This window comes from Nocardia yamanashiensis NBRC 100130 (assembly GCF_001613325.1).
Lineage (GTDB): Bacteria > Actinomycetota > Actinomycetes > Mycobacteriales > Mycobacteriaceae > Nocardia > Nocardia yamanashiensis.
In genome coordinates, this window is sequence record NZ_BDCD01000003.1 from 56,072 (window position 1) to 106,410 (window position 50,339).

Consider the following 50,339-nt stretch of genomic DNA (forward strand, 5'->3'; position numbering starts at 1 on the left):
GGCCTGGGTGAGGTGCTGTGCCGGTACGCCGGACTGTTGCAGTCCACCTCGTACAAGACGCCGGACTGGCGGGACAAACTGCGCGCCGCCATCTCCGAGGCGCTGGCCTACGGTGACGCCGGGCTGGAAGCGGTGGCGCAGCGGCTGGCGATCAGCCCGCGCACGCTGCAGCGCCGGCTGGCGGAAATGCACACCACCTGGAGCGCGGAAATCGAGAGCGTGCGGCACGCGCAGGCCCGGGATCTGTTGCGCGACACCGCTCTTCCGGTGCAGGCCATCGCGGCGCGGGTCGGGTACTCCGATGCCCGCACCCTGCGCCGCGCGTTCCGGCGCTGGTCCGGTCAGACCCCCGACGCCTTCCGGAAAGAGGCCGCCGGGAGTTCCGTGCGCTGATACCCCGCGTGATCCGCGCACGGATCGGAAGCGACCCGGCCGGGGCTCAGCGCCCCAGCACCTTGTGGAACAACTCCGCCGCCACGTCGGCCGCGGGGTTGATCAGGTTCGGGTCGTCGTAGAAGTCGATCTGGCCGATCGACTGCAGCCACACCTCGGACTTCTCACCGGGCACGGTGGCGAAGAACTCGCGGGCGAACGGCGGCACCAGCGCGTTCTCCGAGTGCACCATGGCGAACGGCACCGCGATGCGGGCCGCCGCCTCGATGGAATCGAAGTCGCCGTAGGCGAACGACGCCACCGCATAGCCATTGGTGTAGTTCGGCACCGCGCCGCGCGGCGTCCCGTAGAACTCGTACGCCTCCCGCAGCGGCATGCCCACGTCACCGCCGTCGGGCGCGACCGCCGGAATGGTCTCGGACTCACCGGTTTCCCGCCACTTGGCCTCGGCGGCCCGGCCGCGCTCGAGCACCGCCGGATCCGGCGGCATCGCGGCGGTATTGGAGTAGAACCCGGCCACACCGGTGAACGCCTGGATCCGCGGATCGTCCGCGACTGCGCGGGCCATGTATCCCGCGCCCGCGCACACACCCACCGCGACGACCGGCAACTGCGCGGTCCGCGCGTCGGAACCCAACGCCGTCACCGCATTCCGGATGTCCTCGGCCTTGCCGAACCCGTTCTCGAACTGGCGCGGCTGCCCCGCGCTCTCCCCGAAGGTCCGGTGGTCGAACGCCAGCGCCGCGAACCCGCGCTCGGCCATGGCCCGCGCATACGCCCCGGCCGCCTGCTCCTTCACCGAGGTCAGTGGACCGCTGGTGACCACCGCGGCGATGGGCTCCCCGTCGGGCAGATGCAACAGCCCGACCAGTTGATCACCGTTGCTGGTGAAAGTGAATTGCTCGGTTCTCGTCACCGTGATCCCCTCGAATAGTTTCGGCTCGTGAAGCCTAGGGCCGCGGCCGAAGCGGCCGGGGGGACAATTCGAGCCGCACCGGGAACAATCCGCGCCACTACCACCGGATGGAAACAGTTCCGCCGACTACTCTGCCGGGCTCAGGGACGGAATGGGTTCGCGCGCATTGCGTACCGCCGCGGCACGCCAGTACCCGACCGCGCCGAGTACCAGCAGGACGGCCAGCGTCCCGAGGGTGAACAGTTCGAACTGGGCGCGATCGACACCCCAGACCGCCAGGAAGTCGTACTCGAGTCCGAACAGGCTGTCCAAGACGCCGGGGAAGATCGCCACGAACGAGCCGAGCGCGACCCAGGCGAGGCAGACCAGGCCCAGCGCCGCGAAGCCGCGATTCCCCACCGGCACCCGGAAAGGCCGGGGCTGATCCGGGAATCGGGTGCGCAGGCGGATCGCCGCCGGAATCACCAGCAGGTAGCTCAGCAGGAAGGTGGTGATCGAGATGCTCAGCACGACGGCGAAAACCGAAGCGCTGGAACCGGTCACCTGCATCGCCACCAGCATGAACACCGTGGCCACGACGCCGGACAGGAGATTCACGCGCAGCGGCGTGCCCAGCCGATGATGGAAGACGCCGAAGAACCCGCCGAAGAACGCGCCGTCCGCGGCCGCGACCGCCTGCACCCGATCGCTGATGATCATCCACGCCGCGCCCTGACTCATCAGGATCACGATGAACAGCACGGCCGCGACCGTGGCCAGCGGCTCGGCGGCCGGACCGTAGACGGTGAACACGGTGCCGATGGCCTCGAGCAGTCCGCCGATGCCGGTGATCTGGTCCTTCGGGACGACGATCAGGATCGCGAAGATCGGAATCAGGTAGCAGGCGGCGGCGGTCAGGCAGGACCGCAGCAGCGAGATGGGGACGTCGCGCGCCGGATTGTCCATTTCGGCCGCGGCCGCGCTGGAGGATTCGAAACCCAGATAGGCGAACAGCAGGATCGGGGTGACCCCGAGCAGGCCGGTCATCGTGGGGCTGAAGTCCTGGAAGGAGAGTCCGGCGATGCCGTGCTCGATCGCGTACGCAATGGTGGTGCCGACGAAGAACAGCAGCAACCCCAGTTTCAGGATCGCGCCGATGGTCGGAATCCACTTTCCCCGGCGCAGGCTGACGACGGCGGCGAGCACGGTCAGCCAGATGAAGCCGAGTTTGAACAGGTAGTCGCCCACTGATCCCGCCGGCAGGCTGCCGACGTGCTCGTTCCAGGTGGCGGCGGCGAGAAACGAGATCGAGCCGCCGACCCACACCGGCTGGGTGACCCAGGTCAGCAGTGCGGCGATCGCGCCGGCGCCGCGGCCGAAGGCCGTGCGGACCCAGGTGTAGGCGCCGCCCTCCTCGGTGAACGTCGAGCCGACCTCGGCGAAGACCAGACCGTAGGGCAGCAGGAAGGTCACCGCGAGCACCAGTGCCCAGGTGAAGGTTTGCGCGCCGAAGGTGGAGACCTGGCCGAGGGTTTCCAGGCCGACGACAGCGGCGATGATGAGGAAGACGATGTCGAAGCGGCGCAGGGCCTTGACCAGGTGCGCCGATTGTTCCGTCGCCAGGGCTGTCGGGGTGTCAATCATGTTCCGTCTCGATTCGGGGTGCCGAGCATTCTTTGAGATTCATCTCGATGAATGATGTTCAGCAAACAACGCCATCGTGTTCAGAACATGTGAACGACGCATTTCCCTGCCTATGGTTTTTTGATGCAGATCATCGAAAATGGTGAGTCCGCCCGGCTCGCGGCCCGTGTGCGCGCTGATTCATGCGCTGAAGGTCGCCCGGATCCGGGTGGCGACCGCGCGCACCCGGGCGGTGCGCTGCACGCCTTTCAGGCTCGCGAGCACCACCGACAGCGGCTCGACCTCGTCGGCGATCGCGACGGTGACCACCCGGCCGCCGTCGTAGGTGAGATCCGAGGCGGGCAGCTGGTTGAGGATGGAGAATCCGTGCCCGCGCGCCACCAGCCCGCGCACGGCTTCGTAGCTGCCGGTCCGATACCGGACGGTGGGCGTGACGCCCGCGGCGGTGAACATCGCGAGGAAGTAGTCGCGGCTCACCGGCAGGTCGAGCAGCACCATCGGGTCCTCGGCCAGATCGCGCAAGCGAATTGCGGTCTCGCCCGCCAGCCGATGATCCGGGGGCAGCACCACGTGCGGCGGGTAGGTGGCCAGCGTCTCGCATTCGAGATCGTCGGCGATGCCCAGGTCGTAGCACAGCGCCAACTCGCTGCTGCCGTCCCGCAGTGCCGTCCGCACGGTGTCGGGGCGCACCTCGACGACGTCGATCTCCAGCTCCGGATGTGCCTGTCCCACCTCGGAAATGAGCCGGGGCAGCAGGAACGGCGTCAGAGTGACGAAGGACGCCAGCCGGACCCGGCCGCGGACCGCGTCCTCGTGACCGCGCGCGGCGTCGAGGACATCGCCCAGATGCGCGAGCAGGCCGCGGGTATCGCGCAGCATCTGCTCGCCCGCGGCGGTCAGCACCAGCCCGCGTGAGCGCTGCCGGATGAACAGGGGCGTGCCGATCTGGTGCTCCAATTGCGAGATCGACGACGAGATCGCCGACTGTGCCACCATCAGCCGTTCGGCGGCCCTGGTCATGCTCAGGAACGTCGCCGCTTCCACGAAGTAGCGAAGCTGCGTGAGGGTCACGTCGGGGCGGCGCTGCGAGTTCATGACATCGCCGTGCTCTCGGCCGCGTCGAAGTCACCGAGGCGGCAGCCGAGCATGGCCTCCAGATACCCCAGCACGCTGTTGCGCGCGCCGATCGCGCTGATCCGGCGGTTGCGGGCGACGATGTGCAAGCCGAACGCGTCCTCCAATCCGACTGCCGTGCGGGCGATTTCGTCGGCGGACGCGGTGAAGGTGAACGCGCCGTGACTGCGGCCGATCTCGAGCGCCGTGGTGTACAGCGACACTTCCAGATCGAACAGCGTGGTCATCAGCACCGAATGCCGGGGATTGCGGCTGGCGTGCACATGCAGTTCGTAGAGCACGACGCACAGCGGGTCGTCAGCGGTATCGGGGATGCCGAGTCGCACTGTCCGGTACAGCCTTTCGACCGGATCGGAGCACTCGCGCACCGCGTCGAGCCGGCGCCGGTAGAACCGGTCCACCGCCGCTTCGTGCACCTCGAGCAGCAGATCCTCCATCGAGGGGTAGTAGTAGCTGACCAGCCCCGCCGACAGTCCCGCCTCCTGCGCGACGTCCTTGATGCGCAGCCCGGTCAACCCGCGCTGGGCGATGGCCGCGGTCGCGGCGGCCACCATCTCGTGCCGCCTGTTCTCCTGCTTCTTCGGACGCGCCATGTTCATCATTATTTATGAACTGGATCAGAAAACAAGTTCAGGTTTGACCTCTCCCCAGGTGGACAGATAGTCCGGGCCGGACGATTATTTGAGATCAATCGCAAAGAATGGTGCGATCCGATCCCCACTCCAGTCAGGAGCCTGCCGTGCGTGATCCCCGCTACGACATCCTCTTCGAGCCGGTCCGTATCGGACCGGTGACCGCCCGCAATCGGTTCTTCCAGGTTCCGCACTGCAACGGCATGGGCTACCGCGATCCCTCCGGCGAGGCCTACATGCGGCAGGTCAAGGCCGAGGGCGGCTGGGCGGTGGTGTGCACCGAGCAGGTCGAGATCCACCCCACCTCCGATATCGGGCCGTTCATCGAACTGCGGCTCTGGGACGACCAGGACCTGCCCGCCCTCACCCGGATCTCGGAGAAGATCCACGAGGGCGGCGCGCTGGCCGGTATCGAACTGGCCCACAACGGGCTCAACAGCCCCAACCTGATCAGCCGCGAGACTCCGCTGGGCCCGCAGCATCTGCCGGTGGTCTCCTGGAACTACGACCCGGTGCAGGCCCGCGAGATGACCCGGTCCGATATCGCCGACCTGCGGCATTGGCATCGTGAAGCGGTGCGCCGCTCGCTGCGGGCCGAGTACGACATCGTCTACGTCTACGCCGGGCACGCGATCGGCGGGCTGCATCACTTCCTGTCCCCGCGCTACAACAACCGCACCGACGAGTACGGCGGCAGCCTGCGCAACCGGGTCCGGCTACTGCGCGAGATCCTCGAGGACACCCGCGAGATCTGCGAGGGCCGCGCCGCCGTCGCCTGCCGCATCTCGGTGGACGAACTGCTCGGCGACGCGGGCATCACCCGGGCGGAGATGGAAGACGTCATCGGAATGCTCGGTGAGCTTCCGGACCTGTGGGACTTCGTGCTGGGCAGCTGGGAGGACGACTCGGTCACCTCCCGCTTCGGGCCCGAGGGCGAGCAGGAGCCCTATGTGCGCGGACTGAAGCAGCTCACCACCAAACCCGTTGTGGGCGTTGGACGTTTCACCTCACCGGACATGATGGTGCACCAGGTCAAGAGCGGCGTGCTCGATCTCATCGGCGCCGCCCGGCCCTCGATCGCCGACCCCTTCCTGCCCCGCAAGATCGAGACCGGCGATCTCGAGGACATTCGCGAATGCATCGGCTGCAATATCTGCGTCTCCGGTGACTTCACTATGTCTCCGATCCGCTGCACGCAGAACCCCACCATGGGCGAGGAGTTCCGGCGCGGATGGCATCCCGAGCGGATCAAACCCCGCGCGAGCGAGTCGACGGTGCTGGTCGTCGGCGCGGGCCCGGCGGGTCTGGAGGCCGCGCGTGCCCTCGGTCAGCGCGGCTACGCGGTCAGCCTGGCCGAGGCGACGCGCGAACTCGGCGGACGGGTGCGCGCCGAATCGAGCCTGCCGGGCCTGTCGGCGTGGATCCGGGTCGTGGACTACCGCGAGCAGCAACTGCGGCGGCTCGACAATGTCGAGGTCTTCCGGCAGAGCCCGATGACCGCGGACGACATCCTCGGCAACGACTTTCAGCAGGTGGTCATCGCCACGGGCGCGCGGTGGCGGCGCGACGGCGTCGCACGCTGGCACACCCACCCGATCCCGATCGACGCCGGGGCCGAAATCCTCACTCCCGACGACATTTTCGGCGGAGCGCGCCCGCGTGGTCGCAAGGTCGTGCTCTTCGACGACGACCACTATTACCTGGGTGGCGTGCTCGCCGAACTGCTGGCCGGCGAGAAGTTCGACGTCACCCTGGTCACCCCCGCCGCCCATGTCTCGCAGTGGACGACCAACACGATGGAGGTCCATCGCATCCGCAAGCGGGTGATGAACGCCGGCGTCGAGGTTCAGGTCAACCGGGCCGTCACCGCGGTCACCGCGGACGGTGTGACGACGACCTGCGCGTTCACCGGCCACGACGTCACCGTGCCCGCCGACAGCGTCGTATTCGTCACCGCGCGACTGCCCAACGACGGCCTGTACACCGAGTTGCACCGGCGCAAGGACGAATGGGAGGCCGCCGACCTGCGCTCCGTGCGCGGCATCGGCGATGCCTGGGCTCCCGGGACCATCGCCGCCGCCGTGTGGTCGGGCCACCGCTACGCCGAGGAACTCGACGAGCCCGTCCGCACCGATCCGGTGCCCTTCCGCCGCGAAGTCACCGGCCTGTCCACCGAACCCGTGCTGCTGCCCTTCCCGTCCCTTGCCGCACAACAACTTTGAGGAGACCACCGATGCCTGCCGTCAACCCCGTTCCCACCGGCCCCGAGCTCGCCGCCACCATGACCCCGAGCGCCTATGTCACCGCCGCCACGCTGCGATCCGGAGATCCGCAGGAACACGAAAGCGCCCACCTCGCCAGTGCCGACCAGCGATTCAGCGTCGGCTCCTGGCGCGCCCAGCCCTACACCGAATACATCGAGTCCTACCCCGGTGACGAGTTCACCCACGTGCTCGAGGGCTCGCTGACGCTGACCTCCGAGGACGGCGTGGCTCGCACCTTCGGCCCCGGCGACTCGTTCACCCTCGAACGCGGCTGGCGCGGGGAGTACCGGGTCGACGAACCGCTGCTCAAGCAGTTCGCCATCTACATCCCGGGGGAGTGACGATGACAGCGCCATCCTCGGCCGCCGACTGGTCGGCCCTGGCCGGAACACTCAGGCCGCGCACCGAACTGTTCATCGACGGCTCCTTCCGCCCCGCCGCCTCGGGCACGACGTTCGACTCGATCGCACCGGCCACCGGCGACGTGCTGGCGCGGGTCGGCGCTGGCGACGCCGCCGACGTGGATCGCGCCGTCCGCGCCGCCCGCACAGCGTTCGAGTCCGGGGTCTGGTCGCGGGCGGCATCGGCCGAACGCAAGCGGGTGCTGCTGCGGCTCGCAGACCTGATACTCGAGCACCGGCACGAACTGGCGCTGCTGGACTCGCTCGACATGGGCAAGCTCGTCACCGAGGCCGACACCGTCGATGTGCCTTCGGCCGCAGCGCTTTTCACCTACTATGCCGAAGCGCTGGACAAAATCCCCGGCGAGATCGCGCCCACCGATCCCGGTGCGCTGGCCCTGGTCACGCGCGAACCGCTGGGGGTGGTCGGCGCGGTCGTGCCGTGGAACTTCCCGCTCGATCTCGCGGTCTGGAAGCTCGCCCCCGCACTCGCCGCCGGAAACAGTGTCGTCCTCAAACCCGCTGAGCAGTCACCGTTGTCGGCACTGCGGCTCGCCGAACTCGCGGCCGAAGCCGGTCTGCCCGACGGCGTGCTCAATGTCGTGCCCGGCCTCGGCGCGACCGCGGGCGCGGCGCTGGGCCTGCACGGGGACGTCGACGTGCTCGCGTTCACCGGCTCCACCGCGACCGGCAAACGGTTTCTGCGCTACGCCGCCGACTCCAACCTCAAACAGGTCTGGCTCGAATGCGGCGGCAAGAGCCCCAATCTCGTGTTCGCCGACGCCGATCTCGACGCGGCCGCGGAGAAGGCGGTATTCGGGGCCTTCTACAACCAGGGGGCGGTGTGCTCGGCCAACTCCCGCCTGCTGGTGCAGCAGGACGCGGCCGACTACCTGATCGAGGCGCTGCTGCGGCACGCCGCCGCGATCCGCCCGGGCGATCCGCTCGACCCGGCCTCCACCCTGGGCGCACTCGTTTCCGAGGAGCACACCCACACCGTCATGGGGTTCATCGACCGTGCCCGGGCCGAGGGCGAATTGCTGCTCGGCGGCCACCGCACCACCGTGGCCGGGCGGGGCTGCTTCGTCGAGCCGACCATTTTCACCGGCCTGCCCGCGGATGCGGAACTGGTCACCCAAGAGGTCTTCGGGCCGGTGCTGTCGGTGCAGACCTTCCGCGACGAAGCCGAGGCGGTGCGCCTGGCCAATGACAGCGTGTACGGCCTGGCCGCGTCGGTGTGGACCGACAGCCTCGATCGCGCCCACCGGGTGTCGTCCGCACTGCGCGCGGGCACGGTCTCGGTGAACACCGTCGACGCGCTCAGCGCCCAGACGCCGTTCGGCGGTTTCAAACAGTCGGGCTTCGGCCGCGATCTCTCGCTGCACGCGCTGGACAAGTACACCGGCTTGAAGACCACCTGGTTCGCCATTCGCCCGGCGGTCGGCTGAGCCATGGAATCGACAACTCTCCCAGTGCATCCGGAGGTACAAGTGTCCACCGAGGAGATCGACGTGCTCGTGGTCGGCGCCGGTCAGGCCGGTATCGCGATGAGCGAGCACCTCGGCGCCCAGGGCATCACGCACCTGGTGATCGAACGAGATCGCGTCGCCGAGCGCTGGCGCTCGTGGCGCTGGGATTCGCTCGTGGCCAACGGGCCGGCCTGGCACGACCGCTTTCCCGGGCTGGAATTCGATATCGCCGCAGACGAATTCGCCACCAAGGAACAGGTCGCGGACTACCTCCTGGCCTATGCAGACAAGATCGCCGCGCCGATTCGCACCGGCGTCGAGGTCACCTCGGTACGCCGGAACACCGGGCGCCCCGGCTTCCGCGTCGAGACGACCGGCGGCACCATCGACGCGCGCTTCGTCGTCGCGGCCACCGGTGCGTTCCAGCGGCCGATCATCCCGAATGTCGTCCCCGCCGACGCCGGTATTCATCAGATCCACTCGAGCTCCTACCACAATCCGGAGCAGTTGCCCGACGGCGCGGTGCTCGTGGTCGGCGCGGGCTCCTCGGGCGTGCAGATCGCCGACGAGCTGCGGCGCTCGGGCCGCGCGGTCCATCTCGCCGTCGGCCCCCACGACCGCCCGCCGCGCAGCTATCGCGGCCGCGACTTCTGCTGGTGGCTCGGGGTGCTGGGCAAATGGGGCGCGGCGGCGCCGCCGCTGGGCGCCGAGCACGTGACGATCGCCGTCAGCGGGGCACGCGGCGGGCACACCGTCGACTTCCGCGCGCTCGCCGCGGACGGGATCACCCTGTGGGGGACGGCCACAGGCTTCGCCGACGGGGTCCTGCGCTTCGGGTCCGACCTGCGGACGAACATCGAGAACGGGGACGCGAACTACCTGTCGATGCTGGCCGAGGCGGACGAGTACGTCGCCCGCAACGGTCTGGACCTGCCGGAGGAACCCGGCGCACACGTGCTCGGCCCGCTGCCGCGCTGTGTGACCGACCCCGCCGCCGAACTGGTGCTCGCCGGAGCCGGTGTGACCACGATCGTGTGGGCGACCGGATTCGCCAACGACTACGGGTGGTTGCAGGTCGACACCTTCGACGAGCGCGGAAAACCGGTGCACCAGCGCGGGGTTTCGGCCGAGCCCGGGCTGTACTTCCTCGGCCTGCCGTGGCTGTCGAATCGCGGATCGAGCTTCCTGTGGGGCGTGTGGCACGACGCCGGATACCTCGCCGGGCAGATCGCGATCCAGCGCGGCTACCTCGCACACCGGGGCCAGGGCGAACGGTCCCTGTCCGCGGAACCATCCGTGAGCATCTGAAAGGAACTGTGCGCCTTGACTTCTCCCACCCACCGGCGGATTCGGCCGTTCAACACCAAGGACACCTACCCCGAGCAAAATCTCTCGAACGACCTGTGTCAGGCCGTGGTCGCCGGCGGCGTGGTCTATCTGCGCGGGCAGATCGGCCAGGACCTGGATACCCGGGAGTCCGTCGGCATCGGTGATGCGGCGGCGCAGGCGGAGCGGGCGATGGCCAATATCGCCATGCTGCTCGACGAAGCGGGCAGCTCACTGCGCGACATCGTCAAGGTCACCGTCTACCTGACCGACATCCGCTATCGCGAACCGGTGTACCGGGTGATGGGGCGCTGGCTCGAAGGCGTGTTCCCGGTCTCGACCGGACTCGTCGTCGAGGCCCTCGCGCGGCCGGAATGGCTGGTCGAGATCGACGCCACGGCGGTGCTCAGCGACCCGAAGGACGGCGGCGCATGACCCTGTCCCTGGTTGCCCGTGACCCCGGTACCGGGGCCTTCGGCATGGTCATCTGCTCGTCGAGCCCCGCCGTGGCGGCACGTTGCGCGCACGCCCGTGCGGGGGTGGGAGTCGTTGCCTCGCAGAACATTACGAATCCGGCACTGGGTACGCGGGTGCTCGATCTGCTGGCAGCGGGGCGCGATGCCGCTGCGGCGCTGGATGCAGCATTGGCCGAGGAACGGTACCCGGAGCACCGTCAGGTGACCGTCGTCGATATCCACGGCGGTACCGCCGTGCACTCCGGCGCCCACAGCCTGGGCGTGCATGCCGAGGCTGTCGGTGAGCATGCCGTGGCGGCGGGAAATCTGCTCGCCCACGACGGGGTCGTCGCCGCCCTGCTCGCCGGCTACACCGGCAGCGATGCGGAGACCTTCGAGGGCCGCCTGCTCGACGGGCTCAGGGCGGGGACGGCGGCCGGCGGGGAAGCGGGGCCGGTGCACTCCGCCGGTCTGCTGGTCGTCGACGATGTGTCCTGGCCGGTCACCGATCTGCGCGTCGACTACGCCGCCGATCCGCTGGTGGATCTCGTTGCCCTGTGGGAGCTTTGGCGACCGCAGCGGGCCGACTACCGGATGCGCGCCATCGATCCGACGGCCGCGCCCTCCTACGGCGTTCCGGGTGACCTGTGACCACCATCGACGATGTGGTCACCGCCGCAGTGGCCGCCGCCCACCCGGACCTGGTCCGGCTGTCCCACGATCTCTACGACCATCCCGAAATCGCCTGGGAGGAGGTCAGATCAGCACGCCGGGTCGCGGAACAGCTGGCGGACAACGGGTTCGAGGTCACCGAGCGGTACCGCGATCTGGACACGGCGTTCGCCGCCCGGATCGGCAGCGGTGACCTGCACATCGCGGTGTGCGCGGAATACGACGCGCTGCCCGGGCTCGGGCATGCGTGCGGCCACAACCTGATCTCGGCCATCTCGGTGGGCGCCGCACTCGCGCTCGCACCCGTCGTCGACGACCTCGGCCTGACGGTGTCGGTGCTCGGCACACCCGCCGAAGAGGGCGGCGGCGGCAAGATCGAACTCCTGGAACGCGGCGGTTTCGACGGCCTGCACGCGGCGGCGATGGTCCACCCCGGCCCCGTCGACGTCGCCCTGGCTCGGCCGTTCGCGGTGTCGCACAGCCACATCGAGTATCGCGGCAGATCCGCGCACGCCGCCGCCTACCCCGAGCGGGGCGTCAACGCCGCCGACGCGTTCACCATCGCGCAGGTCGCGATCGGGCTACTACGCCAGCAACTTCCGCACTCGGTAAGGGTGCACGGCATGATGACGCGCGGCGGGGAGGCGCCGAACGCGATCGCCGAACACACCGCCGGCCGGTGGTACGTGCGCGCGGAAACGCTCGCCGAACTCGCCGAGGTCGAACCTCGGATCCTGCGCTGCTTCGAAGCGGGCGCGTGGGCCTCGGGCGCCGCGCTCACCGTTACGCCCGAGTCGAAGCCCTACGCCGAATTCCGCACGGACACCGAACTTCTCGCCTGCTACGAGCGGCGCGCGATCGCGGTCGGACGCCGGTTCAGTTCCGGCGCGGACGCGATGATGGCCCGGGCTTCCACCGATATGGGCAACGTGTCTCAGCTCATCCCGGCCATCCATCCCTACATCGGCATCGACTCGATGCCCGCGGTCAACCATCAACCCGAGTTCGCCACCGCCACCACCACGCCCGCAGCCGAAGCGGCGATCGGGCAGGGCGCGGCAGCGCTGGCGGGCACGATCGTCGACGCCGCCACCGACACCCGGATCCGCCACCGCCTGATCCGCGGCCACCGCGCGGACTGACGCAGGAGCACAGTAATGGTCGCACCGACCCCGTCCACCGTCCGCACCGAGCACGATCTGCTCGGCTGCCACGATGTCCCCGCCGCCGCCTACTACGGCGTGCACACCGCCCGCGCGCTGGCGAACTTCCCGATCAGCGGGGTGCCGATCGCCCGGCTGTCCGACCTGGTCGTCGCGCTCGCCGCGGTGAAACAGGCGGCGGCGCAAGCCAATCGGGATCTCGGCGAGCTCGACGGCGATATCGCCGACGCGATCATCGCCGCCTGCACCGAGATTCGCGGCGGGGCGCTGCACGACCAATTCGTGGTCGACCAGATCCAGGGCGGCGCCGGGACATCCACCAATATGAACGCCAACGAGGTGATCGCCAACCGGGCGCTGGAGATCCTCGGCCACCAGCGCGGCGACTACCACCGCATCCACCCGCTCGAACACGTCAATCGCGGGCAGAGCACCAATGACGTCTATCCCACCGCGGTCAAGGTGGCGATCGGATTCGCCGCGCGCGCACTGGAACACGCGCTTCGGGTGCTCGGCGAACAGTGCCGGGAGAAATCCGCCGAATTCGCCGGGATGATCAAACTCGGCCGGACGCAGCTCCAGGACGCCGTGCCGATGACGCTGGGGCAGGAATTCGGCGCCTTCGCGGTGACCATCGGCGAGGACGCCGATCGCCTCGCCGAAGCGTCCCTGCTGATCGCCGAGATCAACTTGGGTGGCACCGCGATCGGGACCGGGCTCAACACCCATCCCGCGTACCCGGGCATCGTGTGCGAGCACCTGCGCCGGATCACGGGACTGCCGCTGACCACCGCGCGGGACCTGGTCGAGGCCACCTCCGATGTGGGTGCGCTCGTCCAGCTCTCGGGGGTGACCAAGCGGTCCGCGGTGAAACTGTCGAAAATCTGCAACGATCTGCGGCTGCTGTCGTCCGGGCCGCGCGCGGGCCTGGGCGAGATCGAGCTCCCACCCGTGCAAGCGGGTTCGAGCATCATGCCGGGCAAGGTGAACCCGGTCATCCCCGAAGTCGTCAATCAGGTCGCCTTCGAGGTGATCGGCAACGATCTCACCATCACCATGGCCGCCGAGGCCGGACAGCTGCAGCTCAACGCCTTCGAACCGATCATCGCCCGCGCCCTGCTGGCCTCGCTCACCCACCTCACCGCCGCGGTGCGGGTGCTGGGCGACCGCTGTATCCGCGGCATCACGGCCAACCCCGAACGCATGCGCGAGTCCGTCCTCGGCTCGGCCAGCATCGCCACCGTGCTCAATCCGGTGCTGGGGTACGAAGCGGTATCCGCGCTGGTCACCGAAGCGATTGCCACCGGTGCCTCGATTCCGGAGCTGGTCCGCCGCTACGCACTGATCGACGACGCGGTGCTGACGCGCCTGCTGAGCCCGGAGCATCTGTGCCGTCGTTGATGTCAGTGCGGAATGAAGCCGGCGGGGCGGGGTTCGGGGCGCGAGGTCAGGTGGGCTTCGATCAATTGCGCCACCTGGTAGGCGTGTTCGGTGGGTTCGAGGTGGGGGAGGTATTCGACCGTGCGGGCCAAGGCCGGTAGGTCGACGGACAGGTACATCGCCATGAGGGGATTGACGAAAAGCTCTGTGCCCGAAGTGCGGTCGGTGGCGTGGACGTCGCCGAACTCGCCGCGGAGAGCGCTGGCGATCTGGGAATGAACGATGCTGGGGCGCAGCGGGGTTTCGGCGAGGGCGTGTACGACGGCGGCGAAATAGGCTGTGCCTTCGGGACTTTCCGCGGGGATGGAGAGCGCGCCCAGGTAGGCGTGCTGTTTCTGCAAGGCGGCGAGGTTTTCCAGGACGTGGGCGTGGCAGACGCCGTGGTAGGCGTCGACGCCGAAACCGACGGAGACCACGAGGCGATTGATGTCCGGGAGACCGGCGACGGCCGCGAGGCTGGTCATATCCTCCTGCGGCGTGCCCAGCCCGGCCTCGTCGCCGCGCAGCAGAATGTCCGTGCCGCCGTCCACCAGCACGATGGCATCGATGCCGAGCCGCTCGACCAGGGCCGCGTAGGCCGCGCGCAAAGGGCGGACGCCGGATTTGGGGAAGGCGTAGACCAGGGGATCGCGGCCGGTGCTCGCCAGCCAGCGGGCCAGGCTGCGCTCCGGGAAATAGTCGTCGTTGCCCGCCGATTCCGGGCCGACGGCGGCCACTCCGGGCGCGAACCAGTCGTCGAGCGCGAGCCGGCGCAAATTGCTGAACGACAGATTCGCCAGATGCACCGTCTTGCCCTGCGCCTGCAAGGCCACGGCCAGCGGCAGTCCGCCGTACACGTCGAATCCGCCGCCCGCACCCGCGATCAGCACCCGGGTGGCATCCCGCAGGCGGGTGAACAACGGCGGCTCGGCCAGGCGATACGGAGTCACCTCGACATGATGGCCGCGGAATCGAAAAACGGCCAATGACTTTGCCATTCGAGCCGATAGTGACCACGATCACAGACCAGGTTTAGGCGCTGGTGGGACCGGTCGCCGGCGCACCCGTACCGGACCGCCACCGTTTGCGCAGCGATTGCATGGGTACCGGTCTGTTTCGTGCGAGAAACCACGGAACCGAACAAACCCGGCTTTCCGCTACGGAGGTCGGTCGCCGCGAGCGCCATGGGCAATGCCACCGAGTGGTTCGACTACGGCGTGTACGCGGCCACGGCGGGATACCTGACCTCGGCCTTCTTCCCGGGCTCGCTGGGCACCCTCGGCACCATGCTGGGCTTCGCGGTCTCCTTCGTGCTGCGCCCGCTCGGCGGCATGGTGTGGGGACCGCTGGGCGACCGTATCGGGCGCAAAGCCGTGCTGGCGACCACCATCCTGCTCATGTCGGCGGCCACCGGCGCCATCGGACTGCTGCCCACCCACGCCACGGCAGGCGTGCTCGCGCCCGTGCTGCTGATCCTGCTGCGGGTCGTGCAGGGATTCTCAACCGGTGGCGAATATGGCGGCGCGGCAACGTATCTGGCGGAATGCGCGAACGATCGCAGGCGCGGATTCCTGGGCAGCTTCCTCGAATTCGGCACGCTCGCCGGGTTCGTCGGCGGTTCGGCGGTGGTGCTGGCCTGTCAGCTGGCGCTGGGGTCGGACGCCATGTACGCCGGTGGGTGGCGGATTCCGTTCCTGCTGGCCGTGCCGCTGGGGCTGACCGGGTGGTATCTGCGCGCCAAGCTGGACGAGTCGCCGGTGTTCACCGAGCTGTCGGAGCAGGATTCTCGCGATACCCCGCCGGGTGGGTTGCGCGAGGTGCTCACCACCTACCGCCGTGAGGTGCTGACGCTGATCGGTCTGGTCGTCGCGCTGAACGTGGTGAACTACACGCTGCTCACCTATCAGCCGACCTATCTGCAACGCACGCTCGGACTGGGTGAATCGACCACCACGGCCATGATGCTCATCGGACAGCTGGTCATGATGATGTCGCTGCCGTTCTTCGGACGGCTCTCCGATCGGGTCGGGCGGCGGCCGATGTGGCTCGTTTCGCTGATCGGATTGACCGTGCTCGCGATACCCATGTACATGCTGATGGGGCTCGGAACCGCCTGGGCCGTCGTCGCATTCGTGGTGCTGGGGTTGTTCTACGTTCCGCAGCTGTCCACCATCAGCTCGACCTTCCCGGCGATCTTCCCCACGCATGTCCGATACGCGGGATTCGCGATGGGCTACAACGTGTCCACGGCCCTGTTCGGCGGTACCGCACCGCTGGTCAACGAGGCGGTCATCGAACGAACCGGTTGGTCGCTGTTCCCCGCGGGATACATGGTGGCGGCGTCGCTCGTCGGCCTCGTGGCCTGCGCGTTCCTGCGCGAGACCGCGGGAACCTCGTTGCACGGCACCGAGATTCCCGCGACCGACACCGAGGTCGAGACGGTCGCCGCCGTCGGAACCGAAGCCGCCGTCACCGAGACGGCGGCTGCTGCTCCCGAGACAGCCGCGCCGGTGCGACCGATTCCGGCGGTGTCGCACCACGAACCGCCGGCCCGTCCCGCCGGCGTCGCCGAGGGCTAGACGACGTTGGCGTCGATCAGCATGGTCCAGATCTCGCCCTGATCGACGACCGCGACGCCCAGCTTCTCGGCCTTGGTGAGCTTGCTGTCGCCCACGCCCGCGCCGGTGATGAGCATGTCGGTGCTCGCCGACACCGACGAAGCCGTTGTCGCCCCGGCCTTCTCGCACAGCCGCTGGAAGGTCGGGCGGGCGACCTTCTCACCCGAGCGCGGGTCGCTGATCGCCCCGGTGATCACCACGGTCTTGCCCTCCAGGGGCGCGCCGGCGGCCACCACGGGCGGTAGATCCTCCTCGCGGACATCGAGGGAGACGCCGTTGGCGCGCAACCGATCCAGTTCCGGGCGCAGCCGGGTGAGGTGCGCGACCAGCGAGGCGGCCACCTTCGGGCCGATGTCCTCCACCGCCACCAGACGCTCCTCACCGGCGTCGGCGACCTCTTCCAGGGAGCCGAAACCGGAGCGGGCCAGGCGGGCCGCGGTGCCGTCGGAGGCCATCGGAATGGCCAGGCCGATGAGGGCGCGGCGCAGGCCGACCTGGCGGCTGGCATCGATCGAGTCGATCATGCGCTGCGCGGAAACCTCACCGACACGGTCGAATTCGAGCAGCTGTTCCTTGGTCAGGGTGTAGAAGTCCGACGGCTGTTCCAGCATGCCCGCCTCGGCGAGCCGCTCGATCCACACCGGGCCGATGGCGTCGATATCGGCCGCCGCGCGCGAAGCCCAGTGGATGAGCCGCCGCACCGTCTGTGCGGGGCAGGAAACATTGGTGCAGAACAGTTCCCGGCTGTTGCCCTGTTCGGTCACCGGCTGCTGGCAGGACGGGCACACCGTGGGCGGCACGATCTCCTGTTCCGCCCCGGTGCGTTTGGCGGCGTCGAGCACGCCCGCCACGAACGGGATCACGTCACCGGCGCGGCGCACCAGCACCGTGTCGCCGATCTTGATGTCGCGGGCGCGGATCACCTCTTGGTTGGCGAGCGTGGCCTTGGTGACCGTGGTGCCGCCCACGAACACCGGCTCCAGCCACGCCACCGGCACGATCTTGCCGGTCTTGCCGACATCCCAGATGACCTCGCGCAGCAGGGTGGTCTTCTCCTCGGCGGCGAATTTGAACGCCAGCGCGCCGCGCGGCGAGTTGGAGCGAGTCCCGGCCGCGGCGTAGGCATCCCGGTCCGCGAGCCGCAGTACCGCGCCGTCGAGGTCGTAGTCCAGGTCATTGCGGCCGTCCTCGATCGCGCTGATCGCCGCCTGCGCCTGCGTGGCGTCCTCGCAATGCCGCATCTGCGCGCCGGCGATGCCGAGGGCCCGCAACCCGTCTTCCAGATCCAGCGCCGCGTCACCGGAGGAGTCGTCCAGATCGAATCCGAAGAACTGCAACCGCCGTTCGGCGACCGTGGCCGGATCCTTCGCCCGCAGCGTGCCCGCGGCCGCATTGCGCGGATTGATCAACGGCTTGTCCGGATGCGCGGTGTTGTACGCCGCGAACGTCGAGCGCAGCATCACCGCCTCGCCGCGCACCTCCACCCGCCCCGGGGTGTCGATCTTCTCCGGCACCCCGTCGACCAGCGCCCGCACCAGCATGGTCACGTCATCCCCGGTGGTCCCGTCACCTCGCGTGATCGCCCGAGCCAAGCGCCCGTCCTCGAACACCAGCGCGAGCGACAGCCCGTCCAGCTTCGGCATCACCACCACCGACTGCCCCGGGAATCGATCGAAGAACGCCGCCACCTGCTCGGGCTTGGTCGCCTTCTCCAGTGACAGCATCGGCCGCGAATGCCGGATCGGCGCATGCAGCACCCCCGGCGCACCCACCTGCTCCAGCGGATTCGGATCCGGCGCCAGCTCCGGATGCGCTCCCACCAACTCCCGCAGCTCATCCTCGATCAGGTCGTACTCGGCATCGGCGACCAGCGGCGACCCCTGATAGTAGGCCTCCCGCAGCACCACGATCCGGTCAGCGAGCTCTTGCATCCGTTCCCCAATTTCCACAGCTCCAGACGCTACCCACTCCCACCGACACCTGTGGTCAGCGACTCATGGTGACCTCACGCCAGCGCCGGATCGTGGCTGCCGACGAACTCGAGAAACCGCGGAATCACCGCATCGGGACCGGCCCACATCAGGTCGTGCCCGACACCCGGATAGATCTCGACCTCCGCCGCGGGAAGGTGATCGCGAGCGCGCCCTGCCGCGAATTCGACGTCGCTGACCACGGTTTCGGCCCCGAAGAGCACCAGCGCCGGAATATCGATGGCCCCCAACTCCTCATCGGTGAACGGCCGATCCCAGGGCATGGCCATCCGGAACTTTGCCGCCGCCAAAGCAATAGCGAACTCGTCATCGGAAGGTTCGAACCCGGGCATCAGCCACGCATTCAGCTTCCGCATCCGCTCCGGCGTGGGCCGCATCCCGGCCGCAATGAACTTCAACAACAACCCCAACCGCGGCCTGGCAAACGTGGAAGCGCTCGGCTCGATCAACGTCACACTGGCCAGCCGATCGGACCGATGCACCGCGACAGCCCCGGAAAGCCAGGCGCCCAAGGAATTCCCCGCCAAATGCACCCGCTCCTCGCCGAGCCCGTCGAACGTCTCGACCATCCATTCGGCAATATCCGCCGTATCCCGCAACTGCGCAGTCTGTGCACTCCGCCCCGCCCACCCGATCACATCGGGCGTATAGACGACCCGATCCCGAGCCAGCTCCGCCATGAATCGTCGAGCCACCTGCCCGTTCCCGCCGATCCCCGGCAACAACACAATCGGCGCCCCCGGCCCGCTCCCGGACTTGCGCACCCGAGTGGTCCCGAACGAGGTCTCGACATCGATATCGCTGAACGTCACCGGCCACTTCGCAGCCATGTTGTCATACGCGCGCAAGAACTCTTCCCGCGCATCTGCACTGGTAAACCGCCCGATCCGAGCCATCATCTCCCCTTCCGATCTTGCTGATATGAACGTACCACATAAGTGGTATGCGCATACCAAAAACCTGCGTCGCACCTGCCGATCCCCAGGGGGGATGTGGGTCATTCGTGGCGGAGGTAGGTGGTGGGGGAGCGGCCGACCATGGTTTTGAAGTCGCGGGTGAAGTGGGACTGGTCGGCGTAGCCGAGTTCGGCTGCGAGGGTGGCCAGGTCTATGGGGTGTTCGTCGAGGCGTTGGGCGGCTTCGTGGAGGCGGTAGCGCTGGATCACCCATTTGGGGGAGACGCCGATGTATTCGCGGAAGAGTTTTTGGAGGTGGCGTTTTGCTATGCCGGAGCGGTGGACGAGGTCGTCTACGCGGAGGATCGAACGGTTGGTGAGGGTTTCGTCGACTATCTCGTTCAGTAGTGGGGTGTGGGCCAGGTCGGGTGGAATGCGGTCGCGGATGAAGGCTTCCGCTGTGGTGCGGCGGGTTTCGGTATCGGCGAGGGCGGCGAGGGTGGCGGCGAGGTGGTCGGCGGCGGGGCCGAGGACCTCCGCGGCGGGGAGGACGCGGTCGGTGAGGTCGGCGACGGGGGTGCCGAGGAGTGCGTGAAATCCGGCGGGGCGGAAGGTGGTTCCGAAGATTTCGCCGCGCCCGGACAGGGTGTCGGTGAATCGTCCGCGTAGTACGCCGTGGATGCGGCATTGGCCGTTGTCGACCACGAGCACTACCGCCGGGCTCGGGAGCACTTCCACGACGAACGGGTTGCGGCCGTTCAGATCCCAGCGCACGGACCAGTGGTGGGCCACGATGTCGGCGAGATCCTCGGCGGCGGGGATCATCGCCTCGCGATAGACGCCCACCCCCGATTGCGGATCGAGCAGCCCACGCGCCGGCTCGGCGGTCCTGTGGTCCATGGCCCCTGCTGTTCGCGTTTGTTCAAGACGGCACTCGATCTCGACCATAGCGTCGAAGCCATGACGACATCGACTACCGCGACCGGCACCATCGAATCGAAATCCTGGGAACAGGCCCCGTTCGCCGACGCCACGGACGCACCGGCCCTGGGCATCTCCGAGGGTCACGACACCTACCGCGGCGCGATCGAAGGAGACGCCGAATGGCGGGGACTCACCTGCACCGCCGCCGACGGCAGCGGCACCTTCGACAGCCTCCAACGCATGAACTGCACCCTCGCCGACCGCAAAGGCACCTTCGTGCTCCGCATGACCGGCACCTTCGACCCCGACGGAAACTCCCGCGCCCAATGGTCGGTCCTGCCCGGATCCGCCACCGGCGAGCTCACCGGCCTCACCGGCACCGGCGGCTTCGACTCCACCGACGGCGTCCACACCTACACGCTCACATACGATTTCGAGTAGCGAGGGCGGCGTGCCCGGTTCAGAGCATCGGGCGCGCCGGTCCGGTCCGCAGCCAGGCGTGCAGGACCTCGAAGTCGGTGTCGGTCAGGCCCTGGAAGCAGTCGACCTGCCGTAGGAACGCGGGTGCGGGATGGTGTCCGGCCACCCACTCGCGATCGGCTTCGGTGATCTCGTCGTCGACCCAGGCGAACGGGCGGCCGGCTGCCCAGGTGACGAGAGTGCGTGTCTTCCACGACAATCCGAACCATCGGTCTTCGTGGATTTGTGACGCGGTGGGCTCGGGCCAGCGGACCACGGGGAGCGGCGGCAGGCCCAAGAGTGGTGCGAGGTGGGTGTTGGCTTCCTCTTCCCATGTTGTGGCCCACACCAGTTCGCAGGGAAGGGCTGCCAGCCGGTGCCCGATCGCGTGAGTCAATCGCGATCGGGCCGGCCCGGGTTCGGTGTTGGGGGAGAGGTCGATCGGGTCGGCTCCGAAGGGGAGCAATGGCCCGTCTACGTCGAGGAACAGCAATGGGCGTGACCCGTGAACAACGTTGTCCGATGGGGTATTCGGTCTCACACTCGCGGGTGTACCAGATGTTCGGCGGTGGTGCCCGGGCTCAGGCCTGGCTGAAGACGGCGGCGAGGTCGTGTTCGTCGCCGCGCAGTTCGCCCATCGCTGTCGCCTGCTCGATGGTGATGCTGCCGGCTGCCAGACCCAAGACCGTTGTCGGGCCGCTGTGGAACACCGTTGCCGGTCGTTGGGCGGGGGCGAGGGTGGTGTGGGTGCCGGTGTGGTCGACGCGGACTGCCACGAGCTCGCCTTCGACTTCTACGCCGATTACGGTCGGTCGCTCGGATCGTTTGCCTCGCAGCAGGGCTCGCAATGCGACTACGAGCCAGTGGGTGCGGAAGGCGTCCCCGCGCCGGGGTCCTGACTCCATCAGGGGTGCGCTCCAGGCTACGAGTGATTCGACTGTGCTGCGCAGTTCTTCGCCCCATGGCGTGAGGTGGTAGGTCACACCTCGCACTCCCGGATCGAGCCGGCGCTGCAGTACCCCGGCACTCTCGAGCGCGCGCAGTCGATCGGCGAGCAGGTTGGTGGCGATGCCGGGCAGTGCTGCCTGCAGATCGCTGTATCGTGCTGGGTGGATGAGCAATTCGCGGATGATCAGCAGATTCCAGCGTTCGCCGACGATGTCGAGAGCGCGTGCCAATCCGCAATACTGGCCGTAAGTCCGGGAGGAGTCTGGTGGTCGCATTCCCGCTTCCGAGGGTCGTGTGAGGAACTGGGCCATCTACTACCTACGTACGGCGATAGTAGATATTCATCCACGACCGTGCAAGATCAAGTCTGGACAGTCGCTTATGTCTCGATTGCCCAGACCGTGTCGGACTCGGATTATGCGGCGGCCGCGCGGAGTTTCTCGAGCAGCGGTCCGGCTGCCTCGTCGAGGAACTGCTGTTGCGCTTCGTCGCCGACCTGCACGAGTGCGATATCGGTGAATCCGGCTTCCCAGTAGGGGCGGACGGCCTCCACGACCGCGTCCAGGTCCGGTCCGCAGGGAATCGATTCGGCGACGTCCTCGGGCCGCACCAGCTGGGTCGCGGCCGCGAAGCCGTCCGTGGTGGGCAGATTCGAATTGACGTCCCACCCGCCGGTCGACCACCGGAACTGCTCGTGAGCACGCTGAACGGCCTTGTCCCGGTGCGTATCCCAGCTCACCGGCACCTGACCGGTCACTCGTAGGGCCCCGTCGCCGTCACTGGCCTGCCGCCAGGACTGGACGAGATCCGCGTCCGGATCGGTGCTGATCATCTCGTCCGCCAGCGGCGCGAACCGCTCGACCGACCGCGCACCGGACACGGCCACCGCGAGGGGCACCGGATCCGGCGGCAGATCCCAGATCCGAGCCGAATCGACCCGGTACCAATGCCCGTGCCGACTCACCGTCCCGCCCGCGAGCAGATCGCGGATGACGCCGATCGCCTCCTCCAGCCGCTCGTGACGTTCGGCCACACCCGGCCAGCCCAGGCCCACTACGTGCTCGTTGAGGCTCTCCCCGCTGCCCAGCCCCAGGGTGAACCGGCCTTCGGCGAGGATCTGCAGCGTGGCGGCCTGCTGCGCCACGATCACCGGGTGGTAGCGCAGCGTCGGGCAGGTCACGTAGGTCATCAGCGGAATCGACTCGGTGGCCTGCGCGACGGCGCCGAGCATCGTCCAGGCGTGCGGCGCGTGCCCCTGCTCCTCGAGCCAGGGCGAGAAATGATCGCTGCTGACCAGGAAATCGAATCCCACCTGTTCGGCGGCGACGGCGTACCCGACGAGTTCGCGGGGGCCGCTCTGCTCGGTCATCAGCGTGTATCCGAATCTGGTCACAGGCTCGCTCCTTCGGTCGTGGTTCGCTGGATACCGACGAGCTACCCGATGGCCGCCGATTGATGCGTGCGCCGCAGCAACCGGATCACCGCCCGATCGACGATGTCGCGCTGCGCCTGCGGGCTGTCCGCGCGGTGCGCCCGGCCCAGGGCGGCGGCGATCGTGACGCCCTCCTCGAAAGCGCGCAGCACCCGCGGATCGACATAGGAGGCGCGCACCACGGCGGGCGTATTGCCCAGCAACTCGGCCACATCCGACATCACCTGCCGCACCACGGTTTTGCGGCCCCGCACGGAACTCGGCGCGGTCACGGTCGCGAGCCCGGCGGCGGCCAGCACGGTCGCCTGCCAGGTGCGCAAATCCTTGACGCTGAACTCGGGCCCGGTGAGCTCCCGGAAGCGGGCGTTGACCGTGTCGGCGTGCACTTCGTGGACGCCCGTTCGATCCCGGTAGACGAACAACCGCTGCGTGTCCGTGCGCGCGGTCAGCAACGCCCGCAATGCTTTCGCCAAGGCGACGTCACACACTTCGGCCTGACACCGGATACCGCTCTTGGCCGGGAAATCGAGCGCGATCCGCGCGCCGTGCACCCGGAGATGCTCGCGCAGCAGCGTCGCGACCCCGTGCGACCCGTTCGTCTCGGCGTACTCCTCACCGCCCACCCGCAGCACCCCCGAGTCGAGCAGCGTGATCGCGGCGGCCAACACGCGATCCTCGCCCAGCCCCCGCCGATCCAGGTCGGCGCGCAACCGCTCGCGCAGCACCGGCAGCCGCGTCGCCAGCTCCAGCACCCGGTCGAACTTCTCCTCATCCCGTTCCCGCCGCCATTGTGCGTGGTAGAGATACTGTTTGCGGCCCGCCGCGTCACGCCCCACCGCCTGGATATGACCGTTCGGATACGCGCAGATCCACACCTTGCGCCAAGCCGGTGGAATCGCCAGCTCCCGAATCCGCCGCAGCGTCTCCTCGTCACGCACCACCTCACCCGCGCTGGTGACGTAGGAAAACCCCCGCCCCCGCCGCCGGCGCAAGATGCCGTCGCCCTCGATCGTGCTGTGCCGCAATCGCATTCGTCACACCGCCCGTGCCGATCGCCGGGCGTCGTGGCGGAGAGCACGAAGATCGGACAAGGCGGGCTCCTGGACGTGACGCGGACGGTGTGCTCGACGGTGATACCCCGCTCCTCGAAGATCAACCGGCGACGTGCCCGTTTGCGCTCCCGGCCCACGGGTAGAGCGACCTCGTCGATCGAATCCGCCCCCACCGCGACCCCGCCCCGGCGGCCGCCCCCCGAACCAGGAGCTGTGATGAACCGGAAAACCGGCGATCCGCGTGAGCGCGCGGACCTCGACGACGATGCGCAGAGCACCGAATTCGCCGACGAACACCAGGCCGTGACCGCCGACCGGGACCCCGAGGGCGAGACCGAATCCCCCGACGGACTCGGCGGCATGGACCCCGACAGCGGCACCGCCGTCTGACCGGAGCCGAAGGCCCTCAGGCTCCAAAGGGTTTCGGTTGGGGGCGGAGCGATCAGCGCTCGCCGGGCAGCGCCATGCGCGCGTCGACGACCAATCCGGCGACGCCGGCGGCCAGGCACAGGGCGGTGATCGCCAGCTGGGCGGGGGAGGTGCGGTTGGTGAGGGCGTCGCCGAGCAGGACGGTGCCGATGGTTCCGGGCAGGATGCCGAAGACGGTCGCGATGACATAGGGGGTCATGCGGATCGAGGACAGGGCCGCGCAGTAGTTGACGATGGAGAAGGGGGCGAAGGCGATCAGGCGCAGTGAGCCGATCGCGAGCCAGCCGCGGCGGGCCAGGCGGGCGTCCACGGCTTGCACGGTGGGATGGGTGAGGCGGGCGCGGACCCGGTCGTGGTCGAGGGCGCGGACCAGGATCAGGGCCAGGACGGCGCTTAGGGTGGTGGCGGTCAAGGCCAGGGTCAGGCCCAGCGCCGAGCCGAAGAGCATGCCCGCGCTGAGGGTGAAGATGGTGCGCGGGAAGGGAAGTACGCACACCAGGGTGTGCAGGGCGAAGAAGACCAGCGGCAGCGCCGGGCCCACCGAATCGGCCCAGGAGCGGATCTGCTGCGGCCCGGGGTGGGGTGCGAAGGCGGCCAGGGCGAACAACACGCCGCAGGCGAGCAGGGCGACTACGACCCGCGGTTCGCGGAGTCGGCGCAGCAGCTCGGGCAGGCGGGTGAGCTGGGCGGACAGGCGGGTCCGGGGCCTGCTCTCGGTTGTTGGCACCGCGCCAGGTTACCCGCTGGTAGTGGGACTCCGTGGACGGGAATCACAATGCTGCGGTTAGCATCAGGGTAAAGACGATGAATGCTCGTTAACCGAAGTGCCCGTTGAGCTGTGCGAATGCAGTAGAAACCGGTCATCCGGTCAGTGAGTGGAAGAGGGAACAGCAGCTATGCCGATTGCTTCAGACTCGGGCACCGAACCGGTGCCCGGGTATGCCGCCTGGCGCAAGGGTGTCGCCGGGGTGCTGGCCAAGGCCCGCAAGGTGGATGTGTCCGAATTGCCGGACGAACCGGAGAAGCTGCTTGCGGTAAAGACCTACGACGGCCTGACCGTCAATCCGCTGTACACCCGTCGCGACGAGCTGCCCGAGCAGCCGCTGCCGGGGCAGTTCCCGTTCGTGCGCGGTGGCGATGCCACCCGGGACGTGCACCGGGGCTGGTACGTGAGCCAGCGCTTCGGTGGGACCGATGCCGAGACCGTGAACCAGGAGATCCTGTTCGCGCTCGAGAACGGCGTCAGCGCCGTGTGGTTGAGCGTGGGCGCCGACGCGGTGCCCGTCGCGGACCTGAAGACGGCCGTCAAGGGCATGCTCTTCGATCTCGCGCCGATCACCCTGCGCGCCGGTGACGAGGTGAACGAGGCTGCCGCGCAGCTGTTCTCGGTGCTCGACGGCTATCAGGCCGAGGACCGCACGGCGATCCGGGTCTCGCTCGGCGCGACCCCGCTCACCAGCCTGTTCGCCGGTTCGCCGGCCATCGACCTGGATGGCGCGGTGGCGCTGGCCCAGCAGGCGGTGGCCCGGCCGGAGACCGTCCGCGCCATCACCGTGTGCGGCGTGGCCTTCCACAACCAGGGCGCCTCCGATGCCCAGGAGCTGGGCGCGGCCGTCGCCGCCGGTCTGGAATACCTGCGCGCGCTCACCGACGCGGGCGCCGATATCGCGGATGCGCTGGGCCAGCTGGAGTTCCGCTTCGCCGCGACCGACGACCAGTTCGAGACCATCGCCAAATTCCGGGCCGCCCGCCGGCTCTGGGCCCGCGTGGCCCAGGTGTGCGGCGCGCCCGCGTTCGGCAATGCCCCGCAGCAGGCCGTCACCTCGCCCGCCATGATGACCCAGCGCGACCCGTGGGTGAACATGCTGCGCACCACCCTGGCCGCGTTCGGCGCGGGCGTCGGCGGTGCGGACTATGTCACCGTGCTGCCCTTCGACGACGCCCTGCCCGCCGGGGAACTCGGTGTCTCGCAGGCGTTCTCGCAGCGCATGGCCCGCAACACCCAGCTGCTGCTGCTCGAGGAATCGCACCTCGGCCACGTGCAGGACCCGGCCGCCGGTTCCTGGTACGTCGATTCGCTCACCGACGAACTGGCCGCCAAGGCGTGGGAGTTCATGCAGGAGATCGAGCAGGCGGGCGGTTATCTGGCCGCGCTGCAGGCCGGTCTGCTGGCCGAGCGCATCGCCGAGACCAAGACCCGCCGCGATTCCGATGTGGCGCACCGCAAGACCGCCGTCACCGGCGTCAACGAGTTCCCGAACCTGGGCGAGGAGCCGCTGTCGGAAGCGGCCCGTGTGCCCGGTGCGACCGCCCGCTACGGCGCGGCGTTCGAGGAACTGCGCAACCGCTCCGATGCCTTCCTGATCGCCAACGGCGCGCGCCCCAAGGCGCTGCTGGTGCCGCTGGGACCGGTGGCGGAGAACAATGTCCGCGTCACCTTCACCGCCAACCTGCTCGCCTCCGGCGGTATCGAAGCGGTGCATCCGGGCGCCATCGGCCTGGACGAGATCGGCAAGGCCGCAACCGAATCCGGCGCCTCCATCGCCGTGCTGTGCGGCGCCGACAAGCGCTACGCCGCCGAAGCCGGGACCGCCGTGGACGCCCTGCGCGCCGCCGGCGTCACCACCGTGCTGCTGGCCGGTCCCGAGAAGGTCGTCGCCGACCTGACCGGAACCTCGCGCCCCGATGGTTTCGTGGCCGCCCGCATCGACGCGGTCGCGGCGCTGTCCGGCCTGCTCGAGAAGCTGGGAGCATAGGAATGAGTGAGATCAAGCATCGCATCGGCAATTTCGCCGAGGTGCCGCTGGCCGACGGTGACGCCACCGCCGCCCCGGTGAGCGCCGCCGAGGTGAGCGACTTCGTCGCCGCGGCCGCCACCGCCAATCACTATGCGCCCGAACAGCTCACCTGGGCCACCCCCGAAGGCATCGACGTGCCGCCGGTGTTCACCAAGGCCGACCGGGACGCCATCGCCGAGGCGGGCTACCCCCTCGACAGCGTGCCGGGCGTCTCGCCGTTCGTGCGTGGCCCGTACCCGACCATGTACGTGAACCAGCCGTGGACGATCCGCCAGTACGCGGGCTTCTCCACCGCCGCGGACTCCAACGCCTTCTATCGCCGCAACCTGGCCTCGGGTCAGAAGGGCCTGTCGGTCGCCTTCGACCTGGCCACCCACCGCGGCTACGACTCCGATCACCCGCGCGTGACCGGCGACGTCGGTATGGCGGGCGTGGCCATCGACTCCATCCTGGATATGCGGGAGCTGTTCGATCAGATTCCGCTGGACCAGGTATCTGTGTCGATGACCATGAACGGCGCGGTGCTGCCGATCCTGGCGCTCTACGTCGTCGCCGCCGAGGAACAGGGCGTCAAGCCCGAACAGCTGGCCGGAACCATTCAGAACGACATTCTGAAGGAGTTCATGGTCCGCAACACCTACATCTACCCGCCCAAGCCCTCGATGCGGATCATCTCCGACATCTTCGCCTACACCTCCGCGAAGATGCCGAAGTTCAACTCGATCTCCATCTCCGGCTACCACATCCAGGAAGCCGGCGCGACCGCCGACCTGGAACTGGCCTACACCCTCGCCGACGGTGTGGAGTACCTGCGGGCCGGGCTGGACGCGGGCATGGAGATCGACCAGTTCGCGCCGCGGCTGTCGTTCTTCTGGGCCATCGGCATGAACTTCTTCATGGAGGTCGCCAAGCTGCGCGCCGGGCGACTGCTGTGGGACGAGCTGGTCGCCGAGTTCGAGCCCAAGAGCGCGAAATCGCGTGCCCTGCGCACCCATTCGCAGACCTCGGGCTGGTCGCTGACCGCGCAGGACGTGTTCAACAATGTGGCGCGCACCTGTGTGGAGGCGATGGCCGCGACCCAGGGGCACACCCAGTCGCTGCACACCAACGCCCTGGACGAGGCCCTCGCACTGCCGACCGACTTCTCGGCGCGCATCGCCCGCAATACCCAGCTGCTGATCCAGCAGGAGTCCAATACGACTCGCCCCGCCGACCCGTGGGGCGGCTCGTACTACGTCGAATGGCTGACCCACCAGCTCGCCGAACGGGCCCGCGCCCATATCGCCGAGGTGGAGGCGCACGGCGGTATGGCGCAGGCGATCTCGGAAGGCATTCCGAAGCTGCGCATCGAAGAGGCCGCCGCCCGCACCCAGGCGCGCATCGACACCGGGCAGCAGCCGGTGATCGGCGTCAACAAGTACCAGGTCGAGGAAGACACCCCGATCGAAGTGCTCAAGGTCGAGAACTCGCGGGTGCGGGCCGAGCAGAACGCCAAGCTGGAAAAGCTGCGCGCCGAACGCGATTCGGCCGAGGTCGAGCGGGCGCTCGCCGAATTGACCCGTGCCGCCGCCTCTTCCGAGGGCGGCATGGACAACAACCTGATGGCCCTGGCCATCGCGGCCGCGCGCGCCAAGGCCACCGTCGGCGAGATCTCCGACGCCCTCGAAAAGGTCTACGGCCGCCACCAGGCCGAGATCCGTACGCTCTCCGGCGTTTACCGTGAGGAAGCGGGCAAGGTGACCAACATCAGCAAGGCCATCGAGCTGGTCGAGGAATTCGGCGAAGCCGAAGGCCGCCGCCCCCGCATCCTGGTCGCCAAGATGGGCCAGGACGGGCACGACCGCGGGCAGAAGGTCATCGCGACCGCCTTCGCCGACCTCGGCATGGACGTCGATGTGGGCCCGCTGTTCCAGACCCCCGAAGAGGTGGCCCAGCAGGCGGCGGACAACGACGTGCACATCGTCGGCGTCTCCTCGCTCGCGGCCGGTCACCTCACGCTGGTGCCCGCCCTGCGGCAGGCACTGGCCGATGTCGGGCGCCCCGACATCATGGTCATCGTCGGCGGCGTGATTCCGCCCGGTGACTTCGACGAGCTGTACGAAGCCGGCGCCGCGGCGATCTTCCCGCCCGGCACCGTCATCGCCGACGCCGCCATCGATCTCATCAAGAAGCTGGCCGGATCCCTCGGCCACGAGATCGGCACCGGCACGGACGCATGAGCGAGGCCGCTTGGGGGAGTGGTGAACACGGCGGGGGACCCCGCCTGGGCACCACTTCCGGGACCGGTGCGGCCGGCTCCCGCAGCGTCGCGGCGGGCGCGCGCCGCACCATCGATGTCGATGCGCTGGCCGAGCAGGTGCGCTCCGGTCAGCGCGCCGGGCTGGCGCGAGCCATCACCCTGGTCGAGTCGACCCGGGCCGACCATCGGGAACTGGCGCAGCAGCTGCTGCTGAAGCTGGGCCCCGAGGCCGGCGCGGTGACGTCCAATCGTGTGGGCATCACCGGTGTTCCGGGCGTCGGCAAATCGACGTTCATCGATGCGCTCGGCATGTACCTGATCGGACAGGGGCATCGGGTCGCGGTGCTGGCGGTGGATCCGTCCTCCACCCGCACCGGCGGTTCCATTCTCGGCGACAAGACCCGCATGGCCCGGTTGTCGGTGGAACGCGACGCCTTCATCCGTCCCTCGCCCACCGCGGGCACGCTGGGCGGCGTGGCCAAGGCGACCCGCGAGACCATCGCGCTGCTGGAAGCCGCCGGTTACGACGTGATCCTGGTGGAGACCGTCGGCGTCGGCCAATCCGAGGTCACCGTCGCGAACATGGTCGACGTGTTCTGCTTCCTCACCCTCGCCCGCACCGGCGATCAGCTCCAGGGCATCAAGAAGGGCGTGCTGGAACTGGCCGACCTGGTCGCGGTCAACAAGGCCGACGGCAAGCACGAACTCGAGGCCAAGGCCGCCGCCCGGGAACTGCAGGGCGCCATGCGGCTCATTCACCCGCGCGAATCCATGTGGCGGCCACCGGTTCTCACCATGAGCGGGTTGAACGGCCAGGGGCTGGACACCTTCTGGGATACGGTGCTGACCCACCGCCGCATCCTGACCGAAGCGGGCGAATTCCTGGAGAAGCGCCGCCGTCAGCAGGTCGACTGGACCTGGACCATGGTCCACGACAATCTGCTGCGCCGCCTGGCCGACAATCCGAAGGTGAAATCCCTGCGCGGCGAGGTGGAGCAGCGGGTGCGCGACGGCTCGCTGACCCCGGCCCTGGCCGCCGAGGAAATCCTGCGCGCTTTCGATACGCACTGACCGGCGCTGCCGGACCGGTCGGCGGGCTGCCGTCGCCGGTCTGGCAGGCTCGTACCCGTGGACACCATCGAGATCCGGCCGGGAGCGCCCGCCGACGCGGAAGCCGTTGCGGTACTGCATATCCAGAGCTGGCGGACGGCCTACGCGGGCATCATGCCGCAATGGTTTCTCGACAGCCTGCACCCGGATATCCGGCGTGAGGTGTGGCGTGAGCGGCTCGTCACCGCCGATCCGGCGACCGCGCTGTTCGTCGCGGAATCCGGTGGCGAACTGCTGGGGTTCACCTATCTGGCGCGCCAATCCGACGGCCGCGTCCTGCTGGACAACCTGCACGTCCGCCCCGATCTCAAACGCGGCGGCATCGGCGGCCGGCTGCTGCGCCGCGCGCTGCACTGGACGGCTACGGAGTTCCCGGGCCACCCCATGTACCTGGAAGTGCTCAAGGACAACCATCCGGCGATCGCCTTCTATGAACGTCACGGCGGTGTGCGCGCCGTGGAACGCATCGGCCACTGGCCCCAAGGTTTCGATCTGGCCGAATTCGAATACGTCTGGCCCGCTACGCCCCCGAACAGCGAGTACCCTGAATAATCCACGTCCCGCAATAGGCCAGCAACCCACTGACCCGGTAGTCCAAGGAGATGGTGGCGATGGGGTGGGAACTGAATTGGATGCTCAACCTGCTCACCTATCTGAGCAGCATCGGCTCACTACCGCCCATGTCCCTGCGCAGATTCTAGGCATACTCGAGGGGTGAGCACCCGAATCGCGCGCCTGAGAGCCCTCATCGACCACCCCGGGACCGGCGCCGCGGAACGCGCTGCCGCCCAGCGCATGCTCGATCGGGTGCTGAGCAGATCGGATACCGGTCGCAGTGGCGGCGACCGTGCCTACGGCGCTCACTACGGCCGTGTGGGCCGGCACGCCGATCTGGATGCCGTGGCCGAAATGATCCGCGCCGATATCGCTTTCGCCCGCACTTTCACCGATGACGAGAACGGTGATGCGGTCGAGGAATACAGCGTCCTGCGCGCGGCGCCGCCGGAAGTCGTTTTCACGGTGGCTGTTCCGTTCGACGGCACCATCACCGTCACCATGAGCGAGCTGCCGCCGGGCTGGGACCCGGAATCGATCCGGGCGGTCGCCACCGAACTGGCGGAGATCATGAACGCCTACAACCACACTGGCGCGGACACCGGACCGCGTTTCTTCGCCCGCGTGCTCATCGGCACCACGACGGTGCGGTGGTGAGTGCTCAGCCGCGCGGGGAAGACGGTGTGCCCGAACGCAATCGGGACGCCAATACCGCGGCCTGGGTGCGGCGTTCCATGCCGAGCTTGGCGAGCAATCGGGAAACGTAGTTCTTGACGGTCTTCTCCGCCAGGAACATGCGCTCGGCGATCTGCCGGTTGGTCAGGCCCTCGCCGAGCAGGTCCAGGAGTTTGCGTTCCTGATCGGTGAGCATGGCCAGGGGACCGTCGGGTTCGGTGCTGCGGCGCAGGCGTTCCATCAGCGCGGCGGCGGCGCGATTGTCCAGCAGGGATCGCCCGGCGCCGATCTCCTTGATGGCCTTGGCCAGTTCCATGCCCTTGATGTCCTTGACCACGTACCCGCTCGCCCCGGCCAGGATGGCGTCCATCATGGCCTGCTCGTCGGTGAAGGAGGTCAGGATCAGGCAGCGTAGGTCGTCGAGCCGGGACAGCAGTTCCCGGCACAGTTCGATCCCGTTGCCGTCGGGCAGGCGCACGTCCAGCACCGCCACGTCGGGGCGCAGCGCCGGAATCCGGGCCAGGGCCTGCGCCACATCACCGGCCTCGCCGACCACGGTGAGTTCCGGGTCGCCCTCCAGCAGATCGATCAGGCCGCGACGGACGATCTCGTGATCATCGACGAGGAACACCTTGATCATTTGCCGCCGTCCGATCTGCCGTCCCGAACTGATCCCACCAACATAGCCCGCGCCGCCCGGCCCGGGGATGGACCAAAGTCCCTAATCAGACGACACCGGGGAGGTTCTGCGGGTTATCCGAGGCCGAATACGCGCGCGGCATTGTCGTGGCAGACCCGCCGCAGCCAGTCGTCGCCCAGGTTCAAGCGCTCGAGCGCGTGCAGGGCGTGACCGTAGGGGTAGGGGATGTTCGGGAAGTCGCTGCCGAACAGGATGCGGTCGCCGAAATCGCGCAGGCGCGGGTACTCCGATGCCGGGAAGGGGTCGGCCGCTTCGAAGAAGTCGGTGAAGTTCATGGTGGTATCGAGCAGGACCGCGTCGTGCTCGGCCGCGATATCGAGGAAGTCGGTGTACTCGGGCGCGCCCAGGTGGGCGATGATCAGCTGCAGGCGTGGAAAGCGCCGCAGCAGCGCGCGAATCGGCCCGGGACCGGTGAATTTCCCCGGGGTGGGCCCGGATCCGCAATGGATGACGACCGGTATGCCCGCGTCCTGGATCAGACCCCAGACCTCATCGAGCAGCCGATCGCCGGGATCGAACTGCCCGACCTGCACGTGCACCTTGAACACCCGCGTCCCGCCGTCCAGCGCCGCGCGCACGTACTCGCCCGCGCCCGGCTCGGGATAGAACGTCGCGGTGTGCAGGCAATCGGGGGTGCGGGCCGCGAAATCCGCCGTCCAGCCGTTGAGCCAGGCCGCCATATCCGGTTTGTGCGGATAGACCATCGAGGTGAAGGCGCGAACCCCGAACCCGCGCAACGTCTTCAGCCGCACCTGCTCCTCGTCGCGATACTCGATCGGCCACGCGCGCCCGATCAGCGGCCCCGCCGAATCGAAGTAGTCCCACACCTTGCGCATGACCGGGTCGGGCATGAAATGCGTATGGATATCGATGATTCCGGGCAGGCCGAGGCGCGTGCGCAGCCCGGCCACGTAGTCGTCGTTCACGCCTGCTCCTCCGGCGGGTACACCGCGCGCGCGAAATCGCCCACCCGGCTGATCAACCGGTCGAAGAACTCCTCCGGATCGGTTCCGATCACGATGTCCGCGTTGGGTTCCCGCTCCCACATGCCCGCCCAGTCCGCGACCGTGGTGGCCCGGGTGATGGTCCCCGCCAGCTCCACGTCCACGGTCGCCGGTCTGGTGCGCGCCAAGGCCGTATCCAAGGCGACCGCCGCCGCGAAAGGATCGTGCATATGCGCCAGATAGCCCTGGTCGTAGAGCTGATGGAAGTCGAAGTAGAACCGCACCGCATCGGTGAAATACCGGATGATCGGATTGCTCGCCGCCGAACGCACTTCCGGCCCATCGCTTTCCGACACCAGCTCCACCGGCGTGCTCCCGGCCCGCTCGGCCAGCAGCGCCACATGCTTGGGCCGCATCTCGATGGTTTCGGTGATGTCGAGCGCGCACACCAGCGGCCGCCGATCCGCGGGCGCCGCGCTGAACGCGTCGAACACCTCCTTGGCGGCCTCCGGATCCACGTGCACGTTCCACTCGTTGGTGGGGGTGGTGTTGCCGGGATGGTTGAAGGCCCCGCCCATGATCACCAGCCGGCGCAGCAGCCGGGGCAGTTCGGGTTCGATCCGCAGCGCCAGCGCCAGATTGGTGAGCGGCCCGGTGCACAGCCCGATGATCTCCCCGGGATGGGCCCGCACCAGCTCCACCCACATTTGCGCGGCCGAGCGCGAGGACAGTTCCCGTTGCGAGGGCGGCAGTTCCGCGTACCCCACGCCCTGCGGCCCGTGCGTGTCCTCGGTGGTTCGCAGCGGAATGGCCAGGGGTTCGGCCGCTCCGAGCGCCACTTCGATCGCCCCGGCCCGGCACACGTCCAGCCAGGCCAGATTGTTCGCGGCCACCCGGTCGGCGGCCACATTGCCCGCGGTGGCGGCGATTCCGACGATCTCGGCCTCGGGGGAGGCGAGCAGATAGAGCAGGGCCAGCGAGTCGTCGATGCCGGTGTCGACGTCCATGATCATCTTCTGCCGCACGTGTCGAGCCTAGCCGCCGCCGGGAACTCAGTAGGTGGGCAGCTCGTAGTCCTCGGTCTGGTCGAGCATCTTCATCATGACCGGGCGCATGATCCGGGTGGTCATGAGCTTGCCCATGGTCGTCGCGGCCTTGAGCCCCAGTTCGGAATTGGGCAGCATCATCTTGATGCCACCGCCCGGCAGCTCCTTGGCCTTGGCCAGGAACGGGGTCACGACCTGTTCGTAGCGGGTCAGCGCGGCCGCGAGATCGGCCGGGCGGGCAGCGATCTCACCGGCGAGCACATAGGCGCCGACCAGCGCCATGGCGGTGCCCATGCCGGTCATGGGGGAGCCGCAGAACCCGGCATCGCCCAGCAGCACCACGCGCCCGGCCGAGAGGGTCGGCATATCGATGCGCACCAGCTCGTCGAAGTAGAAGTCGGGCGTGGTGAGCATGCCGTCGAGGATCTCCGGCGCGATCCAGCCCGCGGTGGCCAGCATGTCCCGGATGAGCTGCCGTTGCGCGGCCACGTCCCGGCGCAGCGCCGGATCCTGTTCGGTCCGCAGCGTGATGATGGCCTTGGAGGTGGCCGGATCGGCATCGGCGCGCACCCCGACCGAGGCCTTCGGCACCGGGTGGATGGTCATCCAGCGCGGGTCGGTCCCGGCCGGGGTCGGGATGGTGTAGAAGGACATGTATCCGCCCAGGTAGGTGGCGAACTGCTCCTCCGGCCCGAAAGCCAGTCTGCGCGTACCGGAGTGGACGCCGTCCGCGGCGATCACCAGATCGAAGCGCTCGCGCGTGCCGGAGGCGAAGGTGACATCCACGCCGGTCGCGTCCTGGGCGAGGTCTTCGATCCACTCGCCGTAGCGGTAGTCGAGTTCACCGCCCGCCGCGGCGACCGCGGTCAGCAGCACCTGGTTCAGGTCCCCGCGCGAGATCTCGATATCGGAGACCGGGCCCTTGCCGCCGAACATGTCGGCGCCCATCCGGTAGATCTCCTTGCCCGCGCGGTCGACCAGGATCATGGCCTCCTCATCGAGCTGGTACTTGCGAATGCCGTCCATCAGGCCCATCTGCTCGGCCACCCGGCGGCTGGGTCCGCGCAGATCCACCGCCTGCCCGCCCGGCCGGGGCGCGTCGGCGCGCTCGACCACGGTGGTCGCGATACCGGCCCGCAGCAGTTGCAGCGCAACGGAATTCCCGGCGATGCCGCCGCCGGCGACGAGGATGCGGAGGTTGGTGGCGGTGGTGCTCATTGCTGACTCCCGGTGTAGTGGAGAACGTCTGTCTAAGACATATGTCTAACAGACTCTCGCACGGCTGTCTAGAACAAATGTCTAAGACGCTGGTAGGGTGGGGTTATGGGAAACCGAGAAGACCTCTTGATGGGAGCGCGCCGGGCGATTCTGGACCGCGGACTGGCCAAGGTCACCGCGCGTGATATCGCCAAGGAAGCCGGCGTCAGCCTCGCCGCCATCGGCTATCACTTCGGCTCCAAGGACAAGCTCGTCATGGAAGCCCTCACCGAAGGCGTCGGCACCGAGATCGGCGACGAGATCGATGCCGCCATCGCCGACGCGGGGGAGGGCCGGAGCCTCTGGGACGCGCTCGGCGCCACCTGGAACGGGCTCATCGACGTCATCGAGCGCAATCGCGAGGAACTGCAACTGAGCTTCGAGAACAGCGTGCAGATCTCCCGCAATCCCGAAGCCCAGCAGTACGTGGCCGATGCCACCGCCGGGGCGCTCTCCGACATCGCCCGGCAATTGCGCGCCGTGCACCCCGAGCTGTCCGCGAGCCAGTCGCAGGCGCTGGCGAAGCTGCTGTTCACGCTCTTCAGCGGTGCGACCATGCAGCGGCTGGGCGCACCGGCCGCGGATCATCTCGACGGGGACGATCTGGTCACCGCCCTGGAGGCATTCCGCGGCCGGTGAGTTACCCGGGCGGAATGTGCCGCAGCCGCGCCATGGCGATGAACGCCAGCAGCAGCGCCGCCCCCGCCGCGATGGCCGAGGTCAGATGCATGCCGCTGAGGAAGGCCTGTTTGGCCGCCTCGGCCACGGCGGAGCCCAGTTTGCCGGGCAGGGTATTGGCGACTTCCATTGCCGCGCCCAGGGTGTCGCGCGCGGCATGGGCGTCCGGATCGCGCAGCCCGTAGGGCAGGGTCTCGCCGAGATTGCTGCGGTAGATGGCGATGCTGATGCTGCCGAGGATCGAGATCCCCAGCGCGCCACCGAATTCCGCACCCGTTTCGGACAGCCCCGAGGCTGCGCCGGCCTGTTCCGGCGGCGCGGTGCCCACGATCAGCTCGGTGGTGATGCCGAAAACCGGTGCGAGACCGAAGGACACCAGCAGCGACGCCGCGATGACCAGGCCCACCCCGCCGCTCACGCTGATCCTGGTGAGCAGCAGCAGCCCCACCGAGGCCATCGCCATGCCCCCGCCGATCATGTACGCGGGCCGCACGATCTTGCCGATGCGCGGGCCCAGCTGGGAGCCGATCATGAACCCCAGACCCGCCGGGATGGTGCAGATTCCGGCGCGCAACGGCGACATGCCCAGCACCAGCTGGAAATACTGGCCGACGAACAGGAAATAGCCGAACGCAACGAAGATCGCGACCATATTGATGGTCAGCGCGGTGCGGAAGCTGGCCAGCCGGAACAGCCGCAGATCCAGCATGGGTTCGGTCGCGGTGAGCTGGCGGCGCACGAAGACGAAACCGATGAGCAGCCCGGCGGTCAGCGCGGACACCGCGGGCGCGCCCGGTCCGTCCTGCGCGGCCTTCTTCATACCGAACACCACCAGCAGGACGGCGCTGGTGCACAGCAGCGCGCTGACCAGATCCAGTTGCCCGGCCTGCGGATCGCGGAACTCGGGCAGCACCCGCGGGGCAAGCACGATGAGCAGCAACATGACCGGCACGGCGAGCAGGAAAACCGCTCCCCACCAGAAGTGTTCGAGCATGAACCCGCCCGCGAGCGGGCCGATCGAGCCGCCGACCGAATAGGACCCGACCCAGACGCCGACGGCCACCGAGCGCTGTTCGGCATCGCGGAACATGGTGAAGATCAGGGAGAGGGTGGAGGGGGCGAGCGTGGCGCCGGCGATGCCGAGCAGGGCGCGGCAGCCGATGAGCACGGGGGCGGAGGGGGCGAACGCGGCGATCACCGACACGATGGCGAAGGCGGCCGCGCCCACCATGAGTAGTCGTCTTCGCCCGATGCGGTCGCCGATGGTGCCCATGGTGAGCAGCAATCCGGCGACCAGGAATCCGTAAACGTCGATGATCCAGAGCAATTGGGAACTGGTGGGGCGGAGTTCGGCGCTGATCTGTGGGACGGCCAGGTGCAGGACGGTGAGATCCATCGAATACACCAGGCATGCCAGTGCGAGCACCGCCAATCCGGTCCACTCCCGGCGACCCACTGTGACCGTGCCGGTATCCGCCGCGGTTAGCAGGGGAGCAGGTGTGTCCACGATGACGACCTCCATACGCATGCCGGCAAGTGTGTCGGTATTAACGATGTCGGTTTCAGCATCTCATCTATTAACGGCACAAAAGCCCACTGTACGAGGGGAATTCAGATTTATCCGAGGTGTTCTTGCGGGTGTGCGTGCAGGTGATCGTGAAGCTTCGCGCACATTTGGTACCGACCGGTCAGGCTGTCCAAGCTGCCGGATTCGCACCGTATTTCGGCGCCGGAAACGGATAATCCGGATAGGCTGGCAAAGCCGGGCCCGCGGTGGTGATCCCGTCGTGAGTTACCGCGTAGCGAGCGTCCGGCAGGGCCGCCGGCGGATGCTCCGGAGTCCGGCCCGGCGCGGCGAGCAGCCAGGAGGCGGTGCGCGCCAAAGCGACTCGCACCTCCCGCCCGATGCCGTCGCGTCCACGAGCCACGAGCGCGTCGAGAACCCCGGCCGCCAGCAAATACCCACTGGCGTGATCGAGGGCCTGCGCCGGCAGCGCGCCGACCGAGGCCCCGCCCCGCGAATCACCCTGCGCGCCTTCGATGCGCGAGATCCCCGACGCGGCCTGCACGATGCTGTCGAACCCGCGCCGATCACCCCACGGACCGTGTTCGCCCCAGGCGCATACACGTCCGTATACAATTCCGGGATCAATTTGCCCGGCGTCTACTCCGGCTCGTAACAAAGCGCCCGGTCGGTAACCTGAGATGAGCACATCCGCATTCTCGAGCAGATCTCGAAATAACGGCCATTCGGTCCGAATATCAAGTAAGGTCGTCCTTTTCCCCTGGCAAGTATCCCGATATTGCCATTCGATCTCCGGCAGCCCCGGCGGATCGATTCGCACCACCTCCGCACCCAGCAGCGCCAGCGCCCGCGTCGCCACCGGCCCCGCGATCACCCGCGTCATATCCACCACCCGCACCCCGCGCAGGGGTTGCAATGAGGTTGGGGCGACAGCGGTTTCGGACGTGGACCCTTGACCCCGGTCGTCGCGCGGCTCGATCGCCACCAGCGGTCCGGCCGCTGCCGCGCGGCCCTGCGGGCTCGTCGCCCATTCGTGTTCGGTGCGAACCCGGACCGCGATCGCGCCGTGTTCGTGGGCGCAGTCTTCGATATCGGACGCGGACAGGGCCGCAACGTGTTTCGTGAAGTCCTCGCGCGAGATGCCGGCAGGCAGGCCCAGCGCGGCGAGGAGGCGGGTGCGGTGGTGCGGGTAGTTGGCGTGGGTGCGGATCCAGCCGTCGGCGGCGGTGAAGAAACCGGACAGGGGAGCGAAGACGTCGGGTGCGGCGCCGTGCGCGCGGAAGAGGCGTTCGCTCGCGAAGGCCGCGGCGATGCGGGCGGGGTCGGGCACGGCGTCGAGGGGGTCGAGTCCGGCCGCCACCCGAAACCGGTCGGTCGCCCTGCTGTATGCGGTCACCGACCCGCCGGCGAGGGCCCACACCGGTAGCGTCGCAGCCAGATTCGCGCCCGGATCGACAGCGGGCATACTCGAACCGTTGACCCCGATCCCGGACTCGTAGGCGTGGACCAGATCCGTGTATTCAGCCACGAGCCCGACATTAGTGCTCAGAGGAGGCTTATCCGTGGTGGCAAATCTCACCGGCACCGACTGGCTGCGCGAACTGCGTCCCGACCCCGCCCCGCACACCGTGCTGGTCGGATTCCCGCCCGGCGGCGGATCGGCCACCGCCTACCGCGCCCTGGCCCGGCGCTTCGGCTCCGGCACAGCGGTTTTCGCGGTGCAGTACCCGGGCCGGCAGGATCGGCTGGGGGAGCCGCTGCTGACCGAACTGACCGAACTCGCCGAGCGGGCCGCCCAGGACATGCTGAGCTGGCCGACGACGCCGCGCCTGGTCATCTTCGGGCACAGCATGGGCGCCACCGTCGCCTACGAGGCCGCGCGCCGGGTGGAAGCCGCGGGCCGCACCGTCGATCACCTGATCGTGTCCGGCCGCCCCGCACCCGATTTCGCCGAAACCGGACAATTACACCAAGGTCCGGACGCGGACCTGATCAGTCAACTGGAACTGCTCTCCAACGAACCGGCCTCGGTCGCCATCCTCCGCGAGGAACCCAGCCTCGCCGAACTGGTACTGCCCGCACTGCGCGCCGACTATCAAGCCGTCGAAACCTACCGCTACCTGCCGGGCGAACCCCTGGCCTGCCCGATCACCGCACTGGTCAGCTCCGAGGACCCCACCGTCACGCCCGACCAGGTCGCCGGGTGGCGCGCCTTCACCAGCGCCGACTTCGCCACCGAAACCTTCCCCGGCGGCCACTTCTACCTCGACCTGCCCGAAACTCAGCCCGCCGTGGCCGATTTCATCGCCCGCCGCCTGGCCGGCACCGCGAACCCGATCCAGGCCGCCAGCACCACCAGCGCCACCCCGACCCGCACCAACTCCAGCGCACTGCGCGGATAGAGCACCCCGGTGATGTAGTGATCGATGAACCCGCTGGGCGGCAATCCGGCCTGCCCGGCGCGGTGCCGCGCCCAATTCTCCAGATCGGTCAGCGGGCAGTCGAACCCGAACAGCACCGTACTGAAACCCCAGGCGAAGGCGGCCAGATGCAGCCAGATCGTGCGCCGCCAACGCCAGGCCAGGAATCCGCCCACCACCACGTACGCCACGAACAGGAAGTGCACGATCGCGGTGGCGTCGGCGAGCAGCCGGTACAGCATGCCCTCCAGCCTACGAGGACAGCCGCCGCCCGTCCCCGAGGTCGGGCAGATCCCCGGTGGCATACCGGGCGTAGGTGGTCTCCGGCTCCACCGTGATCACATCGGTTCTCGCCACCAGCTCACCGGGCACCAGTTCGCCATCGAAATGCCCGGGGCTGGGGACGATCACCGCCTCCACCCCCAGCCGGTCCACCACCACGCCCAGCCGGTACACCGGGTCCGCGGTACGCGGCCCGAACACGATGGTCTTGCGTAACTCGTATCCCAGCCGCGCAGCCAGGCTGCGGATCTGCGCCTCGTCCCACTGCTGCCGCTCACCGGACACATCCCGCCGCAGATAGCCGATCGCGCCTGGCCTCACCTTTCACCCCTTGCCCCGTTGTTTGCTCGTTCCGGCATGCCATGAGCGTGGCCGAAATCGTCTCCCCGTCCCAGCCACGGAACCACAACGGAGGTAATACGCTTCCGATACGCACGGTTGCACCCCCAGGGCGGAAGTGGCGATGATCGTCAGCAGATGGACCGGTACGGAAGTCCGAGCATTGCGCACGGCCGCCCTACGGCTGACGCAAGAGGAGTTCGCCGATGTCGCCGGGTACGTCCCGGCCACCATCCGGAAATGGGAACGGGCGACCACCCACCGCCCGATCGTCGGCAAGTCGGCACAAGTGTTGGACACCATCCTCACCCGGCTCGAAACCCCGCAATTGGAACGTTTCACGTCGGCGCTCACCCCGCCGGACGGACGGCAACCCCAGGCGCAGCCAGCCACCACCCACGGGCACGCCGCGTTCGACGACGGATCACACACCGCGTTCGGTCTCTATTCCTGGGAGGTCGGTGACGCCGTGAAGAGGCGAGAATTCGGAAAGCTGGCGGCGGTCGGCGCGACGGCGGCCTTTCTCGGTACCGGCGGCGAGCACGTCGGCATGAGCGATGTGCGGCGGCTGTTGCAGGGCGTGGCCGCCCTCGAACAGGAGGACCAGCGCATCGGCGGCGGCGCGCTGGTGGACTTCGCGGTGGAGCAGCTCGCGAAAGCCAAACACCGCCTGGACATCTGCGCCTACGACACCCCCACGGGGAACGCCTTCACCAGCGCGGTCGGCGAACTGGCGGTCCAAACCGGTTGGCTGGCCTACGATTCCGCGCGACATCCGCTGGCCCGGCGTTGCTACGCGGATGCTCTCGCACTGGGCACCGAGGCCGACGACCGCGATCTCATCGCTCACGCCTGCCTGAGCGCCGCCACCCAGCTGATCTCCCTGTCCCGCATCGGATCCGGCAGCCCCTATCACGCGCTCAAACTGATCGACCGGTCCCGGGACCTGATGCGCGGCCGCCCGCCCGGCCGCATCCACGCCCTGGTCGCGGTGCGCGATGCCCAGGCGTACGCCATGCTCGCCGACCGGCCCGCCTTCGAACGCGCCATCGCCACCGCCTGGCGCGAACTCGACTACGCCACCACCTACGAGGCGCTCGCCGACTGCCCGCAATGGCTGCGCTTCGTCACCCGCCTGGAGATCGTCGGCCACGAGGCTCGCGGTTGGGCCGACCTGGGCGAATTCGACCGCTCCGTAGCGCTTTTCGAAGGCGCGACCGGCGGTGACGGCGGCGCCCGCAACGACGCCAATCTGCGCGCCTGGTCGGCCGCCACCCGGGCCCGCATGGGCGATCTGCACGGCGCGCTCGGCGAAGCGCTGCCCGTGGTGGTGGACTTGGCCGAGGTCTCCTCCGCCCGCACGCTGCGGGTGCTGGAACCGGTCCGGGTGGCCACCACCCACCTGGCGGTCGCCGACGACTTCGGCCGCCAGTTCGATCTCCTGTCTCGGAAAGCCATCACCGCATGACCCTCCCGCTCCCCGGTCTCGAATTCCAGCACTTCACCGCCTCGCAGGCGCGCCGGCATCGAGACCTCGTGGAAGACGTGTTCCGCCGCTCCTACGTCGAGGCCATCGAATCCGGTGACCCGTTCGAATCCCCGGACGCGTTCATGGAACGCTTCGACGCCTACACCGCCCCGTCCCGATCGACCGGTTTCGTGCTGGTGCTGGCGCATGTCGACGGCAAACCGGCGGGCCAGACCTGGGGCTGGCCACTGGTTCCCGGGTCCGCGTGGTGGCAGCACCTGGTTCTGGACGAGGGGGACTTCGCCGAATTCACCGCCGAGACCGGACGGCGCACCTTCGCGCTGTCGGAGATCATGGTCTGCGCCGAGTACGCCGGGCGCGGGCTGGCGCGCCGGCTGCACGACGAAATACTCGGCAGCCGAACCGAATCGCGCGCCACGCTGCTGGTCGACCCGGCCAACGAGCGCGCCTACGGCCGCTATCTGAGCTGGGGCTGGCACCGGGTGGGCACCCTGCGTCCGTCCTGGGACGACGCCCCGGAATTCGACGTGCTGCTGCGGGACCTAGCTTAGCCCTGATACACCGATTCGAGCACCAGATCCCGTAGCAGGGACTGATATTCGACGTGCGTGCGATGCTCGGTGGTCTGCCAGGTGCGGCCCTGCTCCTGCTGCATGTAGCGGCGATAGCCGGGAGCGCCCGGAACGCCGACATTGTCGGCCAGCACCACACTGCCCGGATGGAACCAGCCGGTGCCGATCAGCGTCTCGAGGTCGGGGAGATAGGCGTCCTTGTCGTGGTCGATGAAGACGAAATCCAAAGTGCCGGGCCCGAACCCGTGATCGGCGAGCCGGGCCAGGGTCTTGCCGTCGTCACCGATGCTGCCGTCCACCACGCTCACCCGGTCGGCCAGGCCCGCGTGCGCGATGACGGCGCGGGCGATCTCGGCATTGGCCGGATTGAACTCGACCGAGACCAGCAGATCGTCGGGGGAGAGGGCGCGGCCGGTGCGGACCGCGCTGTAGCCGCAGTACGCGCCGAGTTCGAGCAGCAGGCGGGGCTTGGCGCGCTCGAGCGCGGCATCGAGGATGAGGCCCTTCTCGTCGCCGACGTTCACCAGCATGCGGTGGTCGCGGGCGTAGGCGTCGAAGGCGGCGAGCACGCTGTCGGGGTCGCCGGCGGTCGAGTGCGCCAGTACGTAGTTGCGGGCCGCGGCCTCCCGGCCGTCGCCCACCTGGCCCGTGCGCACGAAAGTCGGTGCGCCGAGCACGAATCGAATCCAGGACCATCGCAGGAACGGGACCCGGTCGCGCAGGACCGAGCCAATGCCTTTGCCGCGCATAGTGATCGATTATCGCCGACCCAGGTGGGGTGGGGGAGGGGATTGGTGGATAGAGGCATCTCCACATGCGGATATGCGCAGTTTGGGATGTATGTCCGGGTGTGGCGAGAGTGCAACGCACCGCCGTTAAGGCATGGAACCGATGTGGTTTCGCGAGGTCATAGGGGGTGACGTCTATAAAAGAGCCCCTAGCGCTGGGTAGTCATCTAACATATCAATACGGAAATATGCGCATCTATGCATAAAAAGACACCTCAGCAGTCATCACCACACCGCTAAATCACGTTCAAAGAACCAGCAAAAGAGGAGAGGGGGCCGCCGCCCCCTCCGGACTCACCAGTTGGACGGTTCGTAGTCCTTGAGGAACACCCCGTGCAGATCGTCGCCGTCTTCACCGCGCACGATCGGGTCGTACACCCGCGCCGCACCGTCGACCAGGTCGAGGGGAGCGTGGAACCCTTCCTCGGCGAGGCGGATCTTGGTGTAGTGCGGCCGCTCGTCGGTGATCCATCCGGTGTCGACGGCGGTCATGAGAATCCGGTCGGTCTCGAACATTTCGCGCGCGCTGGTGCGGGTGAGCATGTTCAGCGCGGCCTTGGCCATATTGGTGTGTGGATGGCCCGGCCCCTTGTAGCCGCGGGCGAAGACGCCTTCCATCGCGGACACATTGACCACGTACTTGCGCTTGGCCGCGGCCGAGGCCATGGAGGCGCGCAGGCGTGAGATGAGGATGAACGGCGCGACCGAGTTGCACAGCTGCACTTCGAGCAGTTCGGTGGCGTCGACTTCGCCGACGCCCTGCACCCAGCTGTTGGTGTGCGCGAGGTCGGGTACGAGTCCGCCCGCGTCGATGGCGACGCCGGCCGAAATGCGTTCGGGCGTGGCCGATCCGGCGACCAGCGCGAGGTCGGTGATGTCCTCGGCGGTGAGCGACGGGGTCAGCGACGCGGTGAGCGCGGTCGGGTGCGCTTGCATGGTCTTGCCGAAGGTGACGACGTCGGGCAGGGCGCCGGCGGGCAGCGGTCCGTTCTCGGCTTCGACGAGGGCGCTGTAGGCGCCGGCGCTGCGGCGCACGGTCTGCGCGGCATTGTTGATCAGGATGTCCAGGGGCCCTTGTGTGGCAACGTCATCGGCGAGGGCGACGACCTGGGCGGGATCGCGCAGGTCGATGCCGACGATGCGGAGCCGGTGCAGCCAGTCGGCGCTGTCGGGCTGGGCGGCGAAGCGGCGGATGGCGTCGTTGGGGAAGCGGGTGGTGATGGTGAGGTGCGCCCCGTCGCGCAGGAGTCGCAGCGCGATGTACATGCCGATCTTGGCGCGGCCGCCGGTGAGCAGGGCGCGGCGGCCGGTGAGGTCGGTGCGGGCGTCGCGTTTGGCGTGGCTGCGGGCGGCGCAGTCGGGGCAGAGCTGGTGGTAGAAGGCGTCGACGCGGGTGTAGCGCTGTTTGCAGATGTAGCAGGGGCGCGGGCGGATGAGGGTGCCGGCGCTGCCGTCGGCGGTGGTGGAGCTGATGGGGATGCCGGCGGTCTCGTCGTCGATGCGGTTGGGCGATCCGGTGGCCGTCGCGGCGACGACGGCCCGGTCGGCGGCGGCGACGGCTTCCCGTGATTCGATGCGCTTGTTGCGCTTGAGCTTCTTGAACATGTGCCCGACGGCGCGCTGCACGGTGACGGAGTCCGGATGCTTGGCGTCGAGTTGTCCCGCTTGTTCCAGTACGCGCAGGCAGGTGGCCAGCTCGTCGGGGTCGATGGCCGGTGCGTCGGTCGGGTTTACCGGGGTGGTGTGCTCGGCCATCGGGAGGTGCGCTGATCCTTCGTGTGCTGGGTGGGGGACGGTCCATTCTCTCATCGGCCGCGGTGTGATCCGGCCGGGGGTTATTCGGCGTCGGCGGCGATGGGTTCGAGTTGTGCGGCGTCGTGGTCGCGGCCGAGTTCGCGGGCGCGTTCGGCGAGCAGGCGCAGCAGGGCGGCCGGGATTTCGTCGCGGACCTGAATGAGGGCCTGCCACACCACGTCCGGGGTGTCGGGGGTGAGCGCGGTGAGGAATTCCTCGAGTTCGTCCATGCCGTCGATGAGGTCGAGGACGCGGGCGCGGCCGGCGGGTTCCTGGGCGAGGGCGATGTCGACGAGGGTGTGGATGTTGTCGCTGCGGGAGGCGGTGAGGACGGCGGCGAGGAGTTGTTCGCGGGTGAGGTCGCCGATGGCGGTCGCGAGGGTGGTTTTGGCGCTCTCGGGCAGGGCGTCGACGAGTGGCAGTGCCTGTGACCAGAGTTCGTGTTCGGCGGTGGCGGTAATGACGGCGCGCAGTACCGCGGTGTCCTGCATGACGGGCAGTGCGGCCATGCGGCGGCGGTTGTCGTCGGTGAGGGCGAGGGCGATGGGGATGAGGGCGTCCCAGAGTCCGGCGGTGTCGGCGTCGCGGATGAGTTCGCCGAGGCGCTGGTCGTCTTGGTCGCCGACGCGGGTGGCGATGAATTCGAGGGCGGGCGGGGGCAGGTGGGCGGCGAGGGGGAGCAGGTCGGTCCATTGGCCGCCGTCGAGGGCGCTGTCCATGATGGCGGCGAGGACGGGTTCGGTGTGGACGGCGGGGGTTTCGGCGAACAGGCGCAGGCTGTCGGGGCTCATGGCGCCGGTGATGGGGAGCAGGGTGCTCCAGGCGTCGAGTTGGTGGACGGCGGTGATGAGGGCGTCGAGGACGTCGGTGCCGAGTCCGGCGGTGATGTCGCCGATCCAGGCGCGGTTGTGGGGTGCGATGGAGTCGAGCAGGTCGATGCCTTCGGCCCACATGTGCTGGGTGTGGGCGGCGCGGATGACGCCGGGGACGCGGTCGGCGACGATGTGCAGGACGTTGTCGATGGCGGTTTTGTCTTCGAGCAGGAAGCCGATGCGCAGTAGGTCGGTGTCGCTCATGATGGGTGCGGCGGCGCGCAGGGCGGGTTCGGGGACGACGTGGACGAAGCGGCCCATGGTGATGTGGTCGCCGCGGTGGAGGAGGTCGCGGGCGACGTCGGCGACCATTTTGGCGGGGACGGCGGCGATGATGTCGGCGGTGCGGCGGGGGTCGAGCAGGACCGCGCATTCGGCGAGGAAGGGTGTGGGCAGGTTCTTGGCGATGTCGATGGCGCGCTGGGGTTCGACGGCGCTGGCGACGGCGGCGCACAGGACGGGTCCGAAGGCGCGTTCGGCCATTTTGGCGCTGATGCCGACGGGGACGAGTTTGCTGGCGGCGGCGATGCCTTTGAGTCGCTTGGCGTCTCGGTCGAAGAGCAGGTCGGTGGCGCGTTCGCGGAATTGGCGGATGGCGGTGGGTGGCAGGTCGACGAGGAAGTCGAGTTCGGTGGGGTCGGTGATGCCGAGCAGGCGCGCGAGTTTGGTGGTTTCGGCGACGGCGACGAGGTGTTCGCTCATAGTCCCAGGGCTTTCTTGACGGCGGGGCGCATGAGGCGCGGGACGATGTCGAGGGAGTTGGCGATGGCGGTGTCGAGGGTTTTGCCGCGGTGCTGGAGTGCGGTGGTGAGGAGGCGGTCGAGTTCGGTGTGGTCGGTGTCGGTGAGTTGGTCGAAGGCCTCGGGGAGTGGTGCTCGCAGTGTGGTGGCGAGTTGTCGCGCGGCGTGTGTCATGGGTGTCTTTCCGGTCGTTGCTGCGGCGGTTTCGTGCCGGTGTGACCCCTGCGCACACCGGTGCGTACCGCCGGTACGGTTACCGATACTGGCAGTACGCCGGTCGGGACGCAAGCCGGTGTGCGGTGGCGTACCGGCGGTACATGTACACTCGGCGGGTGGCTCGTATCAGTGCCGGATCCGCGCGGCCGGTTTCCCGTGACGACATCGTGGACGCGGCGATCCGGGTGATCGACCGGGATGGTCCGCGCCCGAGCATGGACGACATCGCTCGCGAGGCGGGGATCACCAAGCCGCGGTTGTACCGGCAGTTCGCGGACAAGGGTGATCTGTTCACCGAGATCGCCGATCGCATGTCGCGGCAGGCGTTTTCGGCGGCGGGCAGCGATATGACGCTGATGCTGCAGCCGCCGCGTGCGGCCCTGCACAAGGTGTTCACCCTGTATGCGCAGGGAATTCTGGAGCATCCCAATGTTTTCCGGTATCTGGGTCAGGCGCCGGTGTTGCAGCAGTCGGGTTCGGGTGTGCTGCAACTGGATCTGGGGCGGGCGGCGGCACGGCGGTTGACGAAGATGGCGCATCAGGTCGCCGAGGCGGTGCCGCTGGATACCGCGGGTTTGGACTATCTGTCGCGGGCGTTGATCGGTGCGGTGGTGGCGATCACCGATCTGTGGCTGACCGATTCCGATACGCCCACGCCGGAGCAGACTTCCGAGTTCGTGGACCGCGCGACCGAGCTGGTGTGGGGGCTGATCGATGGGTATCTGCGCCGTCAGGGCATCGAGGCGGATCCGGACACGCCGATCTTCACCACGCTCGCCGAGGTTAATCAGTCCCGGGCGGCCGGTAATTGACACTCTGTTGACACTTCGCCAATAGCGCTGCATCCTTGGTCTCGACACGGCGATGTGTCGCACGCTGGAACGAGCGAAGGAACTTTCGATGGCACGCCCCGCCTGGAGCGACGACGAGGTCGAAGCGGTACGTGGTCTGGCGACCACTTTCTTCGAGAAGGAGGTGGTGCCGCACGAAGAGCGCTTCGTCGAACAGGGCCACCCCGACCGCGCCCTCTACAACCGAGCCGGTGAACTCGGCCTGCTGTGCGCGGCCATTCCGGCCGAATACGGTGGCGGCGGCGGCACTTTCGCGCACGAGGCCGCGATCATCGAGGCCCAGACCCACGCCGGGGACGGTGCGCTGGGCATGTCGGTGCACTCCTCGATCATCGCGCCCTATATCCACCAGTTCGGTTCCGAGGAGCTCAAGCAGCGGGTGCTGCCCAAGGCCGCCTCGGGCGAGATCGTGCTCTCCATCGGCATGACCGAACCCGGTACCGGCTCGGATCTGCAGTCCATCAAGACCCGTGCGGTGCGTGAGGGCGACGAGTACGTCATCACCGGTTCGAAGATCTTCATCTCCAACGGCTGGCTGTGCGACGGCATCATCATCGCCGCCAAGACCGACACCTCGCAGGGTGCGGCCGGTATCTCGCTGATCTACGCCGACGTCTCCGACGCCACGCCCGGTTTCAAGCGCGGCCGCATCCTGTCGAAGATCGGCGGCAAGGGCCAGGACACCGCCGAGTTGTTCTTCGACGGCCTGCGGGTGCCGGTGTCGAACCTGCTGGGGGAGGCCGAAGGTCAGGGCTTCTATCAGATGATGGCGATGCTGGCCCAGGAGCGGCTGGTCACCGGCATTCTCGCGGTGTCGATGACCGAGCGCGCGGTGGAGCTGACCATCGATTACACCAAGGGCCGTGAGGCTTTCGGCAAACCGCTGTTCGCCATGCAGAACACCCGGTTCGAGCTGGCCGAGTGCGCCACCATCGCCAAGGTGAGCCGCGTGTTCCTCGACGATTGCATTTCCAAGCACCTGCGCGGGGAGCTCGATATCCCCACCGCCGCCATGTCGAAGTACTGGTTGACCGATCAACTCGGTAATGTGGTGGATCGCTGCCTGCAGTTCTTCGGCGGCTACGGATACATGACCGAGTATCCGATTGCCCAGCTGTACACCGGCGCCCGGGTTCTGCGGATCCTCGCGGGCGCCAACGAGGTGATGAAGGACCTCATTGCCCGCTCACTCTGACGTCGCATCGCCGGTCCCGTCCGGCAGCGACCACGACACCGACGCGCCGTCGCGGCGGCGCCGGCTCGAACCCGACGAACGTCGGGCGCAGATCCTATCCTGCGCCATCGACATGTTCGGCGAACGGCCGTACGCGGCGGTCTCCACCGCCGAACTGGCCGCTCGCGCCGGCGTGGCCCGGGGCTTGATCAACCACTATTTCGGCAACAAACGCGACCTGTACCTGGCCGTCGTCCGCCGCATGGTGACCCTGCCCCGCCCCGAAAAAATGGCCGTGCCCGCGGGCAGCACCCGCGAACGCGTGGAGGCCAGCGTCTCCTGGCTGCTGGACACCATCGGCGAACACGGCAGCACCTGGGTGAAGGTCACCGGTCACGAAGGCGTCGGCGACGATCCGGAGGTGCAGCGCATCCTCGACGAAGCCGACTACGCCGCCGCCGACCGCATGGTCCAGATGATGGGCCTGTCCGACTCCCTGCACAGCGCCGAACTCCGAGCCCTGGTCCGCTGCTACGGCGGCCTGGTCAAAGCCGCCGGCCGCGAATGGATAGTCCGCGGCAGCCTCACCCGCGAACACGTCCACGCCCTGTTGGCCGATTCCCTGGAAACCCTGGTCGCCCAAACCTTCCCGAAGGTCGA

At 68.3% G+C, this 50,339-nt stretch carries 48 protein-coding genes and 1 pseudogene (1 of these 49 cut by a window edge); 24 read left to right on the forward strand and 25 right to left on the reverse strand.

Annotated elements, in window-relative coordinates:
• A protein-coding gene (locus NY1_RS03355; protein ID WP_067708100.1) for an AraC family transcriptional regulator crosses the window boundary here: on the forward strand, nucleotides 1-393 show its final stretch. Its footprint begins 627 nt before the window's first position; the window shows 393 of its 1,020 coding nt (coding positions 628-1,020); the start codon falls outside the window, past its left edge; the stop codon is at nucleotides 391-393.
• A gap of 46 nt (nucleotides 394-439) precedes the next feature.
• Here NY1_RS03355 and NY1_RS03360 read toward each other — a convergent pair whose 3' ends face one another.
• The 4 genes from NY1_RS03360 to NY1_RS03375 all read right to left on the reverse strand — a co-directional run bounded on the left by NY1_RS03360 (nucleotide 440) and on the right by NY1_RS03375 (nucleotide 4,659).
• Nucleotides 440-1,309: an alpha/beta hydrolase gene (locus tag NY1_RS03360; protein WP_067708103.1), complete on the reverse strand. Its 870-nt coding sequence runs from the start codon at nucleotides 1,307-1,309 to the stop codon at nucleotides 440-442.
• A 126-nt stretch (nucleotides 1,310-1,435) separates the two neighbouring features.
• On the reverse strand, nucleotides 1,436-2,932 hold the full coding sequence (locus NY1_RS03365; RefSeq protein ID WP_067708105.1) for an APC family permease: 1,497 nt from the start codon (nucleotides 2,930-2,932) through the stop codon (nucleotides 1,436-1,438).
• Nucleotides 2,933-3,112: 180 nt separating this feature from the next.
• Entirely contained in the window at nucleotides 3,113-4,027 is a 915-nt protein-coding gene (locus NY1_RS03370; RefSeq protein WP_067708109.1) for a LysR family transcriptional regulator, read from the reverse strand.
• Nucleotides 4,024-4,659, reverse strand: a complete 636-nt coding sequence (locus tag NY1_RS03375; protein WP_067708226.1) for a TetR/AcrR family transcriptional regulator — start codon at nucleotides 4,657-4,659, stop codon at nucleotides 4,024-4,026. Before NY1_RS03375 ends, NY1_RS03370 begins: the two co-directional genes overlap by 4 nt.
• A 146-nt stretch (nucleotides 4,660-4,805) precedes the next feature.
• Here NY1_RS03375 and NY1_RS03380 point away from each other — a divergent pair, with 146 nt between their 5' ends.
• Genes NY1_RS03380 through NY1_RS03415 form a run of 8 tightly spaced genes read left to right on the forward strand, consistent with a single transcriptional unit; the run spans nucleotide 4,806 to nucleotide 13,849 of the window.
• Nucleotides 4,806-6,920, forward strand: a complete 2,115-nt coding sequence (locus tag NY1_RS03380; protein WP_067708112.1) for an oxidoreductase — start codon at nucleotides 4,806-4,808, stop codon at nucleotides 6,918-6,920.
• 11 nt (nucleotides 6,921-6,931) lie between these two features.
• A complete protein-coding gene (locus NY1_RS03385) occupies nucleotides 6,932-7,303 on the forward strand; it encodes a cupin domain-containing protein (RefSeq protein WP_067708115.1) in 372 nt (123 codons plus the stop codon).
• A 2-nt stretch (nucleotides 7,304-7,305) separates the two neighbouring features.
• Entirely contained in the window at nucleotides 7,306-8,811 is a 1,506-nt protein-coding gene (locus NY1_RS03390; RefSeq protein ID WP_067708118.1) for an aldehyde dehydrogenase, read from the forward strand.
• A 42-nt stretch (nucleotides 8,812-8,853) separates the two neighbouring features.
• Nucleotides 8,854-10,140: a flavin-containing monooxygenase gene (locus NY1_RS03395; RefSeq protein WP_067708121.1), complete on the forward strand. Its 1,287-nt coding sequence runs from the start codon at nucleotides 8,854-8,856 to the stop codon at nucleotides 10,138-10,140.
• A 6-nt stretch (nucleotides 10,141-10,146) separates the two neighbouring features.
• Nucleotides 10,147-10,593: a RidA family protein gene (locus NY1_RS03400; RefSeq protein WP_067708124.1), complete on the forward strand. Its 447-nt coding sequence runs from the start codon at nucleotides 10,147-10,149 to the stop codon at nucleotides 10,591-10,593.
• Nucleotides 10,590-11,264 carry a DUF1028 domain-containing protein gene (locus NY1_RS03405; RefSeq protein WP_067708127.1) on the forward strand — a complete coding sequence of 225 codons (675 nt, stop codon included), beginning with the start codon at nucleotides 10,590-10,592 and terminating at the stop codon, nucleotides 11,262-11,264. Before NY1_RS03400 ends, NY1_RS03405 begins: the two co-directional genes overlap by 4 nt.
• Nucleotides 11,261-12,427 (forward strand): M20 family metallopeptidase, encoded by a 1,167-nt coding sequence (locus NY1_RS03410; RefSeq protein ID WP_067708130.1) that lies wholly within the window; start codon nucleotides 11,261-11,263, stop codon nucleotides 12,425-12,427. Before NY1_RS03405 ends, NY1_RS03410 begins: the two co-directional genes overlap by 4 nt.
• Nucleotides 12,428-12,442: 15 nt before the next feature.
• Nucleotides 12,443-13,849, forward strand: a complete 1,407-nt coding sequence (locus tag NY1_RS03415; RefSeq protein ID WP_067708133.1) for an aspartate ammonia-lyase — start codon at nucleotides 12,443-12,445, stop codon at nucleotides 13,847-13,849.
• 2 nt (nucleotides 13,850-13,851) lie between these two features.
• Here NY1_RS03415 and NY1_RS03420 read toward each other — a convergent pair whose 3' ends face one another.
• Nucleotides 13,852-14,817, reverse strand: coding sequence for a DUF1152 domain-containing protein (locus tag NY1_RS03420; RefSeq protein ID WP_218028299.1), 966 nt, complete (start codon nucleotides 14,815-14,817; stop codon nucleotides 13,852-13,854).
• Between the two features lie 234 nt (nucleotides 14,818-15,051).
• Between NY1_RS03420 and NY1_RS03425 the strand changes: the two genes are divergently transcribed.
• Entirely contained in the window at nucleotides 15,052-16,446 is a 1,395-nt protein-coding gene (locus tag NY1_RS03425) for an MFS transporter (RefSeq protein ID WP_084534612.1), read from the forward strand.
• Here NY1_RS03425 and ligA read toward each other — a convergent pair.
• From ligA to NY1_RS45055, 3 genes are all read right to left on the reverse strand, one after another.
• A complete protein-coding gene (gene ligA / locus NY1_RS03430; RefSeq protein WP_067708138.1) occupies nucleotides 16,443-18,416 on the reverse strand; it encodes an NAD-dependent DNA ligase LigA in 1,974 nt (657 codons plus the stop codon). The genes NY1_RS03425 and ligA overlap by 4 nt on opposite strands.
• Before the next feature lie 74 nt (nucleotides 18,417-18,490).
• Nucleotides 18,491-19,447: an alpha/beta fold hydrolase gene (locus NY1_RS03435; RefSeq protein ID WP_169815302.1), complete on the reverse strand. Its 957-nt coding sequence runs from the start codon at nucleotides 19,445-19,447 to the stop codon at nucleotides 18,491-18,493.
• A 26-nt stretch (nucleotides 19,448-19,473) separates the two neighbouring features.
• Nucleotides 19,474-20,271, reverse strand: coding sequence for a helix-turn-helix domain-containing protein (locus NY1_RS45055; protein WP_067708141.1), 798 nt, complete (start codon nucleotides 20,269-20,271; stop codon nucleotides 19,474-19,476).
• 60 nt (nucleotides 20,272-20,331) lie between these two features.
• On the opposite strand from NY1_RS45055, the gene NY1_RS03445 reads away from it, so the two are divergent.
• Nucleotides 20,332-20,736, forward strand: coding sequence for a DUF3224 domain-containing protein (locus NY1_RS03445; protein ID WP_067708231.1), 405 nt, complete (start codon nucleotides 20,332-20,334; stop codon nucleotides 20,734-20,736).
• 19 nt (nucleotides 20,737-20,755) lie between these two features.
• Here NY1_RS03445 and NY1_RS45525 read toward each other — a convergent pair whose 3' ends face one another.
• The 4 genes from NY1_RS45525 to NY1_RS03465 form a co-directional block, all read right to left on the reverse strand.
• Complete coding sequence (locus tag NY1_RS45525) at nucleotides 20,756-20,974, reverse strand: hypothetical protein (protein WP_233434184.1); 219 nt, start codon at nucleotides 20,972-20,974, stop codon at nucleotides 20,756-20,758.
• 361 nt (nucleotides 20,975-21,335) lie between these two features.
• Nucleotides 21,336-21,932 (reverse strand): winged helix-turn-helix transcriptional regulator, encoded by a 597-nt coding sequence (locus NY1_RS03455; protein WP_233434185.1) that lies wholly within the window; start codon nucleotides 21,930-21,932, stop codon nucleotides 21,336-21,338.
• 185 nt (nucleotides 21,933-22,117) lie between these two features.
• Complete coding sequence (locus NY1_RS03460; protein WP_067708148.1) at nucleotides 22,118-23,095, reverse strand: TIGR03557 family F420-dependent LLM class oxidoreductase; 978 nt, start codon at nucleotides 23,093-23,095, stop codon at nucleotides 22,118-22,120.
• 41 nt (nucleotides 23,096-23,136) lie between these two features.
• The gene (locus NY1_RS03465) at nucleotides 23,137-24,165 is read right to left on the reverse strand and encodes a DNA topoisomerase IB (RefSeq protein WP_067708151.1); all 1,029 of its coding nucleotides are present in this window, start codon (nucleotides 24,163-24,165) and stop codon (nucleotides 23,137-23,139) included.
• A 237-nt stretch (nucleotides 24,166-24,402) separates the two neighbouring features.
• On the opposite strand from NY1_RS03465, the gene NY1_RS42610 reads away from it, so the two are divergent.
• Nucleotides 24,403-24,576 (forward strand): hypothetical protein, encoded by a 174-nt coding sequence (locus NY1_RS42610; RefSeq protein ID WP_157762018.1) that lies wholly within the window; start codon nucleotides 24,403-24,405, stop codon nucleotides 24,574-24,576.
• Between the two features lie 52 nt (nucleotides 24,577-24,628).
• On the opposite strand, the gene NY1_RS03470 is transcribed toward NY1_RS42610, so the two are convergent.
• The gene (locus tag NY1_RS03470) at nucleotides 24,629-25,342 is read right to left on the reverse strand and encodes a TVP38/TMEM64 family protein (protein WP_439955991.1); all 714 of its coding nucleotides are present in this window, start codon (nucleotides 25,340-25,342) and stop codon (nucleotides 24,629-24,631) included.
• A 169-nt stretch (nucleotides 25,343-25,511) separates the two neighbouring features.
• Here NY1_RS03470 and NY1_RS03475 point away from each other — a divergent pair, with 169 nt between their 5' ends.
• The 5 genes from NY1_RS03475 to NY1_RS03495 all read left to right on the forward strand — a co-directional run bounded on the left by NY1_RS03475 (nucleotide 25,512) and on the right by NY1_RS03495 (nucleotide 31,974).
• Nucleotides 25,512-27,371 carry a methylmalonyl-CoA mutase family protein gene (locus NY1_RS03475; RefSeq protein WP_067708153.1) on the forward strand — a complete coding sequence of 620 codons (1,860 nt, stop codon included), beginning with the start codon at nucleotides 25,512-25,514 and terminating at the stop codon, nucleotides 27,369-27,371.
• Between the two features lie 2 nt (nucleotides 27,372-27,373).
• A complete protein-coding gene (gene scpA / locus NY1_RS03480) occupies nucleotides 27,374-29,632 on the forward strand; it encodes a methylmalonyl-CoA mutase (RefSeq protein ID WP_067708156.1) in 2,259 nt (752 codons plus the stop codon).
• Nucleotides 29,629-30,723: a methylmalonyl Co-A mutase-associated GTPase MeaB gene (gene meaB / locus NY1_RS03485; protein ID WP_084534615.1), complete on the forward strand. Its 1,095-nt coding sequence runs from the start codon at nucleotides 29,629-29,631 to the stop codon at nucleotides 30,721-30,723. Before scpA ends, meaB begins: the two co-directional genes overlap by 4 nt.
• A 57-nt stretch (nucleotides 30,724-30,780) precedes the next feature.
• Nucleotides 30,781-31,314 (forward strand): GNAT family N-acetyltransferase, encoded by a 534-nt coding sequence (locus tag NY1_RS03490; protein ID WP_233434186.1) that lies wholly within the window; start codon nucleotides 30,781-30,783, stop codon nucleotides 31,312-31,314.
• Nucleotides 31,315-31,476: 162 nt separating this feature from the next.
• Nucleotides 31,477-31,974: a hypothetical protein gene (locus NY1_RS03495; protein ID WP_067708158.1), complete on the forward strand. Its 498-nt coding sequence runs from the start codon at nucleotides 31,477-31,479 to the stop codon at nucleotides 31,972-31,974.
• A 4-nt stretch (nucleotides 31,975-31,978) separates the two neighbouring features.
• Here NY1_RS03495 and NY1_RS03500 read toward each other — a convergent pair whose 3' ends face one another.
• The 4 genes from NY1_RS03500 to NY1_RS03515 form a co-directional block, all read right to left on the reverse strand.
• Nucleotides 31,979-32,632, reverse strand: coding sequence for a response regulator (locus NY1_RS03500; RefSeq protein WP_067708161.1), 654 nt, complete (start codon nucleotides 32,630-32,632; stop codon nucleotides 31,979-31,981).
• 113 nt (nucleotides 32,633-32,745) lie between these two features.
• Nucleotides 32,746-33,618, reverse strand: coding sequence for an amidohydrolase family protein (locus NY1_RS03505; protein ID WP_067708163.1), 873 nt, complete (start codon nucleotides 33,616-33,618; stop codon nucleotides 32,746-32,748).
• The gene (locus NY1_RS03510; RefSeq protein ID WP_067708166.1) at nucleotides 33,615-34,649 is read right to left on the reverse strand and encodes a nucleoside hydrolase; all 1,035 of its coding nucleotides are present in this window, start codon (nucleotides 34,647-34,649) and stop codon (nucleotides 33,615-33,617) included. The genes NY1_RS03505 and NY1_RS03510 overlap by 4 nt, the downstream gene beginning before the upstream one ends.
• Before the next feature lie 39 nt (nucleotides 34,650-34,688).
• Nucleotides 34,689-35,900, reverse strand: a complete 1,212-nt coding sequence (locus NY1_RS03515; protein WP_067708169.1) for an FAD-dependent monooxygenase — start codon at nucleotides 35,898-35,900, stop codon at nucleotides 34,689-34,691.
• A 105-nt stretch (nucleotides 35,901-36,005) separates the two neighbouring features.
• Between NY1_RS03515 and NY1_RS03520 the strand changes: the two genes are divergently transcribed.
• Nucleotides 36,006-36,578, forward strand: a complete 573-nt coding sequence (locus NY1_RS03520) for a TetR/AcrR family transcriptional regulator (protein ID WP_067708172.1) — start codon at nucleotides 36,006-36,008, stop codon at nucleotides 36,576-36,578.
• Between the two features lies 1 nt (nucleotide 36,579).
• Here the strand turns inward: NY1_RS03520 and NY1_RS03525 are convergent, their stop codons facing one another.
• Nucleotides 36,580-38,139 (reverse strand): MFS transporter, encoded by a 1,560-nt coding sequence (locus NY1_RS03525; protein WP_084534617.1) that lies wholly within the window; start codon nucleotides 38,137-38,139, stop codon nucleotides 36,580-36,582.
• A 166-nt stretch (nucleotides 38,140-38,305) separates the two neighbouring features.
• Entirely contained in the window at nucleotides 38,306-39,670 is a 1,365-nt protein-coding gene (locus tag NY1_RS03530; protein ID WP_067708174.1) for a CoA transferase, read from the reverse strand.
• 100 nt (nucleotides 39,671-39,770) lie between these two features.
• On the opposite strand from NY1_RS03530, the pseudogene NY1_RS03535 reads away from it, so the two are divergent.
• Nucleotides 39,771-40,406: pseudogene (locus NY1_RS03535) on the forward strand (thioesterase II family protein); the annotation flags it as partial.
• A gap of 17 nt (nucleotides 40,407-40,423) precedes the next feature.
• Here the strand turns inward: NY1_RS03535 and NY1_RS44405 are convergent.
• Both NY1_RS44405 and NY1_RS03540 read right to left on the reverse strand, forming a co-directional pair.
• Nucleotides 40,424-40,804, reverse strand: coding sequence for a DUF2784 domain-containing protein (locus NY1_RS44405; RefSeq protein ID WP_157762019.1), 381 nt, complete (start codon nucleotides 40,802-40,804; stop codon nucleotides 40,424-40,426).
• A gap of 10 nt (nucleotides 40,805-40,814) precedes the next feature.
• Entirely contained in the window at nucleotides 40,815-41,165 is a 351-nt protein-coding gene (locus NY1_RS03540; protein WP_067708180.1) for a hypothetical protein, read from the reverse strand.
• Between the two features lie 142 nt (nucleotides 41,166-41,307).
• On the opposite strand from NY1_RS03540, the gene NY1_RS03545 reads away from it, so the two are divergent.
• On the forward strand, nucleotides 41,308-42,651 hold the full coding sequence (locus NY1_RS03545; protein WP_067708182.1) for a helix-turn-helix domain-containing protein: 1,344 nt from the start codon (nucleotides 41,308-41,310) through the stop codon (nucleotides 42,649-42,651).
• On the forward strand, nucleotides 42,648-43,223 hold the full coding sequence (locus NY1_RS03550; protein WP_067708185.1) for a GNAT family N-acetyltransferase: 576 nt from the start codon (nucleotides 42,648-42,650) through the stop codon (nucleotides 43,221-43,223). The genes NY1_RS03545 and NY1_RS03550 overlap by 4 nt, the downstream gene beginning before the upstream one ends.
• On the opposite strand, the gene NY1_RS03555 is transcribed toward NY1_RS03550, so the two are convergent.
• The 4 genes from NY1_RS03555 to NY1_RS03570 all read right to left on the reverse strand — a co-directional run bounded on the left by NY1_RS03555 (nucleotide 43,220) and on the right by NY1_RS03570 (nucleotide 47,612).
• Nucleotides 43,220-43,993: an O-methyltransferase gene (locus NY1_RS03555; RefSeq protein WP_067708188.1), complete on the reverse strand. Its 774-nt coding sequence runs from the start codon at nucleotides 43,991-43,993 to the stop codon at nucleotides 43,220-43,222. The genes NY1_RS03550 and NY1_RS03555 overlap by 4 nt on opposite strands.
• A gap of 333 nt (nucleotides 43,994-44,326) precedes the next feature.
• Nucleotides 44,327-45,787, reverse strand: coding sequence for an SDR family NAD(P)-dependent oxidoreductase (locus NY1_RS03560; protein ID WP_067708190.1), 1,461 nt, complete (start codon nucleotides 45,785-45,787; stop codon nucleotides 44,327-44,329).
• 80 nt (nucleotides 45,788-45,867) lie between these two features.
• Nucleotides 45,868-47,400 carry a hypothetical protein gene (locus NY1_RS03565; protein WP_067708193.1) on the reverse strand — a complete coding sequence of 511 codons (1,533 nt, stop codon included), beginning with the start codon at nucleotides 47,398-47,400 and terminating at the stop codon, nucleotides 45,868-45,870.
• On the reverse strand, nucleotides 47,397-47,612 hold the full coding sequence (locus NY1_RS03570; protein ID WP_067708196.1) for a hypothetical protein: 216 nt from the start codon (nucleotides 47,610-47,612) through the stop codon (nucleotides 47,397-47,399). The genes NY1_RS03565 and NY1_RS03570 overlap by 4 nt, the downstream gene beginning before the upstream one ends.
• A 158-nt stretch (nucleotides 47,613-47,770) precedes the next feature.
• Between NY1_RS03570 and NY1_RS03575 the strand changes: the two genes are divergently transcribed.
• The 3 genes from NY1_RS03575 to NY1_RS03585 form a co-directional block, all read left to right on the forward strand.
• Nucleotides 47,771-48,466 carry a TetR/AcrR family transcriptional regulator gene (locus tag NY1_RS03575; protein WP_233434188.1) on the forward strand — a complete coding sequence of 232 codons (696 nt, stop codon included), beginning with the start codon at nucleotides 47,771-47,773 and terminating at the stop codon, nucleotides 48,464-48,466.
• Between the two features lie 88 nt (nucleotides 48,467-48,554).
• On the forward strand, nucleotides 48,555-49,700 hold the full coding sequence (locus tag NY1_RS03580; protein ID WP_067708199.1) for an acyl-CoA dehydrogenase family protein: 1,146 nt from the start codon (nucleotides 48,555-48,557) through the stop codon (nucleotides 49,698-49,700).
• Nucleotides 49,684-50,339 (forward strand): TetR/AcrR family transcriptional regulator (locus tag NY1_RS03585; protein WP_067708202.1); only part of this gene is annotated, 656 nt, incomplete at its 3' end. The genes NY1_RS03580 and NY1_RS03585, both read left to right, overlap by 17 nt.

Excerpts from the sequence above, each read along its gene's own strand:
- NY1_RS03365 (WP_067708105.1), bottom strand. The coding sequence starts at position 2,932 with ATGATTGACACCCCGACAGCCCTGGCGACGGAACAATCGGCGCACCTG.
- NY1_RS03370 (WP_067708109.1), bottom strand. The coding sequence starts at position 4,027 with ATGAACTCGCAGCGCCGCCCCGACGTGACCCTCACGCAGCTTCGCTAC.
- NY1_RS03375 (WP_067708226.1), bottom strand. The coding sequence starts at position 4,659 with ATGGCGCGTCCGAAGAAGCAGGAGAACAGGCGGCACGAGATGGTGGCC.
- NY1_RS03385 (WP_067708115.1), top strand. The coding sequence starts at position 6,932 with ATGCCTGCCGTCAACCCCGTTCCCACCGGCCCCGAGCTCGCCGCCACC.
- NY1_RS03390 (WP_067708118.1), top strand. The coding sequence starts at position 7,306 with ATGACAGCGCCATCCTCGGCCGCCGACTGGTCGGCCCTGGCCGGAACA.
- NY1_RS03405 (WP_067708127.1), top strand. The coding sequence starts at position 10,590 with ATGACCCTGTCCCTGGTTGCCCGTGACCCCGGTACCGGGGCCTTCGGC.
- NY1_RS03415 (WP_067708133.1), top strand. The coding sequence starts at position 12,443 with ATGGTCGCACCGACCCCGTCCACCGTCCGCACCGAGCACGATCTGCTC.
- NY1_RS03425 (WP_084534612.1), top strand. The coding sequence starts at position 15,052 with ATGGGCAATGCCACCGAGTGGTTCGACTACGGCGTGTACGCGGCCACG.
- ligA (WP_067708138.1), bottom strand. The coding sequence starts at position 18,416 with ATGCAAGAGCTCGCTGACCGGATCGTGGTGCTGCGGGAGGCCTACTAT.
- NY1_RS45055 (WP_067708141.1), bottom strand. The coding sequence starts at position 20,271 with ATGGACCACAGGACCGCCGAGCCGGCGCGTGGGCTGCTCGATCCGCAA.
- NY1_RS03445 (WP_067708231.1), top strand. The coding sequence starts at position 20,332 with ATGACGACATCGACTACCGCGACCGGCACCATCGAATCGAAATCCTGG.
- NY1_RS03465 (WP_067708151.1), bottom strand. The coding sequence starts at position 24,165 with ATGCGATTGCGGCACAGCACGATCGAGGGCGACGGCATCTTGCGCCGG.
- NY1_RS42610 (WP_157762018.1), top strand. The coding sequence starts at position 24,403 with ATGAACCGGAAAACCGGCGATCCGCGTGAGCGCGCGGACCTCGACGAC.
- NY1_RS03475 (WP_067708153.1), top strand. The coding sequence starts at position 25,512 with ATGCCGATTGCTTCAGACTCGGGCACCGAACCGGTGCCCGGGTATGCC.
- scpA (WP_067708156.1), top strand. The coding sequence starts at position 27,374 with ATGAGTGAGATCAAGCATCGCATCGGCAATTTCGCCGAGGTGCCGCTG.
- meaB (WP_084534615.1), top strand. The coding sequence starts at position 29,629 with ATGAGCGAGGCCGCTTGGGGGAGTGGTGAACACGGCGGGGGACCCCGC.
- NY1_RS03500 (WP_067708161.1), bottom strand. The coding sequence starts at position 32,632 with ATGATCAAGGTGTTCCTCGTCGATGATCACGAGATCGTCCGTCGCGGC.
- NY1_RS03510 (WP_067708166.1), bottom strand. The coding sequence starts at position 34,649 with ATGATCATGGACGTCGACACCGGCATCGACGACTCGCTGGCCCTGCTC.
- NY1_RS03515 (WP_067708169.1), bottom strand. The coding sequence starts at position 35,900 with ATGAGCACCACCGCCACCAACCTCCGCATCCTCGTCGCCGGCGGCGGC.
- NY1_RS03520 (WP_067708172.1), top strand. The coding sequence starts at position 36,006 with ATGGGAAACCGAGAAGACCTCTTGATGGGAGCGCGCCGGGCGATTCTG.
- NY1_RS03525 (WP_084534617.1), bottom strand. The coding sequence starts at position 38,139 with ATGGAGGTCGTCATCGTGGACACACCTGCTCCCCTGCTAACCGCGGCG.
- NY1_RS44405 (WP_157762019.1), bottom strand. The coding sequence starts at position 40,804 with ATGCTGTACCGGCTGCTCGCCGACGCCACCGCGATCGTGCACTTCCTG.
- NY1_RS03545 (WP_067708182.1), top strand. The coding sequence starts at position 41,308 with ATGATCGTCAGCAGATGGACCGGTACGGAAGTCCGAGCATTGCGCACG.
- NY1_RS03550 (WP_067708185.1), top strand. The coding sequence starts at position 42,648 with ATGACCCTCCCGCTCCCCGGTCTCGAATTCCAGCACTTCACCGCCTCG.
- NY1_RS03555 (WP_067708188.1), bottom strand. The coding sequence starts at position 43,993 with ATGCGCGGCAAAGGCATTGGCTCGGTCCTGCGCGACCGGGTCCCGTTC.
- NY1_RS03560 (WP_067708190.1), bottom strand. The coding sequence starts at position 45,787 with ATGGCCGAGCACACCACCCCGGTAAACCCGACCGACGCACCGGCCATC.
- NY1_RS03565 (WP_067708193.1), bottom strand. The coding sequence starts at position 47,400 with ATGAGCGAACACCTCGTCGCCGTCGCCGAAACCACCAAACTCGCGCGC.
- NY1_RS03570 (WP_067708196.1), bottom strand. The coding sequence starts at position 47,612 with ATGACACACGCCGCGCGACAACTCGCCACCACACTGCGAGCACCACTC.
- NY1_RS03580 (WP_067708199.1), top strand. The coding sequence starts at position 48,555 with ATGGCACGCCCCGCCTGGAGCGACGACGAGGTCGAAGCGGTACGTGGT.